The following is a 57,671-nucleotide window of genomic DNA, read 5'->3' as shown; positions in this document are numbered from 1 at the left end:
CGTATAGCTAAGTGACACGCCGTCTCGCGTAATTTTAGAAATTTGCCCATTATAGTCATAACTAGCAGTGATAGATGTAGATCCATCAGTCTTGGTCATTAGCTTACCGACCACCCATCTTGAGGTGTCGTTGTACCAAGTCAGATCAGTTGTACGCGCACCGCCATTCGGGCCTGACTCAGTAATTTTCGCTGGATTCCCATAAGCATCATGTTTTGAGAAAGTAGTAATATAATTAGCACCAGTTCTAGTTCTCTTAAGTTGACTGAGATCAGCAGCCCATGTATATGTGTCGTGAGATGAACCGTATTCCCACATGCCGATTGCTTGCATGGAGAGTAATCTCTGAGCCCAGCTATATTCGTCAGTATCACCATTTGGATAGGTAACTTTTTTAGGGCGCCCCATCAGCCAATACCCATTTGTTGGTATTGGACTATAGGAGGCTGTCATTAGGTAACCGGGGCCATAATATTCATAGCGAGTGACTCCATCAGGCCCACTAACATCAGTAGTGTCATAGCTCCCGGTTCCTCCATACCCGCCACGGCCATATTGATATGACCATGTTTGGCCAGTTGATAGTGTCTTACTGGCAATGCGCTCTGTGCGTGATTCTCCTGAAGGGGCAGCATTGCGGTAACGCCACAAATTACTATAGGTATATGTATATGAAGTCACCCCCCCACTAGGGAATCTCCGAACAAGCCTTCAGTTATGCGAGAATCCCCGCAACACCTGATCCGAGCCGCCCATGAGCCAGATGAGCTTTTCCGACTTTGAGTACGCCGGCAAGCGCAAGCAAACCCGCCGAGAGCGCTTCCTCGCCGAAATGGATCAGGTGGTGCCCTGGGCAGGCCTGCTGGAGCTGATCGAACCGTTCTACCCCAAGGCCGGCGGCGGTAGAAAACCCTATCCTCTGGAAACCATGCTGCGCATCCATCTGTTGCAGAACTGGTTCTCCCTGAGCGACCCGGCCATGGAAGAAGCGCTCTACGAAATCACGCCCATGCGCCAGTTCGCACGCCTGACGCTGAGCGCGCCAATCCCCGAAGACACCACGATCATGAACTTCCGGCACTTGCTGGAGAAGCATCAGCTCGCACCGGCAATCCTTGCGGTCATCAATGGTTATCTGCAGGAAAAAGGCCTGTCGCTGCGCCAAGGCACCATCGTCGATGCCACCATTATTCATGCCCCCAGCTCGACCAAGAATAAAGAAGGCAAGCGTGATCCCGAGATGCACCAGACCAAGAAAGGCGGTCAGTATTTCTTCGGGATGAAGGCGCACATCGGTGCCGATGTCGAGTCCGGCCTGGTGCATCACGTCCATGGCACCGCTGCCAATGTGGCCGATGTCACGCAGGTGGCTGAACTGCTGCATGGCGAAGAAAACGCCGTGTATGCAGATGCCGGTTACACCGGTGTCGAAAGGCGCGAAGAGCATGAAAATCGGGGGGTGATCTGGCAGATTGCAGCGCGTCGCAGCACCTATTCCAAGCTGAACCAGCGCAGCGTACTGTACAAAGCCAAGCGCAAGATCGAGTTCTGCAAGGCTCAGACACGGGCCAAGGTCGAGCATCCGTTTCGCGTGATCAAGCGGCAGTTTGGTTACGTGAAAGTACGTTTTCGTGGGCTGATGAAAAACACGGCTCAGTTGACCACGCTGTTCGCCCTGGCAAACCTGTGGAGGGTTCGAAAACAGCTCATGGGTATGGGTGAGGTTCGCGTTTAACACGGAGAACCGGTCGAAAAAGCTCTCCGTACATGATTTTTCGGTCACTTTTCGTCCAATGACGCTGTAGGTGCCTGGAAAATTGCAACTTGCCGCGGCTGCACGACAAGTTGATCGGAGCATCCCTAGGCCTCTGAATCCCGATCAACTTCCGAGCGGATAGAGTAGCATTATCCAAAGGAGTAGTGACCATAGCTGCACCATTGAAAGGATATTCTTGAAACAACCCAGAACCATAGGTATACCTCCAAGAGTCACCTACCGCATTAATAACCCGACTTAATAATATAGAATTTCGGGCATCTCCCGCCTTATATACATATGTGACAGTACGCCCAACACCATCAACCACAGACTTGAGCCTGTTTGTATCTGCATAATAGTTAAAGTTTAAAACTCTATTATCACTACTTTTGACAGACAACAAAACAGTACTCATTAATTCACCTATTCTGTCTCCCACCCCACCATAACCATTAGGCAGGTTAGAGTTACCAGGGATAGCGAAATATGGAGTAGGCATACCAATTTCTTTGTATGTATATGATATCCAGTTTCCATATGCATCCGTAGCTTTCTTAGCTTGAAAATACATATGAGATGTCGCAGGAGGTCTTTTCGCCATTGGGGCGTGCGGCCCCATTACCACGAATGGAACTACAAAAAAATAGCTTACTCTTCGATCACGAACAAAATCCCCCATGTCATAAGCGATGCCGGACGGGGAATACAGCATGAGGTTTTGTGCGTCACAGCGAAGTTTCCAGTTATCTTGGGTCCTTGCTTCGTAAGGAGCAGACCAAAAAAAAGAAGCTGTTGAACCATCACTCTGTTCCAGCATAAATTCGGAGTATTTAGTTAATGACCAGGGTAGGCCTTTGCCTGCACATAAGTTAGTCAGCGCATTTTCCGGATATCTACCACTCCCTCCAGACCTATTAACATTAGGCCCTGGCTGCAAAGGCAAATATATCTTGGGTGCTACCGCAATTTTCCAGCCAGGCCCAAGTGCCGCCCACTCATAGCTCCGCTTGAAAGTAGCACGCAACCCTGCAGACAAATTAAATAAGTCGTATGTTCGACGAACCGTTATATCTAGCCCTTTAGGCCCAGGAATTGAAAGGTCCACCTGATGAACTTTCAAATTCCCTGTATGTGGATCGATTGAATCCTCATCTAGCGCACTCTTGTTGTCAAAATGTCTCGGCAGGTTATCAATAGGTGTAGAGTATTCTAGCCCTGAACGCGCGTGGGCCGTAAAATTAAACCCTGCCGCCACTATTACGATAATGGTCGCAAACCAAAAGCCTCTAACTTTTACGGACTTATTTTTCATGGCATTACACACCCCATATCATCTATATTACTAGCACTGAAGGATCAAACACTAATAATAATTTTTCTTTACAAGTTATTATGCTTCACGCGCCCAGGCTAACCACCAAACATTACACGCCACATACAATCTCCTGCCTCTCGACACTTAGCATTAACTTTCCCTACGCTGCGCTGGCATGTGCTGATTCAAGCTGGAACTTTCGAACAAGGCGACAAAATAGACAAACTCCAAACCCAGGCAGATCTTGGCTCATCCACTATCAAATTAGTTAAGCCAAAAGTCTCACCGACGTTGATCGCCTACAACAAACCCGCCCTCCCCGCGCAAAAAACTACCCGAAGAGCATTAAATTAACAACAAAATGCAGGGAATTTCACATCACTCATAACTTCTTACTAATACACAGAAAGCAACTTCGCTTTTTCATTAGCACTATGACCCACACAGGCCGCGCGAAGTAAAACTATAGAATAACTTAATAGACAACATCATCCTACCCACATCAACCAAGACAACCTTAACCACCACAACCGCTCTATCAACATTAAAAATAACACTTCACCAGCCACCTACTAATTCCAAATCTAGTAGAAACCAAACATACACACAAATAAAAAACATGATTTTCAGATAACACCTACACACAGCGTAATACGCCTCCTATTTCAGGAAAGAAATATCTCAAATAAACCAATAAAGTTCCGCAGCAGCTACCAGGGCATACACCCTTTACATTTTATTACCAGAACCGGCCACAGTTATGCCTCCCAACTTTTTATAGCGTGGCTTATGAATACGGCGCTTCTCTCCAAACCGTAAACACAGACAAAATCGGAACCCCAAAGGTCGCCGCCTTATGCCACTAGGACTGCCAACTCAACCCCAGCGGTACGCCGCTGACAACGGTAGATTTCTACGGGGCGTAGGGCTTACTGCGCAGTTCCAGCCCTTACCCCAGTGGTAGTAGGCTCGTTGACGGTAGAATTTGTTGGCTTCTCATGCACCACCTGCGCACGGATGAAAGTGAGCAGGTCTTTGCCACCGGTGCAAACAAAGGCATCGGAGATGCGGTGTCCGCAGCGTGATCAGCGCTTTAGGTCACCCGGCTGACAAGCCACTCAAACGGCCCCATCGGCCAAGAAGCGCCAGTGCGGCCGATAGCCAATAAAAACGGCTATTACCATATATCCGGAGAAGAATTAGAAAGTAACTGCTCGCCAGTGGATAAATGGTGAGCCTGACAAAGGTGACCACCTGGGAACAAGTTGCACCGAGCGCTACGACGCCTCCATACCCTGCAATGCAACAAACAATCCACCCAGAAACCAATTGATATAGTGCTACCCCGAAGGGGGGGGTGTCGGTCCAACCACTCGAAACCGTTGGCGCGCACGACATACATGCCCGCCAGAAAAGGCAGCAACTTGTAGGTAAGCCCTGCCAAAAAGCGCCATAACTCCTCTGCCTGCAGTAAAAACCAGCATGTCAACCGATGCCACAAACTATGTGCCAAGCACCAGCTTGAGCTGATTGAACGACACCAGATACAGCGCCATCATCTAAAGACTGATCGTCACATAGCCTACGATGATAAGGCTCGGCCAGACCAGTTTGTGCAGCGCCCCAGAACATACAGCGCAACGGCCCGGCGCAAATACCGTAGAAAAAAAATAACGCTCATTGAGCTGTTGCAAGTATCGAGGAGACAGCCGCAAACCGGTACCGAAGAGAAACAAAAACAGGGTAAAGAACTTGCTGGCGAATAACAGGGGCTATGCACGGACAAACGGGCTTTCAACGCCACAGGTCGATTCGGCGCCAGAGGTGGCTGGCGAGTAGTACGCGGTATTGATATAGAAAAAACGGCGACCCGAAGGTCGCCGCTTGGCTTTACTTGAACTGCCGACTCAACCCCGGCGGTACGCCGCTGATATCGGTCTCTTCCCACGGCCCGTTGGGGCTCACCGCGCGGCTCCAGCCGTTGTCCCAGCGGTAGTAGGCGCGCTGGCGGTAGAAGACGTTGGTCTGGTTATCCAGCACATACACGCCCAGACGCGCATCCCAGTGGCTAGGCCCGCCCGGCGGCGGCGCAAAGGTCGCCGAGGTGCGCGGCAACGGTTTTGGCGCCTTGGGAATCGGCATGTCCGGCAGGGGCTTGCCCGAGGGCTGGGGTGTCGGCTGCGGCATCGGCGTTGTTGGCGCAGGCGGTTCGTAAGGCTGTTGAACCGCACAGGCGCTCAGGCCTAGAGCTAGCGCGAGCAAGGTAATACGGGCGAATACGGCCATGGCGGCTTCTCTTGTAAGTCAGCTAAGACCCCCTGTGGCAGCGGACTTGCTCGCGATTCAATCAATGCGGATTCACTGGAGGACCGCGTCGTCTGCATCGCGAGCAAGCCCGCTGCCACATTCGGGGCATTTATTTATCCGGGCTGTCGATGGTCAGTTGTTGCAGCTCCCGAGTGCTGCTAGACAGCGGCTGGCTGCGCCCTACCCACTCGCCTGCTGTTGGCTGGCCAGCACGGGAGATGCGTGCCATTAATTGGACTTCAGGAAAGTTGGACAGTTTCAATTGCGGCATCATTGCGTCGACATCGCCCAGCTCAACCGTGATCGGCAGGTCCGCCACAGTCACGCGCTTGACCGCCAACGGTGCCGGCGGGCCGGAGACCGCACGGGCAAAGATAAACACGCTGTCACCCGGCAAGGCACTGGCCTTGACCGCATCGGCCAGATCCACGTTGACCTTGATCGAGGCCATCGCCTTGGCCACAGGTGCAGTTTCAACCTTGCCACCGCTGGCCTGCAGTTGCTCACGGGCCTTTGCAATACCCCCTTCCAGCGCCGCACGGGAGGCGTCGCCTTCAGGCAGTTCGGTCATCAACCGTTGCCAGTAGCCAATGGCCTGTTCGAAGCGCTGGTCCTCGAAGGCGGCGATGCCCAGCAGGCCCAGGCTGGTGACTTCCTTCGGGTCGGCCTTCAAGGCTTCATCGGTCAGCGCCTGGATTTTGTCGCTCCACTTTTTATCGTCGGCAAAGTACTGCGCCTGCGCCCACTGGCCCAGCAACTCGGGCTGACGACCGGCCAGGTTGGCCGCGCGTTCGAACACCCTGGCCGCATCCGCAGGACGGTTTTGTGCCATATAGGCACGGCCCAGGAAGTACAGGCCTTCGGCCGAGTCAGGTTGCGCAGCCGCGGCACGCTCAAGGCGCGCGACCATTTCTTCAAGGGATTGCGGCGGCTGGGAGAACTCGCGGGTCAGTTCGACCTTGTCGCTGGAACCAAAATGCAGGTACAGGCTCAAGCCCAGTACCGGCACCAGCACTGCGGCCAACAACGGAATGGCCTTGCCCAGACTGGACACCCGCCCCGGCGCCACACCTTCGGTGTCCGCGAGCAATTCGCGGGCCGCTTCGGCGCGGCCGGTTTCGAACTGTTCAGCGGTCAACACGCCCTCTTCGCGCTGGGCTTGCAACTCGGCCACCCGCTCTTGATACAAGGCAACGTTCAAAGCGGTACGGTCTTCTTCGCGCTGGGCACGGCGCCCGCGCAATACCGGGATCAATAAAAAGCTGAGGGCTATCAGTAGCAGCAAGCCTGCTGCGAGCCAGAAATCAATCATCTTTGGTTTTATCCAGCAAAGTGTCGAGGCGCTTGCGCTCCTCGGCAGAAAGTGTGTCCGAGCCTTCAACCTGCTCTGTACGTCGACGGCGCCCGACGATGACGCCAATCACCACCAGACCGCCCACCAGCAGGGCCAGCGGGCCAAACCAGAGCACTGCGGTCTTGCCGGTCAGGGCCGGTTTATAGAGCACGAAATCGCCGTAGCGGGCGACCATGAAATCGAGGATCTGCTGGTTGTCCTTGCCTTCACCGAGCATGCGATAGATCTCGCGGCGCAGGTCGGTGGCAATAGGGGCGTTGGAGTCGGCGATGTCCTGGTTCTGACACTTGGGGCAGCGCAGTTCCTTGGTCAGCTCACGAAAACGGTCGCGCTCGGCGTCGTTGGCAAACTCGTAGGTATCGATGGCGGCATGGGCAACCCCGGTCAGGGTCAAACCGAAAACCACGGCGGCTAGCCAGCGCTTCATGGTTTGGCCTCGTCAACCAGTGCCTGATATTTACCCGCAAGCTGCTCGCGCCACACGGTCTCGTCGATCACGCCGACAAACTTGTGGCGGATGATGCCCTTGCTGTCGATCAGGAATGTCTCAGGAGCGCCGTACACGCCCAGATTCAGGCCCAGGGAGCCGTCTGCGTCGTTGATGTCCAGCTGATAAGGGTTGTGGAAATCCTTAAGCCACTTCTTCGCATCTTCGTTGACGTCTTTGTAGTTCACGCCGTAGATCAGTACACCCTGATCGGCCAGTTTGGTCAGCACCGGGTGCTCGACCCGGCATGAAATGCACCAGGTGGCCCACACGTTGACCAGCGCAGGCTTGCCCTTGAGGTCAGCTTCGGTGAGGGTTTTGTCCCCCTCCACCGAAGGCAGGCTGAAGGCCGGGAACGGCTTGTCGATCATCGCCGACGGCAGCTCGGTCGGGTCCAGATACAAGCCCCGGTAGAGAAACCACGCCATACCGAGAAAAACGGCCAGCGGGACCAGCATCAACCAACGTCTCATGCCGTGGCTCCTGTCATGCCCAATGCTTCACGCACGCGGCTTTTAACCTTGACCCGGTAGCGACGATCCATCGCTGCCAGCAATCCACCAAAGCCTGTGAGCAGACCGCCAAACCAGATCCAGCGCACAAACGGTTTCACATGCACCCGCACGGCCCAAGCGCCGTTGTCCAGGGGCTCACCCAGCGCCACATAGAGGTCACGGGTGAAACCGGCGTCGATCCCGGCTTCGGTCATCATCGAGTTCTGCACCGTGTAGAGGCGTTTTTCCGGGTGCAGTACGCTGACTTCCTTGCCATTGCGGATGACACGCACGGTACCTTTGTCAGACGTAAAGTTCGGACCCTGGAAGTGCTTGGCGCCTTCAAAAATAAAGTGATAACCGCCCAGCTCCATCGACTCGCCCGGTGCCAGGCGCAAGTCGCGCTCGGCACTGTGCTGGCTCGACAACACCACCCCCAGCGCACACACGGCGATACCCAGGTGGGCAATCTGCATGCCCCAGTAGCTGCGGGTCAGGCTGCGCACGCCTTTGATCAGGCCCTTGTGACGGGTTTTGTCACCGATGTTACGCACCCCGGCCAGCAGCACCCAGGCCGCCAGCATAAAGGTGGTCAGCACCGCCCAGTTGAAGTCGCCATAGGCCACTCCGGCAATTGCCGACAGCGCGGCGCTGCCCAGCAGTACGGGGGTGAGCATGCCCAACAACCATTTGACCGGAGTGTCTTTCCAGCGCACCAGCACACCGACGGCCATCACCACCATCAGCAAAGCCATGAGCGGGATAAACAGGGCGTTGAAGTACGGCGGGCCCACCGACATCTTGGCGCCACTGATGGCATCCAGAATCAGTGGGTACAGGGTGCCGAGCAGAATCATCGACGCGGCCACCACCAGGATCAGGTTGTTGCCCAACAGCAGGGTCTCACGGGACCACAGCTTGAAGCTGACATGGCTTTTCACCACTGGCGCACGCAGGGCAAACAGGGTCAGCGAACCGCCGACCACAAACAGCAGGAAGATCAGGATGAATACGCCGCGCTCTGGGTCGGAAGCGAACGCATGCACCGAGGTCAACACGCCGGAACGCACCAGGAACGTACCCAGCAGGCTCAGGGAAAACGCAGCTATCGCCAGCAGTACGGTCCAGCTCTTGAACACACCACGTTTTTCGGTCACGGCCAGCGAGTGAATCAGCGCCGTACCCACCAACCATGGCATGAACGAAGCATTTTCTACCGGATCCCAGAACCACCAGCCGCCCCAGCCAAGCTCGTAATAAGCCCACCATGAACCCAGGGTGATGCCGATGCCGAGGAAGGCCCATGCCACGATGGTCCATGGACGCGACCAGCGCGCCCAGGCTGCGTCCAGCCGACCGCCGAGCAAGGCAGCAATGGCAAAGGCAAAAGCCACGGAGAAACCGACATAGCCCATGTACAGCATTGGCGGGTGAACAATCAGGCCAATGTCCTGCAGTAGCGGGTTAAGGTCGTTGCCATCCGAAGGAATCTGCGGCAGCAAGCGCACGAAAGGATCTGAGGTCAGGATCAAAAACAGCAGGAAGCCGACACTGATCATGCCCATGATCGCCAGCACACGCGCCAGCATCACTTGTGGCAGCTGCCGCGAGAAGATCGACACGGCAAAGGTCCAGCCACCGAGGATCATCGCCCACAACAGCAGCGAGCCTTCGTGGGCACCCCACACCGCGCTGAACTTGAAGTACCAGGGCAACGCGCTGTTCGAGTTGCTGGCTACGTACGCCACCGAAAAGTCATCGGCCATAAAGGCATAGGTCAGGCAGGCAAAGGAGAACAACAAAAAGGCAAATTGCCCCCAGGCAGCGGGTTGCGCCAGGCTCATCCACAATTTGTCGCCGCGCCAGGCGCCCAGCAGCGGCACGATGGCCTGCACAATGGCAAAGCACAGGGCCAGAATCATGGCCAGATGGCCCAATTCGGGAATATAGAGTCCAGACATCAGTACTTACCCTCACTTGCAGGCACAGGCGCGGATTGGCCACTTTCGTTCAGCGCCTTGGTCACTTCGGGCGGCATGTATTTTTCGTCGTGTTTGGCCAGCACTTCATCAGCCACCACCACACCCTGGGCATTGAGCTTGCCCAGCGCGACGATGCCCTGCCCTTCACGGAACAGGTCCGGGAGGATACCGCGATACTGGATGGTCACCGATTTGTTGAAATCGGTGACCACAAACTGCACGTCCAGCGAGTCACCTGAACGCTTGAGCGAACCGTCCTCGACCATGCCACCGGCACGGATCCGGGTATCCAATGGCGCTTCGCCATTGGCGATCTGGGTCGGGGTGTAAAACAGGTTGATGTTCTGCTGCAAGGCGCTCAGGGCCAGGGCCACGGCAGCGCCGACCCCTACCAGAATCGCCAGGATGATGATCAAGCGTTTTTTGCGCAGCGGATTCACTTCGAATTCTCCCGACGCAAACGACGCGCCTCTTGTTGCAGATAACGCCGGCGCGCCATGATTGGCAGTGCCACGTTCAACCCCAGCACCGCCAGGCAAATGCCATAGGCCGACCAGACATATACCCCGTGATGGCCCATGGCGAGAAAGTCGCCAAAAGAAGCAAAACTCATCGCGCACCCTCCAGAGCCTTCAACACCTCAGCCTTGACCCAGGTGCTGCGGGCCTCGCGCTTGAGCACCTCAAGACGCATGCGCAACAGCAGCACCGCGCCAAAGAAGCAATAAAAGCCCAGCACCGTGAGCAACAGCGGCATCCACATTTCCATGGGCATGGCCGGTTTTTCGGTCAGGGTGAAGGTCGCGCCCTGGTGCAGGGTGTTCCACCACTCCACCGAGTACTTGATGATCGGAATATTGATCACGCCCACAATCGCCAGCACCGCGCAGGCCTTGGCCGCACTGTCGCGATTGGTGATGGCGTTGCCCAGGGCAATCAGGCCGAAATACAGAAACAGCAGAATCAGCATCGAGGTCAGACGCGCATCCCAGACCCACCACGAGCCCCAGGTCGGCTTGCCCCACACCGCACCGGTGACCAGCGCCACGGCTGTCATCCAGGCGCCAATGGGTGCGGCGGATTGCAGGGCCACGTCGGCGATTTTCATCTTCCACACCAGCCCTACCACACCGCACACCGCCAGCATCACGTAGCAGAATTGCGCCAGCATGGCCGCAGGAACATGGATATAGATGATGCGGAAGCTGTTGCCCTGCTGGTAGTCCGGCGGTGCAAAGGCCAGGCCCCAGATCACCCCGCAGGTGATCAGCAACACGGCGGCAATGCTTAACCACGGCAACAGCCGCCCACTGATGGCATAGAACCATTTGGGCGAGCCGAGTTTGTGAAACCAAGTCCAGTTCATCACGCTGCTTCCATCACGGTGCCGGTCACGACAGGTGTGCTGTCATGCCAGCCAGGGTCTTTACTGGCCCACGCAGGCCAGACCTCATTATTCGCCGACGCTGATTTTCAGGCCGGCAGCTATTGCAAAAGGTGTCAGGGTTACAGCCAGGGCGGTCAGGCTACCAAGCCAGAGCAAATAACCGGTTGCAGGCATGCCTTGCAATGCCGCCTGCAGGGCGCCACTACCAAGGATCAATACCGGGATATATAAAGGCAGAATCAATAGCGCCAGTAGCAAGCCGCCGCGCTTGAGGCCCACGGTCAGGGCAGCGCCCACGGCACCAAGCAGGCTCAACACTGGCGTCCCCAGCAGCAACGACATCAGCAACACCGGCAGGCACGCCACCGGCAGCCCGAGCATCAGGGCCAGCAGGGGTGACAGGATCACCAGCGCCAGACCGGAAAACGCCCAGTGTGCCAGCACCTTGGCCAGTACCAGTAGAGGCAGGGGGTGCGACGAAAGGACCCACTGCTCAAGCGATCCGTCCTCGAAATCACTGCGGAAAAGCCCGTCCAGCGAGAGTAAAACCGCTAAAAGGGCCGCGACCCACAGCAGTCCTGGAGACAAGGTTTGCAACAATTTCGTCTCCGGGCCAACGGCCAGCGGAAACATTGCGATGACAATCGCGAAGAACACCAACGGGTTGGCCAATTCGGCCGGGCGACGGAACAGCAAACGCGCTTCGCGCGCCACCAACACGGCAAACACACTCATACAGCCCACTGCCCCAGGTCGATATTGCGGTAACCGGCTGGCATCCGGGTCAAGGTATGGTGCGTGGTGAGCACCACCATGCCGCCGCTTTCACAGTGGCGGGCCAGGTGTTCTTCGAGTTGCGCCACGCCCTGTTTATCGAGCGCGGTAAACGGCTCATCGAGAATCCACAACGGCGGGCTGTCCAGATACAGGCGGGCCAGCGCCACACGGCGCTGCTGCCCTGCCGACAAGGTGTGGCACGGCACATCCTCAAAACCCTGCAAGCCGACCTCATGCAACGCAGCCCAGATGGCATCACGGGTTGCCTGGCGATGCAAGGCGCACAGCCAGCTGAGGTTTTCTTCGGCCGTGAGCAAATCCTTGATTCCCGCCGCATGGCCGATCCACAGCAAATTGCTGGTCAATTCATGACGTTGGGCGCTCAGGGCCATACCGTTAAGCCGTACTTCGCCAGCCGTTGGCTGCATCAGGCCCGCCAACAAGCGCAGCAGGCTGGTTTTGCCGCTGCCGTTGGGGCCGCTGATTTGCAGCATGTCGCCGCTGCTCAGACGCAATTCGAGGTGTTCGAACAGCATCCGCCAGTCACGCTCACAAGCGAGCGCTACGGCTTCTAAAAGAGGGCTGGTCACGTAATTGAGGCCTTCACGGTTCAAGTCGGCGCAGGCATGGCCGTTAAAGTGATGCAGGATAAATGCATTTGCGGCCTGAATCAGAGAGCTGGATCAAACAATTGTTATGTTTTTTAGGCGCTCTGAACGACGGGGCAGCATTATACATGCCATGTCCTACGCTAAAGAGGGCAATTTCGACAGGTTGTTACGATGAAAGGCGACATGAATATTCCACCCATCCCACAACCCGCCCCCAGCAGTGTGCGTCAGGGGCTTGTGGGCGGTGAAGTGCTCAAGTTGCTGCAGCCCGCAGAGGGCCTGATAAAGCCCGGCCAAAGTGCCCAGGCCGAGGTGCTGTCACTCAAGCAAAACGATCTGAGCTTCCAGCTTTTGCTCAAGTTGACCCTGGCCAGTGGCCGCGAAACCAACGTGCAGGCCAGCAGCAATTTTCCCTTGCCGCTGGGCACCCAACTGGCCGTGACCCAGCCTTCTGCGGGAAACCTTGCGATCAGCCTGCAACAGGCCCTGAGCAGCAGCGTCGCCACTCTCACCCGCCTCGATACCCGACAGTTGCCAGTGGGCACGCTGCTGCAAGGCAAGGTACTGACCACTCAGGCCCTGGCGCAGCCCGCAGGGCAACCGACGGTTTATCGGTCACTGGTGACCTTGCTCAACAGCGCACTGAGCGGCACGACCCTGACCCTGGACAGCCCGCTGCCCTTGCGTATCGGCAGCTTGCTTAGCGCCCGTGTGGACGGCCCGCAGAGCCTCGAGTTTGTGCCGCTGAGCGGGCGCCAGGAACAACTGGCTGTGGCGCAACAACTGGCAACACAACAGAGCCGGCAAGGCTCGTTGGAGGGCCTTTTCAACGCCCTGCAAAAACTGCCGGCCACAGCCGACATGCCTGCTGAGCTGCGTGCATCCATCGACAAACTATTAGCCGGTTTGCCTACGCCCTACCAACTGAGCAACGCCAAAGGCCTGGGTGATGCCCTGCTCAACAGCGGGGCATTTCTGGAGGCCCGACTGCTGACCGGGCAAACCCCGGCACAGGCCCCTGACATGAAAGCTACCTTGCTGCGCCTTATTGCGCAGATCCTGCCCGGTCTGCCGTCAAGCACCAGCTTCAACCCCGGCATGGCTGCCAGCACCCAGGCCCAGGCCTTGCCGACTTTTGTGCGTAATGCCCTGGGCATGCTCGGCCAGGTCAGCGCCAAACCACAGCCCGGCGGCTTCCCCTTGCCCCAGCGCTTGCTGCAGAACGGTGAAGGTGAAGACAGCCTGGAGAACTTGCTGAAACTGGCAGCAGCAGCTGTCTCGCGGCTGCAAAGCCATCAGCTGTCCAGCCTGGAACAGAGTGGGCGCACGGCCGAGGGTGGTGTACTGACCACCTGGCAACTGGAAATCCCCATGCGCAATGCTCACGACATCGTACCTTTGCAGGTCAAGTTCCAGCGTGAAGATCCGCCGGAAAAACAAGCGCAAGACAAAACCGAATCCCGGGAGATCAAGGATCAACTATGGCGCGTGGAGCTGGCCTTCGACCTCGCCCCCCTGGGCCCGCTGCATGTGCAGGCGCAGCTGTTGCGGGGCAACCTGTCGGGCCAGCTCTGGGCCGAACAGGCATACACCGCCCGCCTGATCGAAAGTCAGCTGGGCAACTTGCGTCAGCGCCTGAGTGAAGCCGGGTTGAGCGTGACCGATCTGGATTGCCATCAAGGCATCCCGCCGCAAAGTGGCCATACCCGTCTGGAACAACGCTGGGTCGATGAAACCGCATGAATACACCTGCAGAACCGCGCCAGGCGATTGCCCTCAAATACGACGGCAAACAGGCCCCTACCCTCACCGCCAAGGGCGATGACGAACTGGCCGAAGCCATCCTGGCACTGGCCCGTGAACACGAAGTGCCTATTTATGAAAATGCCGAGCTGGTCAAATTACTGGCGCGCATGGAATTGGGTGACAGCATCCCGCAAGAGCTGTACCGCACACTGGCAGAGATCATTGCCTTTGCCTGGCAGCTTAAAGGTAAATTCCCAGAGGGTTTTGCCCCCCAGACCGAGCCGGAGGAACGCGACATCACTCCCCGTTGAACGCTCTATCGCCTTCGGCAGCTGCTACAGACCGGGCGTTGAGCGCAGGGCGCTATCCACCTGCTGCGCCGCTTCGAGCAGCCTACTGTCCTGGCGAAACCCGCCAATCAGTTGCAGCCCCACTGGCAGCTCCCCCGACGCCCGGGGCATCGGAATATTGAGCTGGGGCAGGCCGAATGCCATCCAGAACTTGCAGAAGTCTGATGGCCCGGTGCTCTGCAACCCCAGTGGCGCAACCATGCCGCAGGTGGCACCCAGCATCGCGTCAAAGGCTTCGAAATGCTCCTTCAACACCGGCGCCAACGCCGCCAGCCGAGCCTTCGCTGCCGTTTCCTGCTGCCAACTGGTGGCCCGCGCCCTATCAATCATGGCCAGCACTTGCGGGCTCAGTTGCTCGGGGTTCGATTGCCACTCCTTGCTCAGTGAACGGGCACCCTCGCAGTCATTGATCAACTGATGATCATCGAAAACACTGGCAAACTCGTCCTCCAGTATCACCTCGGTGACGCTGTGGCCTGCGGTTTTCAATTGTTCCATAGCTGCCAGCAAGGCCTTAGCCACCGGAGGATCGATCTGATCCCAACGCGACGTACGACAAAACCCGAATGATCGGGCGCCATTCTCCCCGTTCGTTTGCGGCAAGCCGGGCACCAGTACCCGGGCGAGCAGCGCCAGGTCGCGAACCGAACGGCCATACCAGCCCAGGGTGTCGAAGCTCGGCGCCAGGGGCTTGACCCCTTCCAGGGAAACCAGCCCATGGGACGGCTTGAAGGCATACAACCCGCAATAGGATGCAGGCTTAAGCAGCGAGCCCGCCGTTTGCGTGCCCAGGGCAAGGGGGAAAAAGCCCGCGGCCATGCCCGCAGCAGAGCCGGCACTGGAGCTGCCCGGCGTCCTCTGCAGGTCATGGGGATTACGCGTCGGCCCCGTGTGCATATAGGCAAATTCAGTGGTATGGGTTTTACCCATGATCACCGCCCCGGCCTGACGCAGCAGCGCAACCACATGGGCATCCCGCGAGGGCCGGTTGTGGGCGTAGATCGGCGAGTAAAATGCAGTCGGATGGTCGCCGGTATCAATGATGTCCTTGACCCCCACCGGCACACCGGCCAATAAACCATTGATCTGCGGGCTGCCTAGGCACAGCGCCTGTTTACGTACGCACTGCGCATCGAGCGCGGCAAACGCCTGGATTGCAGGTTCGCGGGCATTGGTTTGCGCCAGAAAATGCTCAGCCACCTGCCCGGGGCCAAGCAGCGCCTTGCGTACGTGTTCGGCGATCGCGCAGGCATCTGCAGTGTCAAGAAAGCTCATGTGATGTTTAACCTCGGATTATGGCTGTGTTACACGGCATATACCGCTGCCCAATCGGCAAAACCCTTGATCTCAATGGGATTGCCCGAGGGGTCGAGGAAAAACATCGTCGCCTGCTCCCCCGCTGTCCCGGCAAAGCGCAGGGTCGGCTCCAGTACAAATTGTACGTCACGGCTCAGCAGGCGTTTTTTGAGAGCGTGCCAGTCGGGCATGGCCAGTACCACGCCAAAATGCGGCATGGGCACCCGGTGCTCGCCGACTTTCCCGGTATTGCTAACGGAAAACGGCTCGCCCAGATGCAACGACAACTGATGGCCGAAAAAGTCGATATCTACCCAGCTCTCCGTGCTGCGGCCCTCAGCACAGCCCAGCACGTCGCAATAAAAGCGCCGCGCCGAGACCAGGTCGTGAACGTGATAGGCGAAATGAAAAAGCGATTGCACAGTGACCTCCTGAAACCGGAACAGGCCAGATGGCCCTTGCGCCAATGATGCATTGCCGTCTTCAATAGAACTAACCTGTTATTTTATCCGTGAAAGAAAGAAATTCTTATGGATACGCGCTACCTCAAAAGCCTGATCGCCGTGGTGGATTGCGGCTCGATTGCCAGGGCAGCACGCCTGGAAAACCTCACTGCCGCCGCCGTCAGCCAGCGCATTCTGGCCCTTGAGCGCCAGCTCGGGCTGGAGCTTCTGGTGCGCATCGGGCATGAGGCCAAACCCAGCCTGGCCTGCCTGGATTTACTGCCCCGGGCACGTGCCATCGTCAATGAAGTGGCGCTGCTGGCAGGTGATGCCGATAGCCAGGGCCTGACCGGCCCCTTGCGCATCGGCGCCATTTCAACCGTGCTCACGGGGCTTCTGCCACAGGCCTTGCGCGCCTTGACCCGCTCAACCCCGCAACTGAAACCGGTCATAGTGCCCGGCACATCGCGCGCGCTGTATCAGGCGCTGGAGGCCAATGAGCTGGATGCCGCGATAGTGGTCGCACCGCCCTTTGCACTGAGCAAAAACTTCGAGGTGGTAGTGCTGCGCAAGGAGCCTTTGCTGTTTATTTCCAATGAACCCTCCACGCAAGGCATCGACGCCCGCCTGCAACACTGCCCGTACATTCAGTATGACCCCGATGCCTGGGGCGGCCGCCATGCCCTGCAGTATTTGCAGGATCACAGCCTGTCACCCGCTGCCCTGCTCGATCTGGATGCACTGGAAACCATCGCCCTGCTCACTGCACAGGGCCTTGGGGTGAGTCTGGTGCCATGCTGGTCGGGAATTGAGCGCTGGACCGGCAGTTGTGTGCTTGAGCCGGTCGGGGATAAGCGCTGTGACCGAGAAATTGTGCTGCTCAGCCTTGCCCAAGGGCCAAGGTTGCGGATGGTAGACGTATTGCAGCGGGCGCTGCTGGAGACTGCAGGCAGTCATCTGTAGCCGCTGAGGAGCGCAGGCTCGCTGCGCTCCTCAGCGGCTACGGTCAGTCACCCAACTCAACCCTTGTACATTTTGCTCATCAATTCGGCTTCAGCCTGGGTCAGGCCGCATGCCTGGGTCAGCTCATCGACACTGGCACCCATGCTCACCAGCCGCGCCGCCTGGTTGAACGACAGGCTGGTAGGGTCACGCTGCTCAAGCTGAGTCAGCTTCTCGGGCAGCGGCGCAACCACGGCGCGCAATTCGTGCAGGGCTTCGCCCATCTGCACATTGCCGTTCTGGTAGGTATCCAGGCGCCGCGCCAGTTCCCGAAGGCGCCGGTCTCGCTGTTCATCGGCCGCAGCCTGTTGCGCCACAAGCACCCGCTGACGGCGCACGTGGCTGACAAACAGCCACAGGGTCACGGCCCATAACAGGCCCAGGACGATTACCGCCGCCTCAAGGATCAATCAGATGTTCTCCAGATCCGACCATTCTTCCTCGGTCATCATTTTGTCCAGTTCAACCAGAATCAGCAGTTCGCCGTTCTTGTTGCACACACCCTGGATAAACTTGGCCGATTCGTCATTGCCCACGTTAGGCGCCGTTTCGATTTCGGACTGACGCAGATACACCACCTCTGCCACGCTATCGACCAGAATCCCAACCACTTGCTTGTCGGCTTCGATGATGACGATGCGCGAGTTATCGGTGATTTCGGCGTTGTACAGACCAAAACGCTGACGCGTGTCTATGACCGTTACTACGTTGCCGCGCAGGTTGATAATACCCAACACGTAGGAAGGCGCACCCGGTACCGGGGCGATTTCGGTGTAACGCAGCACTTCCTGCACTTGCATCACATTGATGCCATAGGTTTCGTTGTCCAGCTTGAAGGTAACCCATTGCAGGATCGGATCTTCAGAACCCTGTGCCGCTGACTGTTTCATACCCCAAACCCCTGACTGAAATACTGCTCGATTCTGATAACTGGCGATCCGCCCTCGCAGGTGAATCGACCACGATTATTGTTATGACTTGCCCTTGGCGATCAATGCCGCCAGTTGCTCCACATCCAGCAATGCGCACATGTGTTCAATCACCGTGCCCGCCAGCCACGGCCGTTGCCCGCGCTGTGAACGCCATTTGATTTCGTTGGGGTGCAGGCGCAACGAACGGCTGACCTGATGCACCGCCAGCCCCCATTCGTAGCCCTGTACGGAAATCACGTATTGCAGCCCTTCGCGCAAATCATCGCGATAGCGTTCAGGCATCACCCAGCGCGCGGTATCGAGCACGTTGAGCTTGCCGCTCTGGCTGGGCAGGATCCCCAGAAACCAGTCTGGCTGGCCAAACAGCGGAGTGAGTTCACGCCCGGCCAGTGAGTAGATCGAGCCCAGGCACACCAATGGCACCGCCAGGGTCAACCCCGCCACGTCGAACAGCAGGCACTCGAAAGGTTCGGCAGCCCAGGCCGGGCGACCATCATCGGGAACCGGCAAATGCGCCCCGGGGGCACTGGGCCGATGCACTTCAACCAGCGGATGGGCCAGCGCCTCGGCAGGCACACCGACCTCAGACAGCTCCACCGGCATCGCCAACGGCGCTTCAATGGGTTGCGCGGCGGCAGGTTCCGCCTCCGTCTGCGCGGGTGCGGGTTCAGCCGCTTCCAGCGCCTGGGTTGCATCAAACAGCAAGTCGTCGAGGTACGACTGCAAGGCCACTTGCGAGCGGTTGGAAAGTGCTACTGGCTGCGTCATAAAGTGCCCCACTCATCAGCCTCGCGACAGAGACCTGTAGTCGTTATCGGCCAGACCCGACCGATACTTGAATGCCCGCCCACTTCACGCCACCTGCGGTGCAAGCTGGCGGGTGAGGACGTGCTTGAGCAACGCACGGTAGGCGATCACTCCACGGGTTTTCTCATCGAACTGCGAAGGCGTCTGCCCGGCACGGCTGGCATCGCGCAAACGAGTATCGACCGGGATAAAACCCTGCCACAGGGTCTCGGGGTACACATCGCGCAATACTCGCAAGGTACTCATCGACGCCTGGGTACGACGGTCGAACAACGTCGGCACGATACAGAACGGCAGCTCCTGGGGGCGCGAGCGGTTGATCATGCGCAGGGTATGCACCATGCGCTCCAGGCCCTTGAGCGCCAGATGCTCGGTTTGCACCGGGATGATCAACTGCTGGCTGGCCGCCAGCGCGTTGACCATCAACACACCCAGAATCGGCGGGCTGTCGATGATCGCGTAGTCATAGTCCTGCCACAGTTGCGCCAGGCTGCGGGCAATCACAAGGCCCAGGCCGCTTTGCCCCGGAGCCTGACGCTCGAGGGTCGCCAGGGCCGTGGTGGCCGGCAGCAAGGAAATTTTCTCGTGGCTGGTGGGCAACAGCAATTGCGCGGCCAGGCCCTCAGGCACCTGGCCCTGATGCAGAAACAGGTCGTAGACACTGTGTTCCAGACCATCGGGGTCATAACCGAAGTAGCTGGTCATGGAGCCGTGCGGGTCAAGATCGACCACCACCACGCGCTTGCCCGCCTCTGCCAGCAAACCGGCCAGGGCGATGGATGTGGTGGTCTTGCCGACCCCACCTTTTTGATTGGCTACTGCCCAGACTCTCATTCAGTTGTTCCTCCCGGCTGCATGCGTGCCGGCCGAGATTTATAGGGTTGGCGACGGGGAATTGACGGCATTCCCGCGAACCAGTGGCTGTGTCTGTGGCGGTGCAGTTTGTGTGCCAGCCCGCTTCAAGGCGGCATCCGGTGTTGCATGGGCGCTGCCCGTGCCAGTCAGGCTGCGGCGTACCTCAAGGTTGCGCGACACCACCAGCACTACCCGGCGATTGAGCGCGCGCCCCTCTGGCGTAGCGTTGTTGGCCACCGGCTGAAACTCGCCGTAGCCCACCGAGGCCATGCGCCCGGGGCTGACCCCCTGCATGGCGAGCATGCGCACGATGCTTGCCGAGCGCGCCGATGACAATTCCCAGTTGGTCGGGTACTGCGCGGTCCGGATCGGCAGGTCGTCAGTAAACCCTTCGACATGTATCGGGTTTTCAAAGGGTTTGAGTACTGCGGCCACTTTGTCGATAATCTCGAAAGCTGCATTGCTGGGCATCGCATCACCGCTGCCGAACAGCAGGCTGGAGTTGAGTTCGATCTCGACCCACAGCTCATTGCCGCGCACCGTCAATTGTTTGGACGCGATCAAATCACCAAAGGCATGGGTGATGTCATTGGCAATGGTCTTGAGCGGGTCATCGGGGCGCTGCCCCAAACCGGCGTCAGTATTTTCGCTGTCTTTTATCAAGGGTTCGGCAGGCTGGGTGGTCAGCGGACGCTCTTCACCGATGGGCACCGGCTTGATGCTGCGCTCGGTGTCATTGAACACACCGACCAGCGCCTGGGAAATCACTCGGTACTTGCCCTCATTGATTGAAGAAATCGAGTACATGACGACGAAAAAGGCAAACAGCAAGGTGATGAAGTCCGCGTAGGACACAAGCCAGCGTTCGTGATTGACGTGTTCATCCGCGTGGCGACGGCGCCGGCTCATAGTTAACCTGTAAAGCCTTGAAGTTTGAGTTCAATGGAGCGCGGGTTCTCGCCCTCGGCAATCGACAGGATGCCTTCGAGCAACATCTCACGGTACAGCGACTGGCGCATGGCAATGGCCTTGAGCTTGCTGGCAATGGGCAGCAACACCAGGTTGGCGCTGGCCACCCCGTAAATGGTCGCGACAAACGCCACCGCAATGCCACTGCCCAGTTGCCCTGGATCGGCCAGGTTGCCCATAACGTGGATCAAGCCCATGACCGCGCCAATAATGCCGATGGTCGGGGCGTAACCGCCCATGCTCTCAAACACCTTGGCGGCCTCGATATCGCGGCTTTCCTGGGTCATGTAGTCGACTTCCAGCACGCTGCGAATGGTTTCCGGCTCTACTCCGTCGACCAGCAATTGCAGGCCCTTGCGCGAATAGCTGTCGGGCTCGGTATCGGCCATGCCCTCCAGGCCGAGCAAGCCTTCCTTGCGGGCCGTAAGGCTCCAGTTGACGACACGGTCGATACCGCCCGTCATGTCGATACGTGGCGGAAACAGAATCCACACCACGGTCTGCATTGCGCGCTTGAACGCACTCATGGGCGACTGCAGCAATGCCGCGCCCACAGTGCCGCCCAGCACGATCAACGCCGCCGGGCCATTGGCCAGAGCGCCCAGATGGCCACCCTCCAGGTAGTTGCCGCCGATAATCGCGACAAACGCCATGATGATGCCAATCAGGCTGAGCACATCCATCAGTGGCAAGCCTCGGCCAGATGCCGGCCAATGTCATCGAGGCTGTACACCGCATCGGCCAGGCCGGCTTTGATGATGGCCATGGGCATGCCGTAAATCACGCAACTGGCTTCGTCCTGGGCCCATACCTGGCTGCCGCCCTGTTTGAGCATGCGCGCGCCTTCGCGGCCGTCCGCGCCCATGCCGGTCAATACCACCGCCAAAACTTTGTCACCAAAGGATTTGGCCGCCGAGCCGAAGGTGATATCCACGCACGGTTTGTAGTTGAGGCGCTCATCGCCCGGCAGGATGCGTACGGCTCCACGGCCGTCGATCATCATTTGCTTGCCGCCAGGTGCCAGCAAGGCCAGACCGGGGCGCAGGATATCGCCGTCCTCGGCTTCCTTGACACTGATGCGGCAAAGCTTGTCCAGCCGCTCGGCAAACGCTTTGGTGAACGCGGCCGGCATATGCTGCACAAGCACGATCGGCGCCGGGAAATTGCCCGGCAACTGCGTCAGTACCCGTTGCAAGGCCACCGGCCCACCGGTTGAGGTGCCGATAGCCACCAGTTTGTAAGCCTTGCGCTTGGGTGCGGCAGCCGCCGGGGTTGGCACAGGGCCACCACGGCTGGCAATCGGTGTGGTGCGTACCGGCGCGGCCACCGCGGCCGGGGCCACGAAACCGCCCAGCCCGGGCCGGGGCGCAGGGGTCGGGGTCGGGGTCGGGGCCGCCGCCGGTACAGGTGCGCTGTAGCTGGACATGCGCCTGTTGCTGCGCGAGATGCTGTGTACTTTTTCACACAGCATCTGTTTGACCTTCTCGGGGTTACGCGAGATGTCTTCAAAGTTTTTCGGCAGAAAATCCACCGCCCCGGCGTCCAGCGCATCGAGGGTCACGCGGGCACCCTCGTGGGTCAGTGAGGAGAACATCAACACCGGGGTCGGGCAGCGCTGCATGATATGGCGCACGGCAGTGATGCCATCCATCATCGGCATCTCGTAATCCATGGTGATCACGTCCGGCTTGAGCGCCAGCGCCTGATCAATCGCTTCCTTGCCGTTGGTGGCGGTGCCGATCACTTGAATCGTCGGGTCAGCCGACAGAATTTCCGAGACACGACGGCGGAAAAAACCGGAATCATCCACCACCAGGACCTTGACTACCATAAACACTCCGTTAGGCGGTACGGGGCACGAGCCCCGAGGCACCAGAATCAAATACGCCGTGATGCGTAATGCTTGAGCATGCTCGGAACATCCAGAATCAAGGCAATACGACCATCACCGGTGATGGTGGCACCCGACATGCCTGGCGTGCCCTGGAGCATCTTGCCCAAAGGCTTAATCACCACTTCTTCCTGGCCGACCAGTTGATCGACCACAAAACCGATGCGCTGGGTGCCGATCGACAGAATCACCACATGCCCTTCGCGCTGCTCTTCGTGGGCAGCAGATGCCACCAGCCAGCGCTTGAGGTAGAACAGCGGCAGCGCCTTGTCGCGCACGATCACCACTTCCTGACCGTCGACCACATTGGTGCGCGACAGGTCGAGGTGGAATATTTCGTTGACGTTGACCAGCGGGAAAGCAAACGCCTGATTGCCCAGCATCACCATCAGGGTCGGCATAATGGCCAGGGTCAGGGGCACCTTGATGACGATTTTCGAACCCCGGCCCAGAGCCGACTCGATGCTCAGCGAGCCATTGAGCTGGGCGATCTTGGTTTTCACCACGTCCATGCCCACGCCACGCCCGGACACATCGCTGATTTCGGTCTTGGTCGAAAAACCCGGGGCAAAGATCAGGTTGTAGCAGTCGTTTTCGCTCAGGCGATCGGCCGCATCCTTGTCCATCAAGCCTTTTTTCACCGCCAGGGAACGCAGGAAATTGGCGTCCATGCCTTTGCCATCGTCAGAGATCGACAGCAGGATATGGTCGCCCTCCTGCTCGGCCGACAAAATCACCCGACCACAGCTCGGCTTGCCGGCGGCGGCGCGCTCTTCAGGGGTTTCGCAGCCGTGGTCGACGGCGTTGCGCACCAGGTGGACCAGCGGGTCGGCCAGGGCCTCGACGAGGTTTTTGTCCAGGTCGGTCTCTTCGCCCACCAGCTCCAGGCTGATTTCTTTTTTCAGCTGCCGTGCCAGGTCCCGTACCAGGCGCGGGAAGCGGCCGAAAACTTTCTTGATCGGCTGCATCCGCGTTTTCATCACCGCGGTTTGCAGGTCGGCGGTGACCACGTCGAGGTTGGACAGCGCCTTGGCCATCTCCTCGTCATGACTGTTCAGGCCCAGGCGCACCAGACGGTTACGCACGAGCACCAGCTCGCCGACCATATTCATGATGTCATCGAGCCGCGCGGTATCGACGCGCACGGTGGTTTCAGCCTCGCTGGCCACCGGTTTTTCTGCAGGCGCAGCCGCGCCACGGGCCGGGCCCGGTCGTGCCGCCGCTACCGGCTTGGCCGGGGCAACTGCAGCCACCACGGCTGCCGAGTCGGCGCTGAATTTGCCTTTGCCGTGCATCTGGTCGAGCAAGGCTTCAAATTCGTGATCGCTGATCAGGTCAGGGTCGCCCGCAGGCACCACGGCAGTGACCGCAGGCTCGGCAGGTGCCGCGGTCGCGGTGTCCAGCCCATCGGTATTGAACGAACCCTTGCCATGCAATTGATCAAGCAGGGCTTCGAATTCATCGTCGGTGATTTCATTGCTGACTTCGGCGGCCACGGCGGGCGCTTCGTCGGCCACAGTGGCCACCGCCGCTTCCATCGAAAACTGGCCCTTGCCGTGCAATGGGTCGAGCAGCAATTCAAACTCGGCGTCGCTTATTTCGTCGCTGGTCGTGCTTTGTGTTGTGGCCACCGCCTCAGGCTCGGCCGCGGCCGCCTTGACCGCATCGAGGGAATCGAGCAACTGCTCGAACTCGCTGTCGGTGATATCGGTCACCGGGGCTTCAACCACCGGTTCAGGCACTGCAACAACCGCTGCTTGCACAGCAGCAGGCTCGGCCAGGCGCGCCAGGGCCGCCAGCAACTCGGGAGTCGCGGCAGTGATCGGGCTGCGCTCACGCACTTCGCTGAACATGCCATTGACCGCATCCAGGGCCTCAAGCACCACATCCATCAGTTCCGCATCAACGCTGCGCTCACCCTTGCGCAGGATGTCGAAGACGTTTTCGGCGATGTGACAGCACTCCACCAACTCATGGAGCTGCAGGAAGCCGGCGCCCCCTTTTACAGTGTGAAAACCGCGAAAAATGGCATTGAGCAGATCCGCATCATCCGGTCGGCTTTCCAGCTCGACCAGTTGTTCGGACAACAACTCCAGAATTTCGCCGGCTTCAACCAGGAAATCCTGAAGGATTTCTTCATCGGCGCCGAAGCTCATGTAGGTGCTCCTTGAAATAGGCTCTTCGACGCCGGGCAACAGCGCCCGCACGCCTCTTCAAGTCCTAAAAACCCAGACTGGACAACAAATCGTCAACATCATCCTGACCGGATACGACGTCATTACGTGTATCGGCATGAATCTGCGGACCTTCACCCTTGGCCTGGTTTTTTTGCAAATTATTTTCAGCGCGCAATGCATCGCGGTCGTGCTCGATCCCGGCAAAGCGATCGACCTGGCTGGCCATCAGCACCAGCTTGAGCAAATTGCTCTCCACGTCCGTGACCAGTTGCGTCACCCGCTTGATCACCTGACCGGTCAGGTCCTGGAAATCCTGAGCCAGCAAAATATCAGTCAGATTGGCGGACACGATGGTGTTTTGCGTTTCGCTGAGCGTCAAAAAACTGTCAATCCGACGCGCCAGCTCGCGAAACTCTTCGGCACCGATTTCACGGCGCATAAAACGCCCCCAATCCGCGCTCAGTTCTTTGGCTTCCTGACCCAGGCCATTGACCAGTGGCGTGCTGTTTTCCACCAGGTCCATGGTCCGGTTGGCCGCCGCTTCCGTGAGTTTCACAACATAAGCCAAACGTTCGGTGGCATCCGTGATCTGCGACACCTCTTCGGCTTGCGGCATGCCTGGATTAATATGGAAATTGACAATGGCGCTGTGCAGTTCGCGGGTCAGCTTGCCGACTTCACGATACAGCCCGCGGTCACGGGTCTGGTTGAGCTCGTGAATCAACTGCACGGCATCGCCAAACTGGCCTCGTTCAAGGCTTTCGACCAATTCGTGGGCATGTTTTTTCAGGGTCGATTCAAAATCGGCCTGTGTGCAATCTTTATGCTCCATAGTGCCCCCAAGGCAACCGCTCAACCGATGCGTTCAAAGATCTTTTCGATTTTGTCTTTGAGTGCGATAGCGGTGAACGGCTTGACTACATATCCATTAACACCGGCCTGGGCCGCTTCGATAATCTGCTCGCGCTTGGCCTCGGCGGTCACCATCAGCACCGGCAAGTGCTTGAGTTTTTCGTCGGCACGCACATGGCGCAGCAACTCGATGCCGGTCATGCCCGGCATGTTCCAGTCCGTCACCAGAAAGTCGATGTGCCCCAGGTTGAGGATCGGCAACGCGGTGGTGCCGTCGTCCGCCTCGACCGTGTTGGTGAACCCCAGGTCACGCAACAGGTTTTTAATGATCCGCCGCATCGTTGAAAAGTCATCAACGATGAGGATTTTCATGTTCTTGTCCAATTCGACCTCCAAGCAGTCTTTAACGCACCCATGTGCAGGGCACGCCATTCAATCAATTCGTTTTCAAACAAGCCTAATCGACTGTGGGAGCGGGCTTGCCCGCGATGGGGTCGACGCGGTCTGTCTGATTCACCGTGTCGATCCCATCGCGGGCAAGCCCGCTCCCACAGGTATCAAGGGCCCTAGTGCGCGCGCCACTGCCCCAGGCGAGCCCGCAAGCGTGCCGCGCACTGGCTGTGCAGCTGGCTGACCCGGGACTCGCTGACCCCCAGCACTTCGCCGATTTCCTTGAGGTTCAGTTCTTCGTCGTAGTACAGCGCCAGCACCAACCGTTCACGCTCGGGCAAATGGGCGATCGCATCGGCCAGCGCGGCCTGAAAGCGTTCATCTTCAAGGTCGCGCGACGGCTCCGTGTGGGCACTCGCGCCATCTTCATGCAACCCTTCGTGTTCGCCGTCCTGCAACAGATCGTCTAAACTGAACAGGCGGCTGCCCAGGGTGTCATTCAAGATGGCGTAATAATCATCAAGGCTTAACTGGAGTTCGGCCGCAACTTCATGATCTTTAGCGTCACAACCGGTTTTTGCTTCAATTACCCGAATGGCGTCACTGACCATGCGGGTATTGCGGTGTACCGAACGCGGTGCCCAGTCGCCCTTGCGCACTTCATCGAGCATCGCGCCACGGATACGGATGCCGGCATAGGTCTCGAAACTCGCGCCCTTGCTGGCGTCGTATTTGCCCGAAACTTCGAGCAGGCCGATCATCCCGGCCTGGATCAGGTCATCCACCTGCACGCTGGCCGGCAAACGCGCCAGCAGGTGGTAGGCAATGCGCTTGACCAGGGGCGCGTAGCGCTCGATCAGCTCGTACTGGCTGTCACGGGATGACTTGCTGTACATGCGATAACCGCTGGCCGTCATTAAAAGCGCCCCCCTGCCTGCTGCACCAGGCGTTCGACAAAGAACTCAAGATGCCCCCTCGGGTTGGCTGGCAACGGCCAGGTGTCAACTTTTTGCGCGATGGCCTTGAACGCCAGCGAGCACTTGGAGCGCGGAAACGCTTCGTAGACGGCGCGCTGTTTTTGCACGGCCTTGCGCACGCATTCGTCGTAAGGCACGGCGCCCACATATTGCAGGGCCACATCGAGGAAACGGTCGGTAACCTTGGTCAGCTTGGCGAACAGATTGCGCCCTTCCTGCGGGCTTTGCGCCATATTGGCCAGCACGCGGAAGCGGTTCATGCCGTAATCGCGGTTGAGCAACTTGATCAACGCATAGGCGTCGGTGATCGAGGTCGGCTCGTCGCACACCACCAGCAGCACTTCCTGGGCTGCGCGGACAAAGCTGACCACCGACTCGCCAATCCCGGCGGCGGTGTCGATCACCAGCACATCGAGGTTGTCGCCCAGGTCGCTGAAGGCCTGGATCAGACCGGCATGCTGCGCCGGGCTCAGGTGCACCATGCTCTGGGTGCCCGAGGCCGCCGGCACGATGCGGATCCCGCCGGGCCCCTGGAGCAATACGTCGCGCAGCTCGCAACGCCCCTCGACCACATCGGCCAGGGTGAATTTTGGGGTCAAGCCCAGCAAAACATCGACGTTCGCCAGCCCAAGGTCCGCGTCCATCAACAGAACGCGCCTGCCCAGCTCGGCCAATGCGATGGACAAGTTGACTGACACGTTAGTTTTACCGACGCCACCCTTGCCGCCGGTCACTGCGATCACCTGTACGGGATGCATGCTGCCCATGATCTTTCTTTACCTTGTCTTACTTAGACGCGGCTACATGCGTTGGCTGCTCGTTCCCCTGCGGAACAAAACCTTCAGACCAGCCGATGTAGGTACATTTCAACGTAATCTTGACTACCTCAGCCGACCCGCTTGGGTGGGCTGTGGTAGATATCAGCGAACATATCGGCCATGGCCTCTTCGCTGGGTTCTTCCTGCATTTGCACACTCACTGCGCGGCTCACCAGCTGGTGACGCCGCGGCAGATGAAGATCGTCCGGGATCCGCGGGCCGTCGGTGAGGTAAGCCACCGGCAGCTCGTGACTGATCGCCAGGCTCAACACTTCGCCCAGGCTCGCGGTTTCATCCAGTTTGGTGAGGATGCAACCGGCCAGCCCGCAACGCTTGTAACTGAGGTAAGCGGCCGTCAGCACCTGCTTCTGGCTGGTAGTGGCCAACACCAGATAATTCCTGGCCTTGATTCCGCGCCCCGCCAGGCTTTCGAGCTGCAGGCGCAACGCCGGGTCGCTGGCTTGCAGGCCCGCGGTATCGACCAGCACCACGCGCTTGCGCACCAGCGGTTCAAGGGTCTGGCCCAGCGACTGGCCGGGGGCAACATGGGTTACCGGCACATTCAAGATGCGCCCCAGGGTCTTGAGTTGTTCCTGGGCGCCAATACGAAAACTGTCCATGCTCACCAGGGCGATATTCTGCGCGCCGTACTTGAGCACATAACGGGCCGCCAGCTTGGCCAGGGTGGTGGTTTTACCCATCCCGGCGGGCCCCACCATGGCGATTACACCACCCTCTTCCAGCGGCTCCAGCTCCGGCGTGGCAATCATCCGCGCCAGGTGCGCCAGCAACATCCGCCACGCCTGGCGTGGCTCTTCGATACCGGCCACCTGCGCCAGCAGATCACGGGACAACGGCCCGGACAAACCGATGCGCTGCAAACGGCGCCACAAGTTGGCCTGCGCGGGCTTGGCGTCCTGCAACTGGCTCCAGGCCAGCGAGCCCAGTTGCACTTCCAGCAACTCGCGCAAACCGTTGAGTTCATGGCGCATATTGTCGAATGCACGCTGATCGATCGTCGGTGCCGCGGGCGCCGGCGCAGGGCGCGGCGGTTCTTCCAGGGTCGGCTCAATCAATGGCTCGGCAGCCGTGAGCGGCAAACCGGCAAACAGCTGGCGGTTATCGCCGGCCTCGCCTTCACCGCGCAAGCTCAACTCGGCCTGGGCCGAAACAATCCGCGACTGGGTCTTGCGCAGCTCTTCTTCCAGCTCAATGTTCGGCACCCGGGGTGCCAGCGCGGACAGCTTGTAGTCCAGGGCCGCGGTCAACTCAACGCCCCCGGCAATCCGGCGGTTGCCAATAATGGCGGCGTCAGCCCCCAACTCATCACGAATCAGCTTCATGGCCTGACGCATATCGGCGGCGAAAAATCGCTTCACTTGCATAAACCAAACCCTCAGCCGTTAGGGCCTACTGTCGCAACGATCGTGACCTGCTTGTTGTCAGGGATTTCCTGGTAAGCCAGTACATGCAGGTTGGGCACCGCCAGACGGCCAAAGCGCGACAGCATCGCGCGTACCGGGCCTGCCACCAACAAGATGACCGGATTGCCTTGCATCTCCTGACGCTGAGCAGCGTCGATCAACGAGCGCTGGAGCTTCTCTGCCATGCTGGGCTCCAGCAAAACGCCCTCTTCCTGGCCTTGTCCGGCCTTCTGCAAACTATTGAGCAATATTTGTTCCAACCTGGGCTCCAGGGTGATAACAGGCAGCTCGGAGTCAACGCCTACAATGCTTTGCACGATGGCACGAGACAAGCCCACGCGTACGGCGGCAACCAAAGCGGCAGTATCTTGACTCTTATGAGCATTGTTGGCGACGGCTTCGGCAATACTGCGGATATCCCGCACTGGCACCTGTTCGGCCAACAAGGCCTGCAGCACCTTGAGCAATTGCGACAGACTCAACACCCCCGGCACCAGTTCTTCGGCCAGTTTGGGCGAGGACTTGGCCAGCAGCTGCATCAACTGCTGAACTTCTTCATGGCCAATCAACTCATGGGAGTGTTTGTACAGGATCTGGTTAAGGTGCGTTGCCACTACGGTACTGGCGTCCACTACGGTATAGCCCAGCGACTGCGCCTGGCTGCGCTGGCTGACCTCGATCCACACCGCTTCCAGACCAAAGGCCGGGTCTTTGGTGGTAATCCCGTTAAGCGTGCCAAATACCTGCCCCGGATTGATCGCCATCTCGCGGTCCGGATAGATTTCGGCCTCCGCCAGAATCACTCCCATCAGGGTCAGGCGATAGGCGCTGGGGGCCAGGTCGAGATTGTCACGGATATGCACGGTGGGCATCAGAAAGCCCAGGTCCTGGGACAGCTTCTTGCGCACCCCCTTGATCCGCGCCAGTAACTGGCCACCCTGGTTGCGATCCACCAACGGGATCAGGCGATAACCGACCTCAAGCCCGATCATGTCGATGGGGGTAACGTCATCCCAGCCCAGCTCCTTGGTTTCCTGGGCGCGGGCTGGCGAAGGCAGCAGCTCCTGCTGGCGCTTGACCTCTGCCAGGGCCTGGACCTTGACCACGTTCTGTTTTTTCCACATCAGGTACGCCGCACCACCGGCGACTGCAGCCAGGCTCAGGAAGGAGAAATGCGGCATGCCGGGCACGATGCCCATGATGGCCATGATGCCTGCCGAGACAGCCAGCGCCTTGGGTGAGGTAAACATCTGCCGGTTGATCTGCTTGCCCATGTCTTCGGAGCCCGAAGCACGGGTCACCATGATCGCGGCAGCCGTGGACAGCAACAGGGACGGCAATTGCGCCACCAAACCGTCACCGATGGTGAGCAAGGCGTACACCTTGCCGGCTTCGCTGAAGCTCATGCCGTGCTGGAAAATCCCAACTGCCATGCCGCCGATCAGGTTGATAAACAGGATCAACAGACCGGCGATGGCATCACCGCGCACGAATTTGCTGGCACCGTCCATCGAGCCATAGAACTCGGCTTCCTGGGCGACTTCCTGACGGCGCATCTTGGCCTGATTCTGGTCGATAAGGCCGGCATTGAGGTCGGCGTCAATGGCCATCTGCTTGCCGGGCATGGCGTCGAGGGTGAAGCGCGCACTCACTTCCGAGATGCGCCCGGCGCCTTTGGTCACGACCACGAAGTTGATGATCATCAGGATCGCAAACACCACGATGCCCACCACGTAGTTGCCGCCGATCACCACCTCGCCGAAGGCCTGGATCACCTTGCCCGCGGCGGCGTGGCCCTCCTGACCGTGGAGCATCACCACCCGCGTGGAGGCCACGTTGAGCGCCAGGCGCATCAGCGTGGCCACCAGCAGGATGGTGGGGAACACGGCAAAATCCAGCGGCCGCAAGGCGTAGACGCACACCAGCAACACCACGATGGACAGCGCGATATTGAAGGTAAAAAACACATCCAGCAAAAAGGCGGGGATCGGCAACATCATCATTGCCAGCATCACCAGCAACAACAGCGGCACACCCAACTGTCCCTGACCCAGGCCGGCCAGACCGCTGCGAGCGGTGTTGATTAACTGAGAGCGATCCAATGACATTGCGGCAAACCTTTAGCAAACTTTTGACGCCATATGCGCCGTGGAGCCTGCCACTGCAAGAAACCTTCCAACTTTGGCAAATGGCCATATGGAAGGCTTGCAGGGTGTGCGAATCCTTGTAGTGCCGATGAGCGCAGCAGGGCTGAAACCAGGAAAAAACGCCGTTCATTACCAATAAGGGAGAATCCTTCCCCCTTGTGCTGTTGCAGCTTTTATTTTGCAGCCGATGGGATGGCTCTGCTTGGCGAGTCAAGGAAACTCCACCACAAGAGTACCGCTCCCAGCAAAAGGGCCGGCAGGTGGAAAAGTGCCACGTTTACGAAAAAGAGAAAAAGTATATTCCTCCGTTGTTTCACCGTTGATCAAATAGACATAATAACTGAGCCCGGAAGACGGTAAAATAATTGCATCATCACTTTTACGAATCATGGCGATGGCTATATCAGGCTTGCCCGATACAAAACCTTCAGCACTGAATATAGAAGGCGTTGCCACCAGTTTAAGCCTGGCGCTTTGAAGAGCCCTGTCACACACAAATTTTACGCCGACCGTTTTCCGGGCAAGTGAAGTACTCGCACTTATCCCGATGGCCGCGGGATCCACAGAACCAAAATCAACATTAACGGGCCTGTTATCATTGATAGCACACTCCGCTGGAACAGGTGGTGTTGTGTCCAAACTGTTGCGTGCCCTGATTTGAACGTACATCGAAAATGGCGCATACGAAGCATGGGTGAAATTATACAGCTTGAAAAAATGAAAGTTACCGATCACATCACCCGCGTCAATTTTAATGTTCAAGCCTGGACTTGAAGAAAGTTTGAGATACATACCAAGCCAGAAAAAATAGTTAGGTCCACCTCTAGAGCCTTCGGCAAGGTACCTGCCAGGCCCCAAAGGCCAAGGGTATTCGTTCCCGCCAACAATCATCCCGGAGGAGAAAGCAGAAAATTTTGGAGCCTGATTAAACGTATCAGAGGTTGAAGCTATCCACTCCCGATAACTAAGAGGAAACGTCACCGGGAAATTATGCCTGCACACGGTCGGCACAGCACTTTTCATAGTAACCCTGCTATTTTCCGCATCCAGTTTTACGTCAGTGTAGATAATAAGAGTTTCTGCTCTCATATCCCTCCAGACCCGGCCATCCGTTTGGCAATGAACAGCAAAAGCAACTTGTGCAAACAGCCAAAAAAATACGCCAGCAAAACACCTCATAATATTCACGACTTTTGATCCTGTATGTAGTTTTACCTCGACACGCGTCTTGGGGGCATCCAGCGCAAATATAAACACCGCCACAAATCCATCCAGATCAGGTTAAGAGTCCAAGTCAACAACTATAGTATTTTCCACACCAAAGGTGATCAATGATACGCAGTGCAAACACGTCAGTTTATTGTCGGTGCCTCATCTGCCTTTACTTCTCAGCGCAGTGATATGACTATCGTTGCGGAAGCCGAAAAAGCTCCTCCCGCAAGAGTGCTACCCGGTTTTGCCACCAGCACCGCTTCCATTTGAGGCAAAGTTGGGTATGTAAAATTAACGGGACTGTTAAGGGACCAGGTTGCACCCCCCACCAGGAACTTGATCCCGAGATTACTTTTACTGGTCATCAACAACGCGCGATCAAAACTGGCTCCACCCCCCTGCAACTCTATTGTCATGTCATTGGTTGGCTGCGGCCCGCACGTCACTGTATAAGGCACCTGCTTGCGATAATTGACCCCATCGATCTGTGCAGCTACCAGATTGCTGCCGAAAGGGACAGTGAGCGTGTTGTTGCCATTAACAATGCAAGGCGCAGGCGCAAGGATTACCCCACTCACATTCACGGCCACCTCCGAGGTACGCGCCGTAACACTCTGGCCAAGAGACAGACACAGACAATAGCAAGTGATTGCAAAACGCGAAGTTACCGACCTGATCATCGTTGCGCCCTCACTCATAAATAAGCCTGAAATCAACCCGGGCCCGAAACGCGCCATTGCTCAGTGCTGTGGCAGTGCGCGTGGGTTGCACCTGCCACGTCAGGGTGTCGCTGCCATGCGCCAGAAACAAAGGCTCTCCACGAGCGCCCAAACGCACATCCCGGCCAAGGGCATCGGTCAGGCGCAGGCCCATGCCGGTGACACCCTGAACTTTGACCAAACGCGGATCATCCTTATCGGAAGGCGCCAGAAAAGCGACGGACACCACCGGCTGATAGGCACTCCACACCAGATTGCCCGTGCGCTCATTCAGGAGGCTGCCGGATGCGCGCATGCAATCGACAAAGCGCAACTGCAAAACCACGGGCGATGCCATATCGCCCGGGCGCATCAATTGGCTGCGGGGCACATTTCCAAGGTCCACGGCCTGGTCTGCCGAGGCCATGTCCAGGACGCAAGGGGAATTGATCAGTGAGCCCGAAATATCCAGAACTCCATTCATCCCTTGAATCTCGGCCTGGCCCTGAGCGGCATGCAGCGTCAGCAACAAGGCACTCAGGGCCGTCACCGTACAAGGTTTCATGACGCCTCTTCTGAGGCGCGCACTAGTCATCGGCCGCAGACACATTCGCGTCCACCTTGCAGGTGTTGCCAGTGCAACTGAACGCCAGTGCCGGGCGGCCTCCGTAATCATTTACATAGGTCAGCCAGGGTTTGCTACCCAGTGCCGCCGCACTCACGCCCAGCTTGAGCGTGCCTTTTGGCGGCACCATCAGCGGCTCAAAACCGGGAGAGGTTTTGCCCTCTTTGCTGCTGCGGGCATCGATCAGCGTGATGTAGTACGGGGTAGGATTATTGACTTGAAAGTCATCGGCCTCACGGGTCAGGATCAGTTGTTTCTGCCAGGGGTCAGAGCGTTCCTGCTGGCTCGGCACTATCGAAGCCGGACGATAAAAAAGCTTGATGCGGGTCTGCAGGGCGATCTGCAGGCTGTTGGCCTTGTCGCTACGGGGCGGAATTTCGCGCAAATTGAAGTAATAGACGGTCTCCCGGTCTTGGGGCAGCGACTTGACCGCAGGCAACGCCTGAACTTTCACCTGGCTTTTTTTACCGGGCTCCAGGCGCTGGACCGGTGGCAACACGATCAGCGGCGAGGTGATCTTGTTGCCTTGCTCATCCTCGATCCAGCCCTGGGCCAGATAAGGCAACTGGGTGTTGTTGTTGGTGATGGTCATGCTGGCGGCATCCTTGCTGCCATCAAACACGACCCGGGTTCGATCAAGACCAATGGCGGCATTGACGTTGCCGGTCTGCGACAGCATCAGGAGGACAAGCGACGAGTACGCGCAACTGAACGTTTTAATTTTCATGACTTTTTCTCGTTATCAACAATCCTGCCCAGAGAGGCTGACGCGGGCATGGTCTTGTCCGCTGCGACCCCCTGGCAGGACAGACTGAGGGTGGAAGCCAACCCGTCGACCGGTAAATCTTCAGGCAATACAAAGGTGCAACGCTCGGCACCACCCCAACTGACTATCATCCGCCCACCGGGCTGAATACCACTGAGGTAGACGCTGCCAGCATCATTGACGATGCCGGTGCCCTGCTGTTTTTCGTTTTTCACCATGGCGCCGAACGGCGGGACGCTGCCATCAGGCAGGCTCAACACAGCCATGGCCTTGAGCCCGGCAATCACTTCCAGCGTGCGATAACCGATGGCGCCCTCTGTCAGGGTCAACTGGGTCATGGACTCTGTCGCCTCCACATCGGCCGGCAAGCTTTCCAGATCGACACTGGCCGCAGTGCGCGTAAAGCTGCCGACATCCGAGACAACAGCCTTGCCGAAGGCATTGCTGCGCGTCGGGCTGCCATAGCCCCGGATCGGCACGCCAGGTACTCCACCGGTATCGATCATCAACCGGGTACCGCCCGTACCCGCAGTTCGATGCCCTGCGCCACCGTATGGCGTCAGTGTGCCGCCACCACGAGCAGACAGGGTGAGGCTGTTGTAGCTGTTCTCTTGCAGGGCAGCGCTGACGGAGACATCCGCCTGATCACCGGCATGGTTCAGGTACCCGCTAACCGAGGTGTTGCTTGCCGACAGTTGATAGCTGTTGCGCTGATCGAGCCGGTCACTGTAGTTCGTGGAATAGTTATTTTGGCCCTGAGAGCTACTGTTGACGCTGCTGGTGAGCGTCCCGGAGCGACCCATCGGCAGGCTGACTGACAGGTACATACCGGTGTGGTTGCTGGAGATGCCACTGTGCTGGTTTTTCTCCTGATTACGGAAAGCGCTCAGGGAAAGGCTCATGTTTCTTATCGAGCCCACACTGAAATAGCGCGCCAGGGACAAGTTCCATCGCTCACCGCTCGGACGATCCCAATAGGACTGGTTGCTGTAGCTCAGATAAGCGGTAAGCCCCATATCCCGAAACTGCTTGTTGACTGTCGCAGTGTAAAGCGACTTGCTGCCCCCCACCGGACCACCGTAATGGCGCGCATTCAGGTACTCGCTCATGCCCATGTAGTTTTTTTGGGAAAAACGGTAACCCGCAAAGGTGACCTGACTGTCGTACTGGTCGAAGTTTTTCGAATAGCTCAACTGAAAGGAATCGCCCGACAAGGACGTGCCCTGCAGCTTGGCGCTGGCCCGGGTCACATCGAATGAGATCGCTCCCAAGGCCAGCAGGTCGCGCCCCACCCCTACAGAAAGCGCCGTGTAATTATTGTCACTGAGACCACCGCCATACAGGGACCAGCCATTGCTTACGCCCCAGGAGAATTCGCCTGCACCGAAGACGTCGCCCTGCCCTCCGTTGTGAAGAGAAGACGGTCGACCGCTGGCCAGTTTGTAACGCACAGTGCCGGGACGCGTCAGGTAGGGAATGTTGGCCGACTCAACCTGGAAGGTGGTGACGCTGCCGTCCTGCTCTTCGACGCGCACCTCCAGGGTCCCGGTTACGGCATCATTCAGATCCCGAATACGAAAAGGGCCCGCCGCAACCAGCGCTTCATAAAGCACACGGCCTTGCTGGCTGATAATGACCCTGGCATTGGTTTTGGCAACGCCGACAACTTCCGGTGCATAGCCACGCAAATTGGGCGGCAACTGGTTGTCATCCGAGTTGAGTGCAACGCCGGTAAAACGGAAGCTGTCGAACACGTTCGAATACAGGTAGTTTTCTCCCAGAGTCAGACGCGCCTGAATCGCAGGCAGCGCTCGATAGGCATAAAAGCGGCTCCACTCCAGCCGTCGCGCACGACTGTAGCTTTCGTCTTCGATACGGCCCTGCCAGTCTGCACGCAAGCGCCAGGGGCCCGCGTTTGCGCCGAACGTGCCATTGCCGCTCAAGTCGGTTTGACGGGCTGAGCCCTTCCGCCCGCTGGACTTGGCCGTGAGGTTGTAATCCATCAGAACGCCCGGCACGCCGTTGTCCCACCGGGAAGGCGGATCCCAGTTCCGGGCGTTGTACTCCAGATAGGCTTGCGGCACGGAAATATGCAGGCTAGAGGTCGCCAGATCGCCACTGACTTCCATGCCCGCCAGGCTATTGATTTGCAGGCACTCGCCGCTCTTCCACCAGCCGAGCCGAGCTTGCATTTCAGGCTTGAGCCCCAGTTGCTCAACCAGCTCGGTCGACAGGCAGGCCTGGCTACCTTTGGGGTCATCGTCAGGAGGGTAAAAAGCTATGCGCTGCTCAGGCAGCCATTGCGAGTTGGCCTGCACCTGCAGCGGATAAACGCCAGGCAAGATAAAACCGCTGCGAGAAAATTGGGACAAGTCGATATTGGTACGATCGCTGAGGTCCAGAATATCGGTATTGAACTGAATCTCATCCCCGGCCCATACCTCAGCACCCAGCGACATCAATCCGCTCAACACGCCGGTGCGCAGTATCATTTGGGCGGCTGAGAGATCCCGCCCGGTAAACAGCCCGTACATTCAGAAATACTCCAGGCGGAAACGCACCGCAGTTCGGTGAGAACCAACCGCTACAGGACGACCATTGCCAACCAGTTGAAGGGTGTAATGCAGCTCCTGGTCCGCTCCGGTCAGAGGCGCCAGGGGCATGGCTACTCCCGGGATGCTTTCCTGCCCTTGGGTATCGGCAATACGCAGGGCCAACCCCCGGGCCGCTCCGCCAATGGCAAACAAGCGCCCGCTGGCATCCGCCAGGCCATCAAACGTCACCCTTACATGCTGCCAGTCAGGCAAGTAACTGCCTGGACGAAAAGAGTCAGGCCTGGCCAATGAGCATTTAATTAAACGCAATGTGAATATCACTGGCAAAGACTGACCCTGACGAATAAGTTGCCCCATGGGCAAAGGGTCGAATTCAACGAGTTGATAAGCGCTACTCGCATCAAGTGCACACGCAGAATCAACAATTTGCCCTTCAAGTGTTACGCGCCCACCCCCCTGACTTGCTAGTGCAGTACACACACCGAAACCCAACGTTATAAACACAAAGAACGAGGTAACCACTACTGAAATCGAGAGTGCTTTCACAGGAAACTCCCACCTGCAATTGCCCTGCTGTCGAACTTCCTACAACAGGGCAACCGGACAACCTACTGATATGCCAGCGCGAAGTTCGTAACAGCAGTAAAAGTACCTGTACCTACAGTAGTGGTTGTAGATGTTTGACCTTTCAACTGAGCACCAAAGGTCAGCGTATTGCTACCCGCCGTAATACCTTTCGGGCGGGTTGCAGTACCCAGCGTTATGGCGGTGCCGTCGAACTCGGTCAGAAGGATGCCCGCACCGGCAACGCCGTTCAGGGCCAATGCTCCTGGCACTGCTGTCGCCCCCGTACCGGTAAAGGTGGCCTTGACTGTATTGTCGGTGAGACCGGTCAACTCGATATTGAAATATTGCTTGGTACCGATGCCACCATTATTCAGCTGAGATTTGGACACCGAACCCAGCGGAACAGGTTGATCCACACTTTCAGGTGTAATGGAGCAGGCCGACTCCAAAATTTCACCGCTAAACGTGACAGTACCCGATCCTGCTCCCGCAGCACTGGCAACTGATGCCGAACAAGCCAGCAACACCATAGACGCCAAAGCAGACTTGGCAGACTTCATTGCAATACCCATCAAACACCCCCTACAAAAATGCATTACAACAATTGTTTAAAAAGCTGAAGATTTAGTTTAAGTTTAAATCCCGACACTTATTCATACCCCAAGGGAATAAAAGCGAAAGCCATTAGCTGACTTTTACCCATCCCCACACACCGAAGTAAGAAGCAACTAAACTAACAGCTAACTTTCAAACAAGAAGTAAGGCACTTCTAACTATCTTGTAGGACCCCACCTAATACAAGATAGATATATAACACCGCACTAGCAGAGATTATTTGACGGAGGCGAATTTAAAAGTAACTACTCGACGCAAAATACCTGCACTCCACCCCGTCAACTGACACGCTACTCGTCACGGCGCAAATCCGCCGGGATCGGCAAGTCCTTGAGGGGGTCCGGGCGCTTGCCCTTGCCGGCCTGGTACTGGCGGATCTGGTAGACGTAGGCCAGCACCTGGGCCACGGCCAGGTACAAGCCGGCGGGGATTTCCTGCTCCAGCTCCGTGGAGTAATAGATCGACCGCGCCAGCGCCGGCGACTCCAGCAGCAGGATGTTGTGCTTGGTACCGATCTCGCGAATTTTCAGCGCCAGGAAGTCACTGCCCTTGGCCAGCAACATCGGCGCCCCGCCCTTCTCCGGGTCGTACTTGAGGGCCACGGCGTAGTGGGTCGGGTTGGTGATTATGACGTCGGCATCCGGGATCGCCGCCATCATGCGCCGCTGGGACATTTCACGCTGCACCTGACGTATGCGCTGCTTGACCTCCGGGCGCCCTTCCTGATCCTTGTGCTCGTCGCGTACTTCCTGCTTGGTCATCAGCAATTTCTGATGGCTTTCCCATAGCTGTACCGGTACGTCCACCGCAGCGATCAGGATCAATCCGCAGGCCATCCACAACGCACTCCAACCCACCACTTGCAAGCTGTGGATCACTGCCAGTTCCAGCGGCTCATGGGCGATGCGCAGCAGGTCATCGATGTCGGACTTCAACACCAGCAAGGCCACGATCAGGATGATAAAGAATTTGGCCAGGGCCTTGAGCAGCTCCACCAGCGCCTTGGCCGAGAACATGCGCTTGATCCCGGCGGCGGGGTTCATGCGGCTGAATTTGGGCGCCAGGCTGCCCGCAGCAAAGAGCCAGCCGCCAAGGGATATCGGGCCGACCAGGGCCGCGATCAACAACGTGATCAGTACTGGCTGCACCGCGATCAAGGCGATTTTCCCTGAATGCAGCAGAAACGCGCCCATGGAATCCGGGTTAAGCAGCACTTCGCGGCTCAAGCTGAAGTTGTAACGCATCAGCTCCATCAAATCCTGCGCCAGCGCACCGCCAAAAATCAGCAAGCCCGCCGAACCAGCCAGCATGATGGCCAGGGTGTTCAGCTCTTTGGAACGTGCAATTTCACCCTTTTCCCTGGAGTCCTTTTTTCGTTTCTCCGTGGGGTCTTCTGTTTTATCGGCGCCACTCTCGCTTTCGGCCATGGCTATCTGGCCTGCGCAAGATCACGTAAAAACTGCAGGGCCTCAGAGGCCAGCGGTTGATACTGGTTGAGAATGTCCGCCATGCTGATCCACAGGATCACCATGCCCAGCACCAGGGTCAGCGGAAAACCGATGGCAAAGATATTCAGTTGCGGCGCGGCCCGGGTCATTACGCCGAAGGCAATGTTGACCACCAGCAGCGCAGTGATCGCCGGCAGTACCAGAAGCAACGCCGCACCCAGCACCCAGCCGAGTTTATTGGCGATTTCCCAGTAGTGGTTGGGCAACAAGCCACCGCCCACCGGCAAGGTGGTGAAGCTCTCGGTCAACACTTCAAATACAACCAGATGGCCATTCATGGACAAAAACAGCAAGGTCACCAGCATGGTGAAAAACTGCCCGATTACTGCCACGTTGACCCCGTTGGCCGGGTCGACCATGGACGCAAAGCCCATGCCCATCTGGATCGCGACAATTTGCCCGGCGACCACGAACGCATGAAAAAACAGCTGCAATGCAAACCCCAGTAACGCACCAATGACGATTTGCTCGGCAATCAGCATCAGGCCACTGAGATCCAGCGGGTTGACGGCGGGCAACGGCGGCAGGCTGGGCATGATTGCCAGGGTAATCGCCAGGGACAAAAACAACTTGATGCGTTTGGGCACCAGGGTGGTGCCGATGATCGGCATGGTGGTCAGCAGCGCGCCCACCCGGAATAGCGGCAGCATAAAGCTGGCGACCCAGGTACTGATCTGCGCGTCTGTCAGGGCGAGCAGCGACATTTAGCCGATCAACTGCGGAATGCTGCCGTACAACTGCAGGATGTATTCCATAAAGGTCTGCACCAGCCACGGCCCGGCCACGATCAGGGTGACCAGCATCACCAGCAAGCGTGGGAGGAAGCTCAGGGTCTGTTCGTTGATCTGGGTCGCGGCCTGGAACATCGCCACCAGCAACCCCACCAGCAAGCTGGGTATTACCAGCACGGCAACCATCAGGGTGGTCAGCCACAACGCACTGCGAAACAGGTCTACCGCGACTTCTGGGGTCATGGGGTCAAACTCCTCCGAAACTGCTGGCCAGGGTGCCGATAATCAGCGCCCAGCCATCCACCAGTACAAACAGCATGATTTTAAACGGCAACGAGATGATCAGTGGCGAGAGCATCATCATGCCCATGGCCATCAGCACACTGGCCACTACCAGGTCGATAATCAGAAACGGAATAAAGATCATAAAACCGATCTGGAAGGCGGTTTTAAGCTCCGAGGTGACAAACGCCGGCACCAGAATGGTCAGGGGTGCGGCATCCGGGGTGGCGATATCGGTACGTTTGGACAGGCGCATAAACAGCTCAAGGTCGCTGCTGCGGGTCTGCGCCAGCATAAAGTCCTTGATCGGCACTTCAGCCTTGAGGATCGCATCCTGGGCCGAGAGCTTTTCGGCCAGATAGGGCTGCAAGGCGTCGTTGTTTACCCGATCGAAAACCGGCGCCATGATAAACATCGTCAAAAACAGCGCCATGCCTGTAAGGATCTGGTTGGACGGCGTCTGCTGCAGACCCAGGGCCTGACGCAGGATCGAAAACACAATGATGATCCGCGTAAAACTGGTCATCAGCATGACAAACGCCGGGATAAAGCTCAGCGCAGTCATGATCAGCAAAATTTGCAGGCTGACCGAGTATTCCTGCTGACCATTGGCCCCGGTGCCCAGGGTAATGGCCGGAATCGACAACGGGTCAGCCCCGAATGCCAATGGCGCGACCAGTGCCAACAACAGCGCGACTACAAAACGCATCAAGGCTTGTCCTTTTGCTGACCGAGTATTTCCATCAGGCGCTTGGCAAACTCGGGGGTGGCCGGTTGCGCAGTACCCGGCACCTGCACCGGCTCCTTGAGCACATGCAGCGGGGTTATCCGGCCCGGCGTAAGGCCGAGCAGGATCTGTTCATTGCCCACCTGCACCAGCACCAGCCTGTCCCGCGCACCCAGGGCCCGGGAGCTGACCAGCTCGATCACCTGACCCTGGCGCGGGCCCGCCTGTTGAACACGACGCAGCAACCAGGCCAGGGCAAAAATCAGCCCCAGCACCAGCAACAACCCCAGCACCAGCTGGGTCAACTGCCCGCCAACACTGGCACCCGCCACCGGCGCCGCTGCGCCAGTAACCAACGGCTCGGCTGCCAGCACACTCAAGGGCAAGCCCAGTAAACTGCCAAGAAGCCGTTTCATTCAGCGCAGCTTCTTGATGCGTTCGCTTGGGCTGATCACGTCCGTCAGGCGGATGCCGAACTTCTCGTTGACCACCACCACTTCACCGTGGGCAATCAGGGTACCGTTGACCAATACATCCAGCGGCTCACCGGCCAGACGGTCCAGCTCGATCACCGAGCCCTGATTGAGTTGCAGCAGGTTGCGGATGTTGATGTCGGTACTGCCCACTTCCATGGAAATTGACACTGGAATATCCAGAATCACATCCAGATTGGGGCCGTCCAGGGTCACCGGCTGGTTGTTGCGCGGCACGCTGCCGAACTCTTCCATCGGCAGACGGCTGGAGGACGGTTTGGTTGCCGCATCGGCCGCCAGCAGCGCGTCGATATCGGCCTGGCCAACATCGCCGGTTTCTTCCAGCGCGGCTGCCCATTCATCAGCCAGCGCCTGGTCTGCAGCGGTTGTATCGTGTTCGTTAGCCATGGGGGTATCCTCGGCGGGCATTCAATCATTAGCACAGCAAATTCTTGTGGCCAGGCGCCTAGCGCCGACCGATGGGCTCAACCACTTGCAAGGCCAGATTGCCTTTGTGCGAACCCAGTTTGACCTTGAACGACGGCACGCCATTGGCGCGCATCACCAGTTCATCTTCCAGCTCGATGGGGATCACGTCGCCGGGCTGCATATGCAAAATATCGCGCAGGCGTAACTGGCGGCGGGCCACGGTGGCGCTGAGCGGCACGCTGACGTCCAGCACGTCTTCGCGCAGGGCCTTGCTCCAGCGTTCGTCCTGGTCGTCGAGGTCGGACTGGAAACCGGCGTCGAGCATTTCGCGCACCGGTTCGATCATCGAGTACGGCATGGTCACATGCAGGTCGCCGCCCCCGCCGTCGAGTTCGATATGGAAGGTCGACACCACAATGGCTTCGCTGGGCCCGACGATATTGGCCATGGCCGGGTTAACTTCGGAGTTGATGTACTCGAAATTGACTTCCATGATCGCCTGCCAGGCTTCCTTCAAGTCAATGAAGGCCTGCTCCAGCACCATGCGCACCACGCGCAGTTCGGTAGGGGTGAATTCACGGCCTTCGATCTTGGCGTGACGGCCGTCGCCGCCAAAGAAGTTGTCCACCAGCTTGAACACCAGCTTGGCGTCGAGGATAAACAGTGCCGTGCCGCGCAACGGTTTGATCTTGACCAGGTTGAGGCTGGTGGGCACATACAGCGAATGCACGTATTCGCCGAATTTCATCACCTGCACCCCGCCCACCGCCACGTCCGCCGAGCGGCGCAGCAGGTTGAACATGCTGATACGGGTGTAGCGGGCGAAACGTTCGTTGATCATTTCCAGGGTCGGCATGCGGCCCCGGACAATACGGTCCTGACTGGTCAGGTCGTAGCTTTTGACACTGCCGGGCTCGGCAGCGGTTTCGGCCTGTACCAGACCGTCATCGACGCCATGCAACAGCGCGTCAATCTCATCCTGGGACAGCAGGTCTTGCACGGCCATGTCGTGGTCCTACTGCAATACAAAGTTAGTGAACAGCGCCTGGTCGATAACCACTTTGCCGAGTTCTTTCTGCGCTACTTCCTGCACGCTGGCAGTGGTTTTCTGGCGCAAAATTTCCTGGCCAACCGGTGTGGCGAGGTCGTCAAAGGTCTGCCCGGAGAACAGCATCACCAGGTTGTTGCGAATCACTGGCATATGCACCATCAGCGCCTTGAGATCGGCGGGGTCGCGGGCTTGCAGGGTCACACTGACTTGCATATAGCGCTGGCGGCCATTGGCGTTGAAATTGACCACAAAGGCCGGGGCCATGGGTTCATAGATGGCAGGCAGTTTGACGTTGACGTCCGCTTGCGACACAGCTTCGCTCTTGGGGCTGTGCATGAAATACCAGGTGGCGCCAACGGACAGGCCAATCGCCAGCAGCACAGCCACGACGATCAGGATAATCAGCTTGAGTTTGCCTTTAACGGCGGGGTCTTTTACTGCGTCGCTCGTCGCCATGCCAATAATCCGTCACTTTTCGGTTTTCACAGGTGCTGGACTAGGCAGAGCAAGTGTTATGCCAGAAGCAGGACGGTGGGTGACTTTGTGGAAGCGGGCTTGCTCGCGATAGAGGCTATGCGGCGCTGCCGTTACACCGCGCCGAAGCCATCGCGAGCAAGCCCGCTCCCACAGGATTTTTACTCAGGCGTAGTAATCCACTGCACTGGAGCCCAGTACTACGCTTGGCGTTACCACCGCGACGTCCACTGGCTCGTCATCAATCACGCTGCCCAGGCGCTGACCACCGCTACCGTTGCGGGCCTGTTGCTCCTGGCCCTGCTGGCCTTGCCAGTGGCGCTGCTGGTCGGACACGTTGACGTCCACCTGGCCCATGCCTTGCTGGGCCATCATCTCGCGCAAGCGGTGCATCTGGCTGTCCAGTGCCTCGCGCACGCCGGCATGGCCACTGACAAAGTTGACCTGCGCCGACTGGTCAGCCGCAATATTGACCCGAATATCCAGACGCCCCAACTCTGCAGGCTCCAGCTGGATATCGGCTGATTTGAGGTTGGCGCTGGACAGATACATCACGCGATTGACGACTTCTTCAGACCAGCCGCTCTGATGCATGGCCAACGGTTGATTGACCGGCAGCGCATTGGTGGTTTTCGGCACCGCCGCCTGGGTCAGCGCAGCCAGACGGTTGGCGAAGTCATCGACACGGGTATCGCTGGCGGCACTTTTCAGGTCCTTGAGCCCCTCATCAACCAAACCCTTGAAGGCTTTCTCACCGCCGTCAGCCGTGGTCGAGTCTTCGCTTCCACCATCGACCAGCATGGCTATCGCGCTGGCCTGCCCCTGAGCGGCGGCCGGAGCGGCTTCATTAGCCGGGGTCTTGACCTGGGCCTGGCTGCCGGCCGAAACATGCCCGCCCTGCTCCATCGCCAGGCGCACGGCAGGCATAGCGTCAAGGGGGTCGGCTTCGGGGTCGAAGGTATCGTCTGCCACTGGTGGCGGCGGCGCCGGAACTGCCAGTTGCGCCACTGGCACCTCAGGGGTGGCCGGCGGCGTGGGTGTTGGCGCCTCGACAACCGGGGCCGGGGCCGGCGCTACCGGCTGCACTGCCAGCGGATCGGCCGCTGCCGCGTTATCGTCCGGCTTGTCAGCACTGTCATCCTGATCGGTGCTGACGGCATCCTTGGCCTTGCCGACAGGCAAGGGGTTGCCGCTATCGGCAACAGCTGGCGCCGGGTCAGACGCCTGGGCATAAACCTTGGCAAAAGGCTGAGCTTGCGCCTTGGCAGACTGCGCAGGGTTGCCCGCCGCCGCTTTGGGGGCTGCGGCGGCAGGTGTCTGAAGCAGGGGTTGAGCGGTAACGGGCATTAACGGGTCTCCGCTGTACGGCTGGCGTAGGTACAGGTCAGAGAGTCAGAGCAAGGTTCGGGCCAGCTTTATTGCCATGTCATCGGGATACAAAGTGCGGCGGCACCGAACGCTGGCGCTCGGCGCGATAAAGGCGCCGGACCATCTGGTATTCATCGTCGATTTTGATCACCAGCTCCTGGATCTCGGCCAGTTGCTTCTTTTGCGCACGTTCTTCAAGCAGGCCACACAAATGTGCCAAACGAATGGCACCCATGTTGCTGCTGCTGCCTTTGAAACTATGGGCAACCAGCGTCAGGTCGCAGGCTTCGCGGGTGTTGTGCAATTGGCCAAGACGCTCTTCGGAGTCGGAGAGGAAGGTGTCCAGCAGCTCGGTAAACCCTCCCTCCATCACGTCTCGCAATGCATTGACCACATTCGGATCCATATGAATGTCAGACACTTGTTCACTCCTTGATCAAGAATGGACGGATTATGCCAGACCCCCCCACGAAAACTCCACGGTCGCGCTACGGCCATCAGGCGCCCAACGCGCTGCAGGGCAGAGTTGACGTACCAGGCTCACCCCGCGTCCCGACAGACGGTCTAAATCCAGTGGCCTGGCCATCACCCTGGCAACATCAAAACCCGCACCACTGTCTTCCACCTGAATCAGCAGACGGCCGCTCTCCCCGATCGGCTCGACTTGCAAGGACACCCGTACAAAGCCGTACTTGAGCGTCGCCAAACGCTCCTTGCGTTGCTGATAGTAATGGGCGAAGCCCCCAGTATCGCGCTTGAGCCGCGAATCGAGACCCAAAACCCCGTGTTCCAGGGCATTACTGTAAAGCTCGGCCAGCACCGCATGGATCACCGGCCCCTGGGCACGCAACCCGTGGACCTCCATCAACAGTTGCAGCAAGAAGGGCAGCGGATTGAACTGGCGCAGGGTCGACGCGCGAAACTCGAAGCTGGCCGACCAGTCCCGCGGGCTGCATTGGCCGCTGTCTGAGTAGACAATAGCCGGCACCCCCAGAAACGCCGGCAGCTGTGAAGTGATGTGCACCATGCTCACATCATCCCGGGCCTGCCCCTGAAAATCGCGCAACGCCTGTTCGACCTCGGCAATCAGTTGCAGCGGATGGCGGTTGGCATCCAGTACCCGCTCCAGACGTTCAACCCCGAACAGCTGCTGATCGGGGCCACAGGTATCGATCACGCCGTCGGTCAATAAGAACACCTGATCGCCGGGCAGCATCGGCAACACCCGGGTGGCATGGTCAAACACTTCGGCGCGCAAGACACCCAATGGCAAGTGCTGCGAGGTCAGTGCCGTGCGCTCACCGCTGAGTGCCGCTTGCAGATAGCCATCAGGCATGCCGCCATTCCAGACTTCGACGCAGCGGCGCTGGGCACTCACACACAGCAACACGGCGCAACAGAACATATCCACGGGGAGGATACGTTTAAGCTTGGCGTTCATTTCCCTGAGTATTTCCGCCAGCCCGTAGCCCTTGGCCGTCATGCTGTAGAACACCTCCGCCAGGGGCATGGCACCAATCGCAGCAGGCAAGCCGTGACCGGTAAAGTCGGCGAGCAGCAGATGGGTATCCCCTGACGGCGTATAGGCGGCCAACAGCAAATCGCCATTGAACAAGGCATAGGGCGACTGCAGATAGCGGATATTGGGGTCATTGAGGCAGCCCGAGTGTGCCACCCGGTCAAATACGGCCTTGGCCACCCGCTGTTCGTTGAGCAGGTAGTCGTTGTGCCGTGCAATCTGGTCGCGCTGCTGCACTATCGTCTGCTGCAGCCTGCGCAGGCGCTGCATCGAGCCGCTCAATTGATATCGAACAACTTGTCGAAGTTGGAAACCCCCAGAATTTTGCGCACATCCGGGCTGCTGTTGACCACCCGAATATCAGAATCATCGCCTCCGGCATGCTCACGCAACAACAGCAACATGCCCAGGGCTGAACTGTCGAGATAGGTTGCATCCTTCAAATCCACCACTACGCAGGCGGGTGCGGGGCTGAGTTCTTCGTAAGCGTCACGAAACTCCTGGTGCTTGGCAAAGTCGAAACGGCCCTTGATGGCGATAGTCAGCTTACTGCCATCTGCCGAGACTTCAGATGTCACTGCCATGTGAATTGCTCCCGAGATAGTCAGTGCAACTATAGACCCTTGTGTGGGAGCGGGCTTGCTCGCGATACAGGCGCTGCGGTCACTGAGGCAAACCGGGTTGACGCCATCGCGAGCAAGCCCGCTCCCACAAGATCGGCGCAACTCCTGTGGGAGCCGGGCTGCCGGACTAGTAAACGTCTTTGCGCGGCAAGCGCTGGGACAGTTCGTCCATCAGCTTTTGTTCACGCTTGTCTTCCAGTTGACGAGCTTCGTCGGCGTAGCGCTGCACCAGCTTGCGCAGGCCTTCGACCCGGGCATAGGCCTGCTGCCAGGTCTCGCGGGCCTTGTCGAGGTTGTTCTGGTGCCACACCAGACTTTGCCGCTGCTGGCCCACTGCAGTTTCCAGTTGCCCAAGAAAATACTGATAGTTGCGCAGCCATTGCCCCGTCACGCCCTGGCTGCCGCGGTCGACCCATTGCGCCTGGTATTCACCGCGAAAATTTTCCAGATCACCGAGTTTGCTGTTGGCCAGATTGACCTGCCCCTGGAAGTGCCCCAGGCGCTGGGCCGCAGCCTTCTCGGTCTTTTCAGCCATGTCCACCACCGGCGCCAGGCGTGAAGCCCTGCTGTCACTGGCCATGCTCGATTAACCCCCGGCGGCAGGGGCGAAGATGCTGCCCAGATGGCCGCCGCTTTCGGCCAGGCTGATATTGTCGTTCAACCCCTGACGCAGATACCCCACCATCGCCGGTTGCAGGGCAATCGCCGTGTCGGTCTCGCGGTCGCCGCCCGGCACATAGGCGCCCACGCTGATCAAGTCCCGTGCCTGCTGGAAGCGCGACCACAGCTGCTTGAACTGCTGGGCGCGGCGCATATGTTCTTCACTCACCACCGAGGGCATGACCCGACTGATGGAGGCTTCAATATCGATGGCCGGGTAATGGCCCTCTTCAGCCAATCGGCGGGACAACACGATATGGCCGTCAAGCACGCCCCGCGCCGAGTCGGCAATCGGGTCCTGCTGGTCATCGCCTTCTGACAGCACGGTGTAAAACGCGGTGATAGAACCACCCCCGGCTTCGGCATTACCCGCACGCTCCACCAGTTTGGGCAGCTTGGCGAACACCGACGGCGGATAGCCCTTGGTCGCGGGCGGCTCACCAATGGCCAGAGCGATTTCCCGCTGGGCCTGGGCGAATCGGGTCAGGGAGTCCATCAGCAACAGGACGTTCTTGCCCTTGTCGCGAAAGTATTCGGCAATCCGCGTGCAATACATGGCCGCGCGCAAACGCATCAAGGGCGCATCATCGGCAGGCGATGCCACCACCACCGAGCGCTTGATGCCTTCGGCACCCAGGATATGTTCGATAAACTCCTTTACCTCACGGCCCCGCTCACCGATCAGGCCCACCACAATAATGTCGGCCTCGGTAAAGCGGGTCATCATGCCCAGCAGCACACTCTTGCCCACGCCGGTGCCGGCAAACAGGCCCAGACGCTGACCGCGACCCACCGTCAATAAACCGTTGATGCTGCGAATGCCCACGTCCAGCGGCACGCTGATGGGGTCGCGCTTTAGCGGGTTAATCGCGGGGCCGTCCATCGGCACCCAGTCTTCGGCCTTCATCGGGCCCTTGCCGTCCAGCGCACGGCCGGCGCCATCGAGCACCCGGCCGAGCATGCTCATGCCCATAGGCAAGCGGCCATTATCGGCCAACGGCACCACTCGGGCGCCTGGCGCAATACCGGCGACACTGCCTACGGGCATCAGAAAAATTTTACTGCCGCTAAAGCCCATGACCTCGGCTTCGACTTCCACCGGGTGAAAGCTGTCGTCGTTGATCACCAGGCAGCGGCTGCCCATGGCGGCACGCAGGCCTTCGGCTTCCAGGGTCAGGCCGACCATGCGCAGCAAACGGCCTTCAACCACCGGCTGCACGGGCAAGGACACCGCCGGAGCGTAGCTGCCCAGGCGTTTGGCGAAGCTGGTGCGCTTAAGGTGCATCGAGGTCGATATCGATATCAGGCGCCGCCGGATGCAGTACCTGTTCATGGAGCTGATCAAGCAACTGGCTCATGGCCTGCTTGATCCGGGTTTCGATGCTGGCATCGATGCGGCTGTGTTCGGTTTCGATGCGACAGCCTCCCGGTTGCAGACTGTCGTCTTCGACAATTCGCCATTGCTCGTCATGACGTTCACGCAAAGCCTTGATCTGGTCAAAGTCCTGCGGATTGATAAACAGGCGAATATTTTCGGCGCCCATCGGCAAGAGCTTCAAACCCTCGCGCAGCACTTGCCCGATCTGGCTCGAATCGGTTTTCAGCTCGCGCTGGATCACTTGCCGGGTCATGTGCTCGACCAGCCCGACCATGGCTTTTTCAAGCTGCTGGTCCTGTTCGGCCAGCGGCATCAGCAGGCTGTTCATCAAGCGCTCCAGGCTGTTGACCTTGGCCGTCAACGCCGTTTCGGCTTCCTGACGGACCTTGAGCTGGGTGCTATGGAAACCTTCTTTCTCACCCGTGGCGAAGCCTTCGTTGTAGGCCTCCTGGCGAATGCTTTCGAGCTCTTCGAGGGTCAGCGGCTGAACTTCATCCAGCGGCACCTCTTCCATCTCGGGCAGTTCTTCAACCGGCTCGGGTTCGACCTCTGCCTCGGGCTCGCGCCACGGATCGAAGCTGGGCAAACCCCATACATCGAAAGCACCGACATCCTTGGCACGGATCACATCACCGGGAGATTCGCCGCTGCTCACTTAGATCATCTCTTCGCCGCCCTTCCCGCCGAGAGCAATTTCTCCGGCTTCGGCCATACGGCGGGCGATGGTAAGGATTTCTTTCTGGGCGGTCTCGACATCGCTGACGCGCACCGGGCCCTTGGCTTCCAAATCGTCGCGCAGCAGTTCGGCGGCACGTTTGGACATGTTCTTGAAGATCTTTTCCTGCACGTTCTCGTCGGAGCCCTTGAGCGCCAGCACCAGTACGTCGGAGGACACTTCACGGAGCAACGCCTGGATGCCGCGGTCATCGACATCGGCCAGGTTGTTGAACACGAACATAAGGTCTTCGATCTGGCCCGAGAGGTCTTCGTCGATATCGCGGATCGAGTCCATCAACTGCGCTTCCATCGAGCTGTCGAGGAAGTTCATGATATCGGCCGCCCGCTTCACGCCACCCAGCGAGGTGCGCGCCGCATTCGAGTTGCCGGAGAACTGCTTCTCGAGGATCTGGTTCAGCTCCTTGAGCGCTGCCGGTTGCACGGTGTTAAGCGACGAGACCCGCAGGATGATGTCCAGGCGCGCCTTCTGGTCGAAATGACCCAGTACTTCACCGGCCTGATCGGGGTCGAGGTAAGCCACCACAATGGCCTGGATTTGCGGGTGCTCGAAGCGGATTACGTCGGCCACGGCACGGGGCTCCATCCACTTGAGGCTGTCCAGACCGCTGGTGTTGCCACCCAGCAGGATACGGTCGATCAGGCCGTTGGCCTTGTCTTCGCCCAGGGCCGAGGTGAGCATTTTGCGGATGTAGCTGTCCGAACCCACGCCGAGGCTGGTCTGGTCGCCAACGATCTCGACGAATTCGCTCATCACCTGCTCGACCTGCTCGCGGTGCACGTTGCGCATTTGCGCCATGGCCACACCCACCCGCTGGACCTCTTTGGGGCCCATATGGCGCAGCACCTGGGCGGCATCGGATTCGCCCAGCGACAGCAGCAAAATGGCGGCCTTGTCGACCCGGGTCAACTTGGCGTTGGCGGCGGCGCGGTTATCACTCATCGGCATTGATCCACTCTTTTACTACCTGGGCCACACGGCCCGGATCTTCTGCGACCAGACTCTTGATTGCATTCAACTGCGCGTCATAGCCTTCGCTGGGGCTTGGCAACATGATGCTTTGCGGGCCGCCAAGGCTGACACGGTCGTTGGCCAGCTCACCATCCAGACCGCCCAGGCCGCCCATCTCGGCATCGCTGCCAATACCGGCCACCTGCTTGTTGCGGCCGTGACCGGTGATGTTGTTGAGCACCGGGCGCAGCACGCCAAACACCAGCACCAGAATAAACAGCACGCCAAGCACTTGCTTGACCACATCCCAGAACCAGGGCTGGGAATAGAACGGAATATCGGCAATCACTTCACCCCGTTCGGTGGAGAACGGCACGTTGATCACGCTGACGCTGTCGCCACGGCTGGCATCGAAGCCTACGGCGTCCTGCACCAGACGGGTAAAGCGCGCCAGCTGATCGGTGGTCCACGGCACCTGAGTGATTTCACCGTTGGCCGGATTGACGCTGATCTTGTCGTCGATCACCACCGCCACCGACAGGCGATTGACCCTGCCCTGCTGCTGTTTGGTGTGGCTGATGGAGCGGTCCAGCTCGAAGTTGCGGGTCGACTGCGAGCGCTTGTCGGCCGGGTACGGTGCCAGCATCGGCTGGCCGGTGCCCGGGTCCATGATTTGCTGGCCATTGGCATCGAGCAACGGCTGGCCCGGCTGGATCATGCCTGCCCCGCCAGCAGCGCCCTGGCCGGTTTGCTGCGGCGCGCTGGCCGGGCTCGGCGGTTGATTGCTCAGGGCCCCGGGCACGCCTTGCGGGCCGTTGCTGGCGGTGCGCTGCTCACTGGTCGATTGTTCGCTGCGCAAGGCAGGCTGATCGGGGTTGAACTGCTCGGAGGTGGACTCGACTGCGCTGAAGTCCACATCGGCCGACACTTCGGCCTTGTAGCGGTCATTGCCCAGCACCGGCTGCAGGATGTTGTGCACGCGCTGGGTGAGCATGCCTTCCATGCGGCGGCTGTAATCGAACTGCTTGCCGGCCATGGTCAGCTCGGAATTTTCACCCTGGTCCGACAGCAGATTGCCTTTTTGGTCGACCACGGTGATCTGCGACTTGCTCAACTCGGGCACGCTGGTGGCCACCAGGTTGACGATTGCCAGCACCTGCCCAGGCTCCAGTGAACGCCCCGAGTAGAGTTCTACCAGTACCGAAGCGCTGGGCTTGCGCTCATCGCGGACAAACACCGAGCTTTTCGGGATGGCCAGGTGAACCCGCGCACCCTTGACGTTGTTGAGGCTGGAAATGGTCCGCGCCAACTCACCTTCCAGGCCACGACGATAGCGTGTGGCCTCCATGAACTGGCTGGTGCCCAGGCCCTGGTCTTTGTCGAGAATCTCGAAACCGATATTGCCGTCTGTAGGGGTTACGCCTGCAGCGGCCAGCTTGAGGCGGGCACGGGAAACGTCATCGGCCTTGACCAGCAAGGCGCCGGAATTGGGTTCAACGGTGTAGGCAATGTCGGCGGCGGCCAGGGTTTCCATGACCTGCTTGGCATCCATACCGGCCAGGCTGCCGTACAGCGGCCGGTAATCGGGTTGCTGGGACCACAGCACCACGGCAAAGCCGATCGCCACGCTCGCCGCCAGGCCGACCATCAGGCCGACCTGACGCAGCATGGTCATATCGCCCAGATTGTCGAGAAAGGTCAGGCCAAACAGCGGTTTGCCGCCTGCGCCTGCTTTGGCCGGAACGTTATCCGGGAGTGCATCTGCCATGACTTGATATCGCCCTTAAACCGGCATCTGCATGATGTCTTGGTAAGCCTGAACCAGCTTGTTACGCACTTGGGTCAAGGCCTGGAAAGAAACGCTGGCCTTCTGGGAAGCGATCATCACATCAGTCAGGTCGACCCCGCTTTTGCCGATCTCGAACGCGTTTGACAGCTGGCTCGACGCCTGCTGGGTTTCGCTGACCTTGTTGATCGCATTGCCGAGCATGTCGGAGAAACTGCTGGCACCCGCTTCGGGAGCGGCCTGCACAGCCGATTTCGGCTGGGCCATGGCGTCCATCTGCATGGCCCGCATATCCAACATCAATCGATTAAATTCAATACCTTGGCTCATGGACCAGTGCCTCCGACGACCCGCATTTTTTTGACACTTTCACAGCGCATATTGAGGTGTAGCAACAAGGGTGCCAGCTCTTTGTCGTTTTATAACAATTAACGTTACAAAACGTCGCAGTCAAGGATCACACCTAACCTGTGGGAGCGGGCTTGCCCGCGATGGCATCACTGCGCAGCCCCTGCTGCACCGCGTCGACTAAATCGCGGGCAAGCCCGCTCCCACAGAGGGTTAAGCGCTCTCAGGTTGCAGCAAACAAATAAGCCTCGACATCCATCCCAGCATCACGCATTTGCGCCAGCTTGTAGCGCAAGGTGCGCGGGCTGATGCCCAGACGCTCGGAAGCCTCCTTGCGCCGCCCGCGCTCGGCACGCAGGGTGTCGATAATCATCTGGAATTCACGCCGGCGCAGATCATCGCCCAAGCCGCCCGCCGACTCCACAACTTCCACCGCCAGCGGCGGCAAAGGTGCACAGGCCACAGGCCCGGCCAGGCAAAAATCTGCCGCCTCGATCACACCGCGTTGCTGCAAGATCAACGCCCGCTGAATCGCGTTATCCAGTTCGCGCACGTTGCCCGGCCACGGGTAAGCACTCAGACAGGCTTTGGCATCGGGCGAAAACCCTACAGCAGTGTGCTTCATTTTGCTGATGTATTTGGCCAGCAGTCGCTCTGCCAGCGGCAGGATATCGGCGGTACGTTCGCGCAACGGCCGCCAGGCCAAGGGAAAGACCGAAAGACGGTAGTACAGATCTTCGCGAAAACGCCCCGCCGCCACTTCCCCCGCCAGATCGCGGTTGGTGGTGGCGACTACGCGGATATCCAGCGCAATCGGCTTGCGCCCACCCACACGCTCCACTTCGCGTTCTTGCAACACCCGCAGCAATTTGGCCTGCAAGCCCAATGGCATCTCGGAAATCTCATCAAGCAGCAAGGTGCCGCCATCGGCCTGCTCGAACTTGCCGGCCTGGGCAGCAATCGCACCGGTGAAGGCGCCTTTTTCATGACCGAACAGGGTGGCTTCGAGCATGTTGTCGGGAATCGCCGCACAGTTGATCGCTACAAACGGCTGATCAACCCGGTGCGAATGCTGGTGGATATAGCGGGCCAGCACCTCTTTGCCGGTGCCCGACTCGCCCGAGATCAACACCGTGGCATCACTGCGTGCCACCCGCGCAGCCAGCTCCAGCAACTGCGCGCTCGCCGGCTCCACCGCCACTGGCCCTTCGCTGTCGGGTACGCCAAGGCTGCCAAGGGCATGGCGGGCGACCAGATCGAGCAAGGCCCTGGGTTCAAAAGGCTTGACCAGATAATCCACCGCCCCCTGACGCATGGCATCCACCGCACGCTCCACGGCGCCGTGAGCCGTCATCAGCAGCACCGGCAATTGCGGCTGGCAGGCGCGCAGGCGGGCAAGCAACTGATGGCCGTCCATGCCGGGCATATTGACGTCACTGATCACCAGACTGAAGGGCTCCAGCATCACTGCAGCCAGGGCGTCTTCCCCCGAACCGACGGCACGAAATCCGTGACCGGCCAGCAACAGCGTGTCTGCCAGGGCCTCGCGCAACGCATGATCATCCTCGACCAACAGCACGTTAATTCGCATCACCATCAGCTTGCCTCCGCGACAACGGGAATCAGCGGCAAGCTGAGCAAGGCACAGGTGCCACGGCCCCGCCGCGAACGTAATTGCAATTGCCCCTGGTGCGCACGCACCACGGCATTGACCACCGCCAGGCCCAGACCGGTACCGGTGGCCTTGGTGGTAAAAAACGGCTCGCCCAGGCGCGCCAGCACTTGCGGCTCAATGCCACTGCCGTTGTCGCTGACACACAACCTGAGGCTGTTATCGCGGCGATACAGATGCACCTTGAGTCGCACCTGCGGCGTGCCGGCCTGCAGGGCGTTTTCGATCAGGTTAAGCAGCGCACCGACCAGGGTGTCGCGATTGCACAGCAACTGGCCCGTGTAGGCATCGCACTGCCAGCGGATTGCCACGCCCTGGACATGGGTTTGCGCGGCGGCCTGCAGGGCTTGCATCAACACCTTGGGGGTGACCCGGTCGGCAAGTGGCAGCTCGCCACGAGCAAACACCAGCATGTCGCGCACCTGATGCTCCAGCTCGTGCAGGCGCTCCTTGAGGCGCCCGGCGAAGCGCTGCTGGGTTTCCATCGGCAGCTCTTGCTCGGTCAGATGACTGGCGTAGATCAGCGCGGCCGACAGCGGTGTACGAATCTGGTGGGCCAGGGAAGCGACCATTCGCCCCAGAGACGACAGGCGTTCATGGCGGGCGAGCTGGTCTTGCAGGCGCCGGGTTTCTGTCAGGTCATTGAGCAGTACCAGTTGCCCGGGCTCGGCGTCCAGCGAACGGGTGGCAATCGACAGGCGCCGACCGTCCTTGAGGGACACTTCATGGCCGTCGTCTTCCCGTGGTGCAAAGCAGCGGGCGATCACATGACGCCACAATTCGCCTTCCAGCGGCAGGCCCAACAACTCGCAGGCTGCGGGGTTGGCCTCGCGTACGCGGCCGCGGTCATCAATCACTATGACCCCGCCGGGCAGCAGATCAAGCAGGTGTTGCAGGCGATTGGCCAGCCGCTCTTTCTCTGCAAGCTCGGCCATGCGCTGCGCACTGACCACTGCCAGCTCGCCGGTCAGCTCCGAGACGCGGGCCTCAAGCAGAGTGTAGGGATCGGGGGCCGAAGACAACTGAACGGCGGCTTGAGGCATGGGGCGTACTCGCTTGGCTGACCGTCATAAAACGGTCCGTTAGACCAAGCGAAGCAATACCCGTGCCTGATAGGAGTGAATTATCGGGATACATCCAATGGACGCCCAACGACTGTAGCCGCTGAGGAGCGAAGCGAGGCTGCGACCGCCTGCGAAGCAGGCGTAAGACCGGATCACGGGTGTGTCAGGTTGACCTCGCGGGCAGGTTTGGCGACTGCTCCGCAGCCGGTCGCAGCCTTCGTTCCTCGTCAGCGGCTACAAAAGAGAGAGACACGCGTCAATCATCTGCCTGCTCTTCACCTTCGCGACGGCTCATGCCGTACTTGCGCATTTTTTCCACCAGGGTGGTACGACGAATCCGCAGACGCTCTGCCGCCCGCGCAACGATGCCGTTGGCGTCATCCAGTGCCTGCTGGATCAAACCCTGCTCCAGCCCGCCAAGGTAGTCCTTGAGGTCAAGACCTTCCGGCGGCAGCATCGCATTGGCGCTGGCCACAAAGTCCGTTGTGGCATTATTGATGGCCACGCGCTCTTCCATATCGCTGCGCAGGCTGTCGACCATCTGCCCGTCTTCGTCGTCCACATAGCGGAATTTTTTCGGCAGCTCAACGACGCCAATCACCCCGTACGGATGCATGATCGCCATGCGCTCCACCAGGTTGGCCAGTTCGCGAACGTTGCCCGGCCATGCATGACGGCACAACGACATGATGGCGGCAGAATTGAAGCGGATCGAACCGCGCTTTTCGTGCTCCATGCGCGAAATCAGCTCGTTCATCAGCAACGGAATATCTTCGACCCGCTCACGCAGCGGCGCCATTTCAATCGGGAACACGTTGAGGCGGTAGTACAAGTCTTCGCGGAAGGCGCCGACTTCAATCATGCTTTCGAGGTTTTTGTGGGTCGCGGCAATGATCCGCACATCGGCGCACTGGGTCTTGTTGCTGCCCACACGTTCAAAGGTCCGCTCCTGCAATACACGCAGCAGCTTGACCTGCATCGGCAGCGGCATATCGCCGATTTCGTCGAGGAACAGTGTACCGCCATTGGCCAGCTCAAAACGCCCGGCGCGGCTGGTGATGGCCCCGGTGAAGGCGCCCTTCTCATGACCAAACAGCTCGCTTTCCAAAAGCTCGGCAGGAATCGCCCCGCAGTTGACCGGCACAAACGGCGCGTCGCGACGCTTGGAGTGGTAATGCAGATTGCGCGCAACCACTTCCTTGCCGGTGCCGGACTCGCCGAGGATCAGCACGCTGGCATCGGTATCGGCCACTTGCTGCATCATCTGGCGCACATGCTGGATCGCCCGGCTGGTACCGACCAGGC

At 58.8% G+C, this 57,671-nt stretch carries 59 protein-coding genes and 1 pseudogene (2 of these 60 running past the window's edge); 4 read left to right on the top strand and 56 right to left on the bottom strand.

The annotated features are described in order from the left end of the window. Positions 1–681, bottom strand: the 5' portion of a protein-coding gene (locus HBN79_RS24090; RefSeq protein WP_169916522.1) for an RHS repeat domain-containing protein. 669 nt of this gene lie to the left of the window's left edge; 681 of the gene's 1,350 nt are visible here — the first part of the coding sequence; the start codon lies at positions 679–681; the stop codon falls past the left edge of the window. A 73-nt stretch (positions 682–754) separates the two neighbouring features. Between HBN79_RS24090 and HBN79_RS07910 the strand changes: the two genes are divergently transcribed. Further along, entirely contained in the window at positions 755–1,735 is a 981-nt protein-coding gene (locus HBN79_RS07910; protein ID WP_014003920.1) for an IS5-like element ISPa41 family transposase, read from the top strand. On the opposite strand, the gene HBN79_RS07905 is transcribed toward HBN79_RS07910, so the two are convergent. The 11 genes from HBN79_RS07905 to ccmA form a co-directional block, all read right to left on the bottom strand. After that, on the bottom strand, positions 1,707–3,071 hold the full coding sequence (locus HBN79_RS07905) for a hypothetical protein (RefSeq protein WP_169916521.1): 1,365 nt from the start codon (positions 3,069–3,071) through the stop codon (positions 1,707–1,709). The genes HBN79_RS07910 and HBN79_RS07905 overlap by 29 nt on opposite strands. 1,893 nt (positions 3,072–4,964) lie before the next feature. Further along, entirely contained in the window at positions 4,965–5,360 is a 396-nt protein-coding gene (locus HBN79_RS07900; protein WP_095021432.1) for a hypothetical protein, read from the bottom strand. A 130-nt stretch (positions 5,361–5,490) separates the two neighbouring features. Then, complete coding sequence (gene ccmI / locus HBN79_RS07895) at positions 5,491–6,693, bottom strand: c-type cytochrome biogenesis protein CcmI (protein WP_095021431.1); 1,203 nt, start codon at positions 6,691–6,693, stop codon at positions 5,491–5,493. Next, positions 6,686–7,162 carry a cytochrome c-type biogenesis protein gene (locus HBN79_RS07890; protein ID WP_095024377.1) on the bottom strand — a complete coding sequence of 159 codons (477 nt, stop codon included), beginning with the start codon at positions 7,160–7,162 and terminating at the stop codon, positions 6,686–6,688. The genes ccmI and HBN79_RS07890 overlap by 8 nt, the downstream gene beginning before the upstream one ends. Further along, on the bottom strand, positions 7,159–7,695 hold the full coding sequence (locus tag HBN79_RS07885) for a DsbE family thiol:disulfide interchange protein (protein ID WP_088377708.1): 537 nt from the start codon (positions 7,693–7,695) through the stop codon (positions 7,159–7,161). The genes HBN79_RS07890 and HBN79_RS07885 overlap by 4 nt, the downstream gene beginning before the upstream one ends. After that, entirely contained in the window at positions 7,692–9,677 is a 1,986-nt protein-coding gene (locus HBN79_RS07880) for a heme lyase CcmF/NrfE family subunit (RefSeq protein WP_169916520.1), read from the bottom strand. The genes HBN79_RS07885 and HBN79_RS07880 overlap by 4 nt, the downstream gene beginning before the upstream one ends. Further along, positions 9,677–10,138 (bottom strand): cytochrome c maturation protein CcmE, encoded by a 462-nt coding sequence (gene ccmE, locus HBN79_RS07875; protein WP_016781527.1) that lies wholly within the window; start codon positions 10,136–10,138, stop codon positions 9,677–9,679. The genes HBN79_RS07880 and ccmE overlap by 1 nt, the downstream gene beginning before the upstream one ends. Then, the gene (gene ccmD, locus HBN79_RS07870) at positions 10,135–10,311 is read right to left on the bottom strand and encodes a heme exporter protein CcmD (RefSeq protein WP_016781528.1); all 177 of its coding nucleotides are present in this window, start codon (positions 10,309–10,311) and stop codon (positions 10,135–10,137) included. Before ccmD ends, ccmE begins: the two co-directional genes overlap by 4 nt. Further along, positions 10,308–11,066: a heme ABC transporter permease gene (locus HBN79_RS07865; protein ID WP_169916519.1), complete on the bottom strand. Its 759-nt coding sequence runs from the start codon at positions 11,064–11,066 to the stop codon at positions 10,308–10,310. Before HBN79_RS07865 ends, ccmD begins: the two co-directional genes overlap by 4 nt. Before the next feature lie 84 nt (positions 11,067–11,150). After that, positions 11,151–11,819 (bottom strand): heme exporter protein CcmB, encoded by a 669-nt coding sequence (gene ccmB, locus HBN79_RS07860; RefSeq protein ID WP_016781529.1) that lies wholly within the window; start codon positions 11,817–11,819, stop codon positions 11,151–11,153. Continuing rightward, the gene (ccmA, locus tag HBN79_RS07855) at positions 11,816–12,451 is read right to left on the bottom strand and encodes a cytochrome c biogenesis heme-transporting ATPase CcmA (protein ID WP_095039471.1); all 636 of its coding nucleotides are present in this window, start codon (positions 12,449–12,451) and stop codon (positions 11,816–11,818) included. The genes ccmB and ccmA overlap by 4 nt, the downstream gene beginning before the upstream one ends. A 192-nt stretch (positions 12,452–12,643) precedes the next feature. On the opposite strand from ccmA, the gene HBN79_RS07850 reads away from it, so the two are divergent. Beyond that, positions 12,644–14,215 carry a flagellar hook-length control protein FliK gene (locus HBN79_RS07850; RefSeq protein WP_095039467.1) on the top strand — a complete coding sequence of 524 codons (1,572 nt, stop codon included), beginning with the start codon at positions 12,644–12,646 and terminating at the stop codon, positions 14,213–14,215. Next, complete coding sequence (locus tag HBN79_RS07845; protein WP_095002080.1) at positions 14,212–14,529, top strand: EscU/YscU/HrcU family type III secretion system export apparatus switch protein; 318 nt, start codon at positions 14,212–14,214, stop codon at positions 14,527–14,529. Before HBN79_RS07850 ends, HBN79_RS07845 begins: the two co-directional genes overlap by 4 nt. Before the next feature lie 24 nt (positions 14,530–14,553). Here HBN79_RS07845 and HBN79_RS07840 read toward each other — a convergent pair whose 3' ends face one another. Continuing rightward, positions 14,554–15,843, bottom strand: coding sequence for an amidase (locus tag HBN79_RS07840; protein ID WP_153327653.1), 1,290 nt, complete (start codon positions 15,841–15,843; stop codon positions 14,554–14,556). 29 nt (positions 15,844–15,872) lie between these two features. Next, on the bottom strand, positions 15,873–16,286 hold the full coding sequence (locus HBN79_RS07835; protein WP_169916518.1) for a VOC family protein: 414 nt from the start codon (positions 16,284–16,286) through the stop codon (positions 15,873–15,875). Positions 16,287–16,394: 108 nt separating this feature from the next. On the opposite strand from HBN79_RS07835, the gene HBN79_RS07830 reads away from it, so the two are divergent. Further along, positions 16,395–17,270 carry a LysR substrate-binding domain-containing protein gene (locus HBN79_RS07830; protein WP_169916517.1) on the top strand — a complete coding sequence of 292 codons (876 nt, stop codon included), beginning with the start codon at positions 16,395–16,397 and terminating at the stop codon, positions 17,268–17,270. A gap of 56 nt (positions 17,271–17,326) precedes the next feature. Here HBN79_RS07830 and HBN79_RS07825 read toward each other — a convergent pair whose 3' ends face one another. The 42 genes and pseudogenes from HBN79_RS07825 to HBN79_RS07620 form a co-directional block, all read right to left on the bottom strand. Further along, the gene (locus HBN79_RS07825; RefSeq protein WP_095002084.1) at positions 17,327–17,719 is read right to left on the bottom strand and encodes a DUF2802 domain-containing protein; all 393 of its coding nucleotides are present in this window, start codon (positions 17,717–17,719) and stop codon (positions 17,327–17,329) included. Then, positions 17,720–18,199: a chemotaxis protein CheW gene (locus HBN79_RS07820; RefSeq protein WP_016781537.1), complete on the bottom strand. Its 480-nt coding sequence runs from the start codon at positions 18,197–18,199 to the stop codon at positions 17,720–17,722. It lies immediately after the preceding gene. A gap of 81 nt (positions 18,200–18,280) precedes the next feature. After that, positions 18,281–19,009: a CheW domain-containing protein gene (locus HBN79_RS07815; RefSeq protein ID WP_095002085.1), complete on the bottom strand. Its 729-nt coding sequence runs from the start codon at positions 19,007–19,009 to the stop codon at positions 18,281–18,283. A gap of 84 nt (positions 19,010–19,093) precedes the next feature. Beyond that, on the bottom strand, positions 19,094–19,882 hold the full coding sequence (locus HBN79_RS07810; protein WP_095002086.1) for a ParA family protein: 789 nt from the start codon (positions 19,880–19,882) through the stop codon (positions 19,094–19,096). A gap of 39 nt (positions 19,883–19,921) precedes the next feature. Beyond that, complete coding sequence (gene motD, locus HBN79_RS07805) at positions 19,922–20,812, bottom strand: flagellar motor protein MotD (RefSeq protein WP_095002087.1); 891 nt, start codon at positions 20,810–20,812, stop codon at positions 19,922–19,924. Between the two features lie 2 nt (positions 20,813–20,814). Continuing rightward, positions 20,815–21,555: a flagellar motor protein gene (locus HBN79_RS07800; RefSeq protein WP_095002088.1), complete on the bottom strand. Its 741-nt coding sequence runs from the start codon at positions 21,553–21,555 to the stop codon at positions 20,815–20,817. Next, the gene (locus HBN79_RS07795) at positions 21,555–22,703 is read right to left on the bottom strand and encodes a chemotaxis response regulator protein-glutamate methylesterase (protein WP_169916516.1); all 1,149 of its coding nucleotides are present in this window, start codon (positions 22,701–22,703) and stop codon (positions 21,555–21,557) included. The genes HBN79_RS07800 and HBN79_RS07795 overlap by 1 nt, the downstream gene beginning before the upstream one ends. A 47-nt stretch (positions 22,704–22,750) precedes the next feature. Next, positions 22,751–24,919, bottom strand: coding sequence for a chemotaxis protein CheA (locus HBN79_RS07790; protein WP_169916515.1), 2,169 nt, complete (start codon positions 24,917–24,919; stop codon positions 22,751–22,753). A 64-nt stretch (positions 24,920–24,983) separates the two neighbouring features. Next, on the bottom strand, positions 24,984–25,772 hold the full coding sequence (locus HBN79_RS07785; RefSeq protein ID WP_169916514.1) for a protein phosphatase CheZ: 789 nt from the start codon (positions 25,770–25,772) through the stop codon (positions 24,984–24,986). 20 nt (positions 25,773–25,792) lie between these two features. Next, positions 25,793–26,164: a chemotaxis response regulator CheY gene (locus HBN79_RS07780; protein ID WP_162939305.1), complete on the bottom strand. Its 372-nt coding sequence runs from the start codon at positions 26,162–26,164 to the stop codon at positions 25,793–25,795. Positions 26,165–26,358: 194 nt separating this feature from the next. Then, positions 26,359–27,099, bottom strand: a complete 741-nt coding sequence (gene fliA, locus HBN79_RS07775) for an RNA polymerase sigma factor FliA (protein ID WP_169916513.1) — start codon at positions 27,097–27,099, stop codon at positions 26,359–26,361. Continuing rightward, positions 27,099–27,926 carry a flagellar synthesis regulator FleN gene (gene fleN / locus HBN79_RS07770; protein ID WP_016781547.1) on the bottom strand — a complete coding sequence of 276 codons (828 nt, stop codon included), beginning with the start codon at positions 27,924–27,926 and terminating at the stop codon, positions 27,099–27,101. Before fleN ends, fliA begins: the two co-directional genes overlap by 1 nt. A 119-nt stretch (positions 27,927–28,045) precedes the next feature. Further along, positions 28,046–29,362, bottom strand: coding sequence for a flagellar biosynthesis protein FlhF (gene flhF / locus HBN79_RS07765; protein WP_095002596.1), 1,317 nt, complete (start codon positions 29,360–29,362; stop codon positions 28,046–28,048). An 11-nt stretch (positions 29,363–29,373) separates the two neighbouring features. Next, complete coding sequence (gene flhA / locus HBN79_RS07760; protein ID WP_095002707.1) at positions 29,374–31,503, bottom strand: flagellar biosynthesis protein FlhA; 2,130 nt, start codon at positions 31,501–31,503, stop codon at positions 29,374–29,376. A gap of 255 nt (positions 31,504–31,758) precedes the next feature. Continuing rightward, positions 31,759–32,811 carry a fimbrial protein gene (locus tag HBN79_RS07755; RefSeq protein ID WP_169916512.1) on the bottom strand — a complete coding sequence of 351 codons (1,053 nt, stop codon included), beginning with the start codon at positions 32,809–32,811 and terminating at the stop codon, positions 31,759–31,761. 125 nt (positions 32,812–32,936) lie between these two features. Then, positions 32,937–33,344 carry a fimbrial protein gene (locus HBN79_RS07750; protein WP_238705503.1) on the bottom strand — a complete coding sequence of 136 codons (408 nt, stop codon included), beginning with the start codon at positions 33,342–33,344 and terminating at the stop codon, positions 32,937–32,939. Positions 33,345–33,450: 106 nt separating this feature from the next. After that, positions 33,451–34,023: a fimbrial protein gene (locus HBN79_RS07745; RefSeq protein WP_095002598.1), complete on the bottom strand. Its 573-nt coding sequence runs from the start codon at positions 34,021–34,023 to the stop codon at positions 33,451–33,453. A gap of 22 nt (positions 34,024–34,045) precedes the next feature. Next, positions 34,046–34,810, bottom strand: a complete 765-nt coding sequence (locus HBN79_RS07740; RefSeq protein ID WP_095039309.1) for a fimbria/pilus periplasmic chaperone — start codon at positions 34,808–34,810, stop codon at positions 34,046–34,048. After that, on the bottom strand, positions 34,807–37,341 hold the full coding sequence (locus tag HBN79_RS07735; protein WP_262372318.1) for an outer membrane usher protein: 2,535 nt from the start codon (positions 37,339–37,341) through the stop codon (positions 34,807–34,809). The genes HBN79_RS07740 and HBN79_RS07735 overlap by 4 nt, the downstream gene beginning before the upstream one ends. Before the next feature lie 42 nt (positions 37,342–37,383). After that, entirely contained in the window at positions 37,384–37,656 is a 273-nt protein-coding gene (locus HBN79_RS23935; RefSeq protein WP_254925329.1) for a hypothetical protein, read from the bottom strand. Positions 37,657–38,012: 356 nt separating this feature from the next. After that, positions 38,013–38,543, bottom strand: a complete 531-nt coding sequence (locus tag HBN79_RS07725; RefSeq protein ID WP_262372317.1) for a fimbrial protein — start codon at positions 38,541–38,543, stop codon at positions 38,013–38,015. Between the two features lie 333 nt (positions 38,544–38,876). Further along, positions 38,877–40,013 carry a flagellar biosynthesis protein FlhB gene (gene flhB / locus HBN79_RS07720; protein ID WP_095002601.1) on the bottom strand — a complete coding sequence of 379 codons (1,137 nt, stop codon included), beginning with the start codon at positions 40,011–40,013 and terminating at the stop codon, positions 38,877–38,879. A 2-nt stretch (positions 40,014–40,015) separates the two neighbouring features. Further along, a complete protein-coding gene (gene fliR, locus HBN79_RS07715) occupies positions 40,016–40,798 on the bottom strand; it encodes a flagellar biosynthetic protein FliR (RefSeq protein ID WP_095002602.1) in 783 nt (260 codons plus the stop codon). After that, complete coding sequence (fliQ, locus tag HBN79_RS07710; RefSeq protein ID WP_095002603.1) at positions 40,799–41,068, bottom strand: flagellar biosynthesis protein FliQ; 270 nt, start codon at positions 41,066–41,068, stop codon at positions 40,799–40,801. Between the two features lie 4 nt (positions 41,069–41,072). Continuing rightward, entirely contained in the window at positions 41,073–41,816 is a 744-nt protein-coding gene (fliP, locus tag HBN79_RS07705; RefSeq protein WP_169916510.1) for a flagellar type III secretion system pore protein FliP, read from the bottom strand. Next, positions 41,816–42,250, bottom strand: a complete 435-nt coding sequence (gene fliO / locus HBN79_RS07700; protein ID WP_169916509.1) for a flagellar biosynthetic protein FliO — start codon at positions 42,248–42,250, stop codon at positions 41,816–41,818. The genes fliP and fliO overlap by 1 nt, the downstream gene beginning before the upstream one ends. Then, positions 42,251–42,715, bottom strand: a complete 465-nt coding sequence (gene fliN, locus HBN79_RS07695) for a flagellar motor switch protein FliN (protein ID WP_095002606.1) — start codon at positions 42,713–42,715, stop codon at positions 42,251–42,253. It lies immediately after the preceding gene. Between the two features lie 58 nt (positions 42,716–42,773). Continuing rightward, the gene (fliM, locus tag HBN79_RS07690; RefSeq protein ID WP_019828822.1) at positions 42,774–43,742 is read right to left on the bottom strand and encodes a flagellar motor switch protein FliM; all 969 of its coding nucleotides are present in this window, start codon (positions 43,740–43,742) and stop codon (positions 42,774–42,776) included. 9 nt (positions 43,743–43,751) lie between these two features. Then, positions 43,752–44,243 (bottom strand): flagellar basal body-associated protein FliL, encoded by a 492-nt coding sequence (fliL, locus tag HBN79_RS07685; RefSeq protein WP_169916508.1) that lies wholly within the window; start codon positions 44,241–44,243, stop codon positions 43,752–43,754. A 183-nt stretch (positions 44,244–44,426) separates the two neighbouring features. Then, on the bottom strand, positions 44,427–45,608 hold the full coding sequence (locus HBN79_RS07680) for a flagellar hook-length control protein FliK (RefSeq protein WP_169916507.1): 1,182 nt from the start codon (positions 45,606–45,608) through the stop codon (positions 44,427–44,429). Between the two features lie 79 nt (positions 45,609–45,687). Beyond that, positions 45,688–46,050, bottom strand: coding sequence for an Hpt domain-containing protein (locus tag HBN79_RS07675; RefSeq protein WP_169916506.1), 363 nt, complete (start codon positions 46,048–46,050; stop codon positions 45,688–45,690). A gap of 30 nt (positions 46,051–46,080) precedes the next feature. Beyond that, positions 46,081–47,421 (bottom strand): annotated as a pseudogene (locus HBN79_RS07670) (ATP-binding SpoIIE family protein phosphatase); the annotation flags it as partial. A gap of 5 nt (positions 47,422–47,426) precedes the next feature. Further along, entirely contained in the window at positions 47,427–47,732 is a 306-nt protein-coding gene (locus tag HBN79_RS07665; protein ID WP_095037442.1) for an STAS domain-containing protein, read from the bottom strand. A 166-nt stretch (positions 47,733–47,898) separates the two neighbouring features. After that, on the bottom strand, positions 47,899–48,351 hold the full coding sequence (fliJ, locus tag HBN79_RS07660; RefSeq protein WP_169916504.1) for a flagellar export protein FliJ: 453 nt from the start codon (positions 48,349–48,351) through the stop codon (positions 47,899–47,901). A gap of 6 nt (positions 48,352–48,357) precedes the next feature. Next, positions 48,358–49,716: a flagellar protein export ATPase FliI gene (gene fliI / locus HBN79_RS07655; protein ID WP_095037444.1), complete on the bottom strand. Its 1,359-nt coding sequence runs from the start codon at positions 49,714–49,716 to the stop codon at positions 48,358–48,360. Continuing rightward, a complete protein-coding gene (gene fliH, locus HBN79_RS07650) occupies positions 49,706–50,464 on the bottom strand; it encodes a flagellar assembly protein FliH (RefSeq protein ID WP_169916503.1) in 759 nt (252 codons plus the stop codon). Before fliH ends, fliI begins: the two co-directional genes overlap by 11 nt. Further along, the gene (gene fliG, locus HBN79_RS07645; protein WP_083369860.1) at positions 50,465–51,487 is read right to left on the bottom strand and encodes a flagellar motor switch protein FliG; all 1,023 of its coding nucleotides are present in this window, start codon (positions 51,485–51,487) and stop codon (positions 50,465–50,467) included. Then, positions 51,480–53,264, bottom strand: coding sequence for a flagellar basal-body MS-ring/collar protein FliF (gene fliF, locus HBN79_RS07640; RefSeq protein ID WP_095002615.1), 1,785 nt, complete (start codon positions 53,262–53,264; stop codon positions 51,480–51,482). The genes fliG and fliF overlap by 8 nt, the downstream gene beginning before the upstream one ends. Positions 53,265–53,279: 15 nt before the next feature. Next, positions 53,280–53,612: a flagellar hook-basal body complex protein FliE gene (gene fliE / locus HBN79_RS07635; protein WP_016781577.1), complete on the bottom strand. Its 333-nt coding sequence runs from the start codon at positions 53,610–53,612 to the stop codon at positions 53,280–53,282. Between the two features lie 241 nt (positions 53,613–53,853). Next, positions 53,854–55,221 carry a sigma-54 dependent transcriptional regulator gene (locus tag HBN79_RS07630; protein WP_169916628.1) on the bottom strand — a complete coding sequence of 456 codons (1,368 nt, stop codon included), beginning with the start codon at positions 55,219–55,221 and terminating at the stop codon, positions 53,854–53,856. 5 nt (positions 55,222–55,226) lie between these two features. Beyond that, positions 55,227–56,345: an ATP-binding protein gene (locus HBN79_RS07625; protein ID WP_169916502.1), complete on the bottom strand. Its 1,119-nt coding sequence runs from the start codon at positions 56,343–56,345 to the stop codon at positions 55,227–55,229. Positions 56,346–56,622: 277 nt separating this feature from the next. Then, positions 56,623–57,671, bottom strand: partial view of a sigma-54 dependent transcriptional regulator gene (locus HBN79_RS07620; protein ID WP_169916501.1) — the 3' portion only. 433 nt of this gene lie beyond the right edge of the window; 1,049 of the gene's 1,482 nt are visible here — the last part of the coding sequence; the start codon falls outside the window, past its right edge; its stop codon occupies positions 56,623–56,625.

The organism is Pseudomonas sp. WS 5051 (assembly GCF_012985715.1).
GTDB classification, from domain to species: domain Bacteria; phylum Pseudomonadota; class Gammaproteobacteria; order Pseudomonadales; family Pseudomonadaceae; genus Aquipseudomonas; species Aquipseudomonas bubulae.
This window is presented reverse-complemented; position numbering and strand designations above follow the sequence as displayed.

Coding starts and splice junctions, on each gene's coding strand:
- HBN79_RS07910 (WP_014003920.1), top strand. CDS start 755: ATGAGCCAGATGAGCTTTTCCGACTTTGAGTACGCCGGCAAGCGCAAG.
- HBN79_RS07905 (WP_169916521.1), bottom strand. CDS start 3,071: ATGAAAAATAAGTCCGTAAAAGTTAGAGGCTTTTGGTTTGCGACCATT.
- HBN79_RS07900 (WP_095021432.1), bottom strand. CDS start 5,360: ATGGCCGTATTCGCCCGTATTACCTTGCTCGCGCTAGCTCTAGGCCTG.
- ccmI (WP_095021431.1), bottom strand. CDS start 6,693: ATGATTGATTTCTGGCTCGCAGCAGGCTTGCTGCTACTGATAGCCCTC.
- HBN79_RS07890 (WP_095024377.1), bottom strand. CDS start 7,162: ATGAAGCGCTGGCTAGCCGCCGTGGTTTTCGGTTTGACCCTGACCGGG.
- HBN79_RS07885 (WP_088377708.1), bottom strand. CDS start 7,695: ATGAGACGTTGGTTGATGCTGGTCCCGCTGGCCGTTTTTCTCGGTATG.
- HBN79_RS07880 (WP_169916520.1), bottom strand. CDS start 9,677: ATGTCTGGACTCTATATTCCCGAATTGGGCCATCTGGCCATGATTCTG.
- ccmD (WP_016781528.1), bottom strand. CDS start 10,311: ATGAGTTTTGCTTCTTTTGGCGACTTTCTCGCCATGGGCCATCACGGG.
- ccmB (WP_016781529.1), bottom strand. CDS start 11,819: ATGAGTGTGTTTGCCGTGTTGGTGGCGCGCGAAGCGCGTTTGCTGTTC.
- HBN79_RS07850 (WP_095039467.1), top strand. CDS start 12,644: ATGAAAGGCGACATGAATATTCCACCCATCCCACAACCCGCCCCCAGC.
- HBN79_RS07845 (WP_095002080.1), top strand. CDS start 14,212: ATGAATACACCTGCAGAACCGCGCCAGGCGATTGCCCTCAAATACGAC.
- HBN79_RS07840 (WP_153327653.1), bottom strand. CDS start 15,843: ATGAGCTTTCTTGACACTGCAGATGCCTGCGCGATCGCCGAACACGTA.
- HBN79_RS07830 (WP_169916517.1), top strand. CDS start 16,395: ATGGATACGCGCTACCTCAAAAGCCTGATCGCCGTGGTGGATTGCGGC.
- HBN79_RS07820 (WP_016781537.1), bottom strand. CDS start 18,199: ATGAAACAGTCAGCGGCACAGGGTTCTGAAGATCCGATCCTGCAATGG.
- HBN79_RS07815 (WP_095002085.1), bottom strand. CDS start 19,009: ATGACGCAGCCAGTAGCACTTTCCAACCGCTCGCAAGTGGCCTTGCAG.
- HBN79_RS07810 (WP_095002086.1), bottom strand. CDS start 19,882: ATGAGAGTCTGGGCAGTAGCCAATCAAAAAGGTGGGGTCGGCAAGACC.
- motD (WP_095002087.1), bottom strand. CDS start 20,812: ATGAGCCGGCGCCGTCGCCACGCGGATGAACACGTCAATCACGAACGC.
- HBN79_RS07800 (WP_095002088.1), bottom strand. CDS start 21,555: ATGGATGTGCTCAGCCTGATTGGCATCATCATGGCGTTTGTCGCGATT.
- HBN79_RS07795 (WP_169916516.1), bottom strand. CDS start 22,703: ATGGTAGTCAAGGTCCTGGTGGTGGATGATTCCGGTTTTTTCCGCCGT.
- HBN79_RS07790 (WP_169916515.1), bottom strand. CDS start 24,919: ATGAGCTTCGGCGCCGATGAAGAAATCCTTCAGGATTTCCTGGTTGAA.
- HBN79_RS07785 (WP_169916514.1), bottom strand. CDS start 25,772: ATGGAGCATAAAGATTGCACACAGGCCGATTTTGAATCGACCCTGAAA.
- HBN79_RS07780 (WP_162939305.1), bottom strand. CDS start 26,164: ATGAAAATCCTCATCGTTGATGACTTTTCAACGATGCGGCGGATCATT.
- fliA (WP_169916513.1), bottom strand. CDS start 27,099: ATGACGGCCAGCGGTTATCGCATGTACAGCAAGTCATCCCGTGACAGC.
- fleN (WP_016781547.1), bottom strand. CDS start 27,926: ATGGGCAGCATGCATCCCGTACAGGTGATCGCAGTGACCGGCGGCAAG.
- flhF (WP_095002596.1), bottom strand. CDS start 29,362: ATGCAAGTGAAGCGATTTTTCGCCGCCGATATGCGTCAGGCCATGAAG.
- HBN79_RS07745 (WP_095002598.1), bottom strand. CDS start 34,023: ATGAAACCTTGTACGGTGACGGCCCTGAGTGCCTTGTTGCTGACGCTG.
- HBN79_RS07740 (WP_095039309.1), bottom strand. CDS start 34,810: ATGAAAATTAAAACGTTCAGTTGCGCGTACTCGTCGCTTGTCCTCCTG.
- HBN79_RS07735 (WP_262372318.1), bottom strand. CDS start 37,341: ATGATACTGCGCACCGGCGTGTTGAGCGGATTGATGTCGCTGGGTGCT.
- HBN79_RS07725 (WP_262372317.1), bottom strand. CDS start 38,543: ATGGGTATTGCAATGAAGTCTGCCAAGTCTGCTTTGGCGTCTATGGTG.
- flhB (WP_095002601.1), bottom strand. CDS start 40,013: ATGGCCGAAAGCGAGAGTGGCGCCGATAAAACAGAAGACCCCACGGAG.
- fliR (WP_095002602.1), bottom strand. CDS start 40,798: ATGTCGCTGCTCGCCCTGACAGACGCGCAGATCAGTACCTGGGTCGCC.
- fliQ (WP_095002603.1), bottom strand. CDS start 41,068: ATGACCCCAGAAGTCGCGGTAGACCTGTTTCGCAGTGCGTTGTGGCTG.
- fliP (WP_169916510.1), bottom strand. CDS start 41,816: ATGCGTTTTGTAGTCGCGCTGTTGTTGGCACTGGTCGCGCCATTGGCA.
- fliO (WP_169916509.1), bottom strand. CDS start 42,250: ATGAAACGGCTTCTTGGCAGTTTACTGGGCTTGCCCTTGAGTGTGCTG.
- fliN (WP_095002606.1), bottom strand. CDS start 42,715: ATGGCTAACGAACACGATACAACCGCTGCAGACCAGGCGCTGGCTGAT.
- fliM (WP_019828822.1), bottom strand. CDS start 43,742: ATGGCCGTGCAAGACCTGCTGTCCCAGGATGAGATTGACGCGCTGTTG.
- fliL (WP_169916508.1), bottom strand. CDS start 44,243: ATGGCGACGAGCGACGCAGTAAAAGACCCCGCCGTTAAAGGCAAACTC.
- HBN79_RS07680 (WP_169916507.1), bottom strand. CDS start 45,608: ATGCCCGTTACCGCTCAACCCCTGCTTCAGACACCTGCCGCCGCAGCC.
- HBN79_RS07665 (WP_095037442.1), bottom strand. CDS start 47,732: ATGGCAGTGACATCTGAAGTCTCGGCAGATGGCAGTAAGCTGACTATC.
- fliJ (WP_169916504.1), bottom strand. CDS start 48,351: ATGGCCAGTGACAGCAGGGCTTCACGCCTGGCGCCGGTGGTGGACATG.
- fliI (WP_095037444.1), bottom strand. CDS start 49,716: ATGCACCTTAAGCGCACCAGCTTCGCCAAACGCCTGGGCAGCTACGCT.
- fliG (WP_083369860.1), bottom strand. CDS start 51,487: ATGAGTGATAACCGCGCCGCCGCCAACGCCAAGTTGACCCGGGTCGAC.
- fliF (WP_095002615.1), bottom strand. CDS start 53,264: ATGGCAGATGCACTCCCGGATAACGTTCCGGCCAAAGCAGGCGCAGGC.
- fliE (WP_016781577.1), bottom strand. CDS start 53,612: ATGAGCCAAGGTATTGAATTTAATCGATTGATGTTGGATATGCGGGCC.
- HBN79_RS07630 (WP_169916628.1), bottom strand. CDS start 55,221: ATGCGAATTAACGTGCTGTTGGTCGAGGATGATCATGCGTTGCGCGAG.
- HBN79_RS07625 (WP_169916502.1), bottom strand. CDS start 56,345: ATGCCTCAAGCCGCCGTTCAGTTGTCTTCGGCCCCCGATCCCTACACT.